Origin of the sequence: Salmonella sp. SAL04213, assembly GCF_046550535.1 — a bacterium.
In the GTDB taxonomy this organism is placed as follows: Bacteria; Pseudomonadota; Gammaproteobacteria; order Enterobacterales; family Enterobacteriaceae; genus Salmonella; species Salmonella enterica.
This window is the reverse complement of record NZ_JBGDXS010000006.1, coordinates 285,551-328,834: the sequence shown is the minus strand read 5'-3', so window position 1 is coordinate 328,834 and position 43,284 is coordinate 285,551. Positions and strand designations below refer to the sequence as shown.

At 53.8% G+C, this 43,284-nt stretch carries 33 protein-coding genes, 2 tRNA genes and 1 pseudogene (1 of these 36 running past the window's edge); 25 read left to right on the top strand and 11 right to left on the bottom strand.

Going from position 1 to position 43,284, the window contains the following annotated elements:
* Nucleotides 1-2: 2 nt before the first annotated feature.
* The gene (locus ACLJPQ_RS16785) at nt 3-59 is read left to right on the top strand and encodes an IS1 family transposase (protein WP_003032489.1); all 57 of its coding nucleotides are present in this window, start codon (nt 3-5) and stop codon (nt 57-59) included.
* On the opposite strand, the pseudogene ACLJPQ_RS16780 reads toward ACLJPQ_RS16785, so the two are convergent.
* A pseudogene (locus tag ACLJPQ_RS16780) lies at nt 54-206 on the bottom strand (chlorhexidine efflux transporter); the annotation flags it as partial. The gene ACLJPQ_RS16785 and the pseudogene ACLJPQ_RS16780 sit on opposite strands and share 6 nt — an antisense overlap.
* Nucleotides 207-309: 103 nt before the next feature.
* On the opposite strand from ACLJPQ_RS16780, the gene ACLJPQ_RS16775 reads away from it, so the two are divergent.
* The 6 genes from ACLJPQ_RS16775 to ACLJPQ_RS16750 all read left to right on the top strand — a co-directional run bounded on the left by ACLJPQ_RS16775 (nt 310) and on the right by ACLJPQ_RS16750 (nt 7,150).
* Nucleotides 310-1,173 (top strand): LysR family transcriptional regulator, encoded by an 864-nt coding sequence (locus ACLJPQ_RS16775; RefSeq protein ID WP_001270769.1) that lies wholly within the window; start codon nt 310-312, stop codon nt 1,171-1,173.
* A gap of 122 nt (nt 1,174-1,295) precedes the next feature.
* Nucleotides 1,296-2,474, top strand: a complete 1,179-nt coding sequence (locus ACLJPQ_RS16770) for an acetyl-CoA C-acetyltransferase (protein WP_000665977.1) — start codon at nt 1,296-1,298, stop codon at nt 2,472-2,474.
* Nucleotides 2,475-2,903: 429 nt separating this feature from the next.
* The gene (gene kduI / locus ACLJPQ_RS16765) at nt 2,904-3,740 is read left to right on the top strand and encodes a 5-dehydro-4-deoxy-D-glucuronate isomerase (protein WP_080184775.1); all 837 of its coding nucleotides are present in this window, start codon (nt 2,904-2,906) and stop codon (nt 3,738-3,740) included.
* 56 nt (nt 3,741-3,796) lie between these two features.
* Entirely contained in the window at nt 3,797-4,558 is a 762-nt protein-coding gene (kduD, locus tag ACLJPQ_RS16760) for a 2-dehydro-3-deoxy-D-gluconate 5-dehydrogenase KduD (RefSeq protein ID WP_000602490.1), read from the top strand.
* A gap of 353 nt (nt 4,559-4,911) precedes the next feature.
* Nucleotides 4,912-6,330, top strand: a complete 1,419-nt coding sequence (gene araE, locus ACLJPQ_RS16755; protein ID WP_000253650.1) for an arabinose-proton symporter AraE — start codon at nt 4,912-4,914, stop codon at nt 6,328-6,330.
* A 112-nt stretch (nt 6,331-6,442) separates the two neighbouring features.
* Nucleotides 6,443-7,150 carry an aspartate/glutamate racemase gene (locus ACLJPQ_RS16750; RefSeq protein WP_000848633.1) on the top strand — a complete coding sequence of 236 codons (708 nt, stop codon included), beginning with the start codon at nt 6,443-6,445 and terminating at the stop codon, nt 7,148-7,150.
* On the opposite strand, the gene ACLJPQ_RS16745 is transcribed toward ACLJPQ_RS16750, so the two are convergent.
* Complete coding sequence (locus tag ACLJPQ_RS16745; protein ID WP_000741798.1) at nt 7,122-8,057, bottom strand: LysR family transcriptional regulator; 936 nt, start codon at nt 8,055-8,057, stop codon at nt 7,122-7,124. The two genes, ACLJPQ_RS16750 and ACLJPQ_RS16745, sit on opposite strands and share 29 nt — an antisense overlap.
* Nucleotides 8,058-8,174: 117 nt before the next feature.
* Here ACLJPQ_RS16745 and lysA point away from each other — a divergent pair, with 117 nt between their 5' ends.
* Complete coding sequence (gene lysA, locus ACLJPQ_RS16740) at nt 8,175-9,437, top strand: diaminopimelate decarboxylase (RefSeq protein WP_000056581.1); 1,263 nt, start codon at nt 8,175-8,177, stop codon at nt 9,435-9,437.
* A 9-nt stretch (nt 9,438-9,446) separates the two neighbouring features.
* On the opposite strand, the gene ACLJPQ_RS16735 is transcribed toward lysA, so the two are convergent.
* Nucleotides 9,447-10,469 carry a LacI family DNA-binding transcriptional regulator gene (locus tag ACLJPQ_RS16735; protein ID WP_000968338.1) on the bottom strand — a complete coding sequence of 341 codons (1,023 nt, stop codon included), beginning with the start codon at nt 10,467-10,469 and terminating at the stop codon, nt 9,447-9,449.
* A 10-nt stretch (nt 10,470-10,479) separates the two neighbouring features.
* Nucleotides 10,480-11,508, bottom strand: a complete 1,029-nt coding sequence (gene galR, locus ACLJPQ_RS16730; RefSeq protein WP_000201028.1) for an HTH-type transcriptional regulator GalR — start codon at nt 11,506-11,508, stop codon at nt 10,480-10,482.
* Between the two features lie 592 nt (nt 11,509-12,100).
* On the opposite strand from galR, the gene aas reads away from it, so the two are divergent.
* Nucleotides 12,101-14,260: a bifunctional acyl-ACP--phospholipid O-acyltransferase/long-chain-fatty-acid--ACP ligase gene (aas, locus tag ACLJPQ_RS16725; protein ID WP_024156659.1), complete on the top strand. Its 2,160-nt coding sequence runs from the start codon at nt 12,101-12,103 to the stop codon at nt 14,258-14,260.
* The gene (gene lplT / locus ACLJPQ_RS16720; RefSeq protein WP_000004679.1) at nt 14,253-15,455 is read left to right on the top strand and encodes a lysophospholipid transporter LplT; all 1,203 of its coding nucleotides are present in this window, start codon (nt 14,253-14,255) and stop codon (nt 15,453-15,455) included. Before aas ends, lplT begins: the two co-directional genes overlap by 8 nt.
* Before the next feature lie 86 nt (nt 15,456-15,541).
* On the opposite strand, the gene ACLJPQ_RS16715 is transcribed toward lplT, so the two are convergent.
* The 4 genes from ACLJPQ_RS16715 to mutH all read right to left on the bottom strand — a co-directional run bounded on the left by ACLJPQ_RS16715 (nt 15,542) and on the right by mutH (nt 18,751).
* Nucleotides 15,542-16,582, bottom strand: a complete 1,041-nt coding sequence (locus tag ACLJPQ_RS16715; RefSeq protein WP_079962272.1) for an NADP(H)-dependent aldo-keto reductase — start codon at nt 16,580-16,582, stop codon at nt 15,542-15,544.
* A 190-nt stretch (nt 16,583-16,772) separates the two neighbouring features.
* Complete coding sequence (locus ACLJPQ_RS16710; protein ID WP_000758662.1) at nt 16,773-16,991, bottom strand: YgdI/YgdR family lipoprotein; 219 nt, start codon at nt 16,989-16,991, stop codon at nt 16,773-16,775.
* Between the two features lie 169 nt (nt 16,992-17,160).
* Nucleotides 17,161-17,874 carry a TerC family protein gene (locus ACLJPQ_RS16705; protein WP_000895635.1) on the bottom strand — a complete coding sequence of 238 codons (714 nt, stop codon included), beginning with the start codon at nt 17,872-17,874 and terminating at the stop codon, nt 17,161-17,163.
* Between the two features lie 181 nt (nt 17,875-18,055).
* Nucleotides 18,056-18,751, bottom strand: a complete 696-nt coding sequence (gene mutH, locus ACLJPQ_RS16700) for a DNA mismatch repair endonuclease MutH (protein ID WP_001274930.1) — start codon at nt 18,749-18,751, stop codon at nt 18,056-18,058.
* Between the two features lie 682 nt (nt 18,752-19,433).
* Here mutH and rppH point away from each other — a divergent pair.
* From rppH to recD, 12 genes are all read left to right on the top strand, one after another.
* Complete coding sequence (gene rppH / locus ACLJPQ_RS16695) at nt 19,434-19,964, top strand: RNA pyrophosphohydrolase (RefSeq protein ID WP_000564481.1); 531 nt, start codon at nt 19,434-19,436, stop codon at nt 19,962-19,964.
* A gap of 12 nt (nt 19,965-19,976) precedes the next feature.
* Nucleotides 19,977-22,223 carry a phosphoenolpyruvate--protein phosphotransferase gene (gene ptsP / locus ACLJPQ_RS16690; RefSeq protein WP_000957888.1) on the top strand — a complete coding sequence of 749 codons (2,247 nt, stop codon included), beginning with the start codon at nt 19,977-19,979 and terminating at the stop codon, nt 22,221-22,223.
* Nucleotides 22,224-22,438: 215 nt separating this feature from the next.
* On the top strand, nt 22,439-23,314 hold the full coding sequence (lgt, locus tag ACLJPQ_RS16685; protein ID WP_000204645.1) for a prolipoprotein diacylglyceryl transferase: 876 nt from the start codon (nt 22,439-22,441) through the stop codon (nt 23,312-23,314).
* Nucleotides 23,315-23,320: 6 nt separating this feature from the next.
* Nucleotides 23,321-24,115 (top strand): thymidylate synthase, encoded by a 795-nt coding sequence (thyA, locus tag ACLJPQ_RS16680; protein WP_000816247.1) that lies wholly within the window; start codon nt 23,321-23,323, stop codon nt 24,113-24,115.
* 183 nt (nt 24,116-24,298) lie between these two features.
* The gene (locus tag ACLJPQ_RS16675; RefSeq protein ID WP_000744670.1) at nt 24,299-24,769 is read left to right on the top strand and encodes a prepilin peptidase-dependent protein; all 471 of its coding nucleotides are present in this window, start codon (nt 24,299-24,301) and stop codon (nt 24,767-24,769) included.
* Complete coding sequence (locus ACLJPQ_RS16670) at nt 24,760-25,323, top strand: prepilin peptidase-dependent protein (protein ID WP_000029150.1); 564 nt, start codon at nt 24,760-24,762, stop codon at nt 25,321-25,323. The genes ACLJPQ_RS16675 and ACLJPQ_RS16670 overlap by 10 nt, the downstream gene beginning before the upstream one ends.
* Nucleotides 25,320-25,727: a DUF2509 family protein gene (locus tag ACLJPQ_RS16665; protein ID WP_001078527.1), complete on the top strand. Its 408-nt coding sequence runs from the start codon at nt 25,320-25,322 to the stop codon at nt 25,725-25,727. Before ACLJPQ_RS16670 ends, ACLJPQ_RS16665 begins: the two co-directional genes overlap by 4 nt.
* Complete coding sequence (locus tag ACLJPQ_RS16660) at nt 25,712-26,032, top strand: prepilin-type N-terminal cleavage/methylation domain-containing protein (RefSeq protein ID WP_000019294.1); 321 nt, start codon at nt 25,712-25,714, stop codon at nt 26,030-26,032. The genes ACLJPQ_RS16665 and ACLJPQ_RS16660 overlap by 16 nt, the downstream gene beginning before the upstream one ends.
* 15 nt (nt 26,033-26,047) lie before the next feature.
* Nucleotides 26,048-29,419: an exodeoxyribonuclease V subunit gamma gene (gene recC, locus ACLJPQ_RS16655; protein ID WP_000946832.1), complete on the top strand. Its 3,372-nt coding sequence runs from the start codon at nt 26,048-26,050 to the stop codon at nt 29,417-29,419.
* 177 nt (nt 29,420-29,596) lie between these two features.
* Nucleotides 29,597-32,485: a pitrilysin gene (gene ptrA / locus ACLJPQ_RS16650; protein WP_001138240.1), complete on the top strand. Its 2,889-nt coding sequence runs from the start codon at nt 29,597-29,599 to the stop codon at nt 32,483-32,485.
* Nucleotides 32,478-36,023, top strand: coding sequence for an exodeoxyribonuclease V subunit beta (gene recB / locus ACLJPQ_RS16645; protein WP_080184774.1), 3,546 nt, complete (start codon nt 32,478-32,480; stop codon nt 36,021-36,023). The genes ptrA and recB overlap by 8 nt, the downstream gene beginning before the upstream one ends.
* Nucleotides 36,020-37,855: an exodeoxyribonuclease V subunit alpha gene (recD, locus tag ACLJPQ_RS16640; protein WP_080184773.1), complete on the top strand. Its 1,836-nt coding sequence runs from the start codon at nt 36,020-36,022 to the stop codon at nt 37,853-37,855. Before recB ends, recD begins: the two co-directional genes overlap by 4 nt.
* 102 nt (nt 37,856-37,957) lie before the next feature.
* Here the strand turns inward: recD and argA are convergent, their stop codons facing one another.
* Nucleotides 37,958-39,289 carry an amino-acid N-acetyltransferase gene (argA, locus tag ACLJPQ_RS16635; protein WP_000588964.1) on the bottom strand — a complete coding sequence of 444 codons (1,332 nt, stop codon included), beginning with the start codon at nt 39,287-39,289 and terminating at the stop codon, nt 37,958-37,960.
* A 232-nt stretch (nt 39,290-39,521) separates the two neighbouring features.
* Between argA and amiC the strand changes: the two genes are divergently transcribed.
* Nucleotides 39,522-40,775, top strand: coding sequence for an N-acetylmuramoyl-L-alanine amidase AmiC (gene amiC / locus ACLJPQ_RS16630; RefSeq protein WP_000011922.1), 1,254 nt, complete (start codon nt 39,522-39,524; stop codon nt 40,773-40,775).
* Between the two features lie 109 nt (nt 40,776-40,884).
* Here amiC and ACLJPQ_RS16625 read toward each other — a convergent pair.
* A tRNA-Met gene (locus ACLJPQ_RS16625) sits at nt 40,885-40,961 on the bottom strand.
* Between the two features lie 29 nt (nt 40,962-40,990).
* Nucleotides 40,991-41,067 (bottom strand) — tRNA-Met (locus ACLJPQ_RS16620).
* Nucleotides 41,068-41,274: 207 nt separating this feature from the next.
* Here ACLJPQ_RS16620 and mltA point away from each other — a divergent pair.
* Both mltA and tcdA read left to right on the top strand, forming a co-directional pair.
* A complete protein-coding gene (gene mltA, locus ACLJPQ_RS16615) occupies nt 41,275-42,372 on the top strand; it encodes a murein transglycosylase A (protein WP_000678626.1) in 1,098 nt (365 codons plus the stop codon).
* Nucleotides 42,373-42,481: 109 nt separating this feature from the next.
* Nucleotides 42,482-43,284, top strand: partial view of a tRNA cyclic N6-threonylcarbamoyladenosine(37) synthase TcdA gene (gene tcdA, locus ACLJPQ_RS16610; protein ID WP_080170062.1) — the 5' portion only. It continues 4 nt past the right edge of the window; the window shows 803 of its 807 coding nt (coding positions 1-803); it begins with the start codon at nt 42,482-42,484; its stop codon lies beyond the right edge, outside the window.

Below are 43,284 nucleotides of genomic sequence, written 5' to 3'. Positions count from 1 at the left end.
CGGTGGAGCTGCATGACAAAGTCATCGGGCATTATCTGAACATAAAACACTATCAATAAGTTGGAGTCATTACCCATCTCCAGCACCGAGCGCTGCATTAGCCAGGCGGTCGTTGGCGCCAGTATCGCAGTCGCAATACCTTCAAAACAGACAGCATGGAAAATACGCTCCGGCAGCGAGCGACGTTGTATGGCGTCATGTTGCATAAACGAAAAAACCTTACTCTTAATCAAACTAAAGAAATTTCCGCTATTTTATCGTTTAATGTGATACCTAAAAGATAATATCCATCGATAAAGTAGATAGGTTATGCGTTACTCACCTGAAGCGTTAATGGCATTTGTTGAGACCGTTTCTTGCGGTTCATTTTCTGCGGCGGCGCGCCGCCTGCGTAAAAGCCAGTCCACCATTAGTACCGCCATTGCGCATCTGGAGGCGGATCTGGGATTTTCATTATTTGATCGATCATCGCGCCAGCCCGTTCTGACCGAAGAAGGAAAACGGGTGCTTAGCTATGTTCAGGCTATTTTATCGGCGAGCGACCGTCTGGATGAGGTGGCGCTGACGTTATCCGGCGAGACGGAGGCAAGACTCACGTTCGTCCTCTCTGATACCCTGCACCCTGACAGTCTGGAAGAGTTAATGGCGCAGTTTGATCGTCAATTTCCGCATACCGAGTTTGAATGTTTGATCGGAGAAAATGATGATGTCATCGACCTGCTGCAAAAAGGGCGCGCCCAGATAGGCCTGATTGAAGCGCGTGATGACTATCCCACAGACATTGGCGCGACGCGTCTGCCTGTTCAAAGCTGGATGGGAGTTTATGTGGCGACCACGCATCCGTTGGCGTCGCAGACGAACCTGCAATGGGAACAACTGCATACCTGGCGCGAGCTGCGTCTGAATACCTACCTTGACTCTAACGCCAACATTACGCGCGGCCCGGCCTGGTCAGCGCCAAACTATTTATTGCTGTTGAGCATGGCGGTTCAGGGATTTGGCTGGTGCGTATTGCCCTGCGCGCTGGTGGAAGAGTTTGCGGCGGAAAAACCGCTGGCGCAGCTGGATGTTCCTGGCTGGCCGAGGGCGATTGCTATTGATTTGCTGTGGAACAAGAAGACGCCGCCCGGAACGGCAGGGAACTGGCTTCGCTACCATTTGCAGCAGAAATAAGCTGCGTCACCGTCAAATCAGCGTCATTTCCTTTGTGATAAAACTCACTTTTTTTAAACAATCAAGATAACTAATTTTAACAATGCTCTACTATGGCGGTGTCATTTTGCGCTGAGGTGGTAATGAAAGAGGTTGTGATAGTGGGGGCTTTACGGACACCCATCGGCTGTTTTCAGGGAACGCTGGCCCGTCATTCCGCCGTCGAGCTGGGGAGCATGGTCGTAAAAGCGTTAATTGAGCGCACCGGCGTGGACGCTAACGCTATCGATGAGGTCATCCTCGGTCAGGTGCTGACGGCTGGCGCCGGGCAGAATCCGGCGCGCCAGTCAGCCATCAAAGGAGGGCTGCCGACTACCGTTTCCGCCATTACCATTAATGACGTTTGTGGTTCCGGTTTAAAAGCGTTGCACCTGGCGACGCAGGCTATTCAGTGCGGCGAAGCGGACATTGTTATTGCGGGCGGGCAGGAGAATATGAGCCGTGCGCCGCATGTCCTCAATGACAGCCGTAGCGGCGCGTTGCCTGATGCCGACAATCTGGTGGATAGTCTGGTACATGATGGCTTATGGGATGCCTTCAACGATTATCACATTGGCGTGACGGCAGAAAACCTGGCGCGGGAATATGGCATCAGCCGCGAGTTACAGGATGCTTATGCGCTCAGTTCGCAGCAAAAAGCCAGGGCCGCGATTGATACCGGGCGTTTTAAAGATGAGATTGTCCCCATCGTCACGCAACGTAATGGGCAGACCGCAATTGTCGATACGGATGAACAACCGCGGGCCGACGCCAGTGCGGAGGGGTTAGCCCTGCTGCATCCGGCGTTTGATAGTTTAGGTTCGGTGACGGCGGGTAATGCCTCCTCAATCAACGATGGCGCCGCCGCGGTGATGATGATGAGCGAGGCGAAAGCCCAGGCGCTGGGGCTGCCGGTGCTGGCGCGCATCCGCGCGTTTGCCAGCGTCGGCGTCGATCCTGCGCTAATGGGGATTGCGCCGGTATATGCTACCCGGCGCTGTCTGGAGCGTGCCGGCTGGCAACTGACGGAGGTCGACCTTATCGAAGCCAACGAAGCGTTTGCCGCCCAGGCGTTGTCGGTAGGAAAAATGCTGGAATGGGATGAGCGACGGGTAAACGTTAATGGCGGCGCGATTGCGCTGGGGCATCCCATTGGCGCTTCCGGTTGTCGAATTCTGGTTTCACTGGTGCACGAAATGGTTAAACGCGACGCGCGAAAAGGTCTGGCGACGCTGTGTATCGGTGGCGGCCAGGGCGTTGCTTTAACCATTGAACGCGACTGATCCTGCGCCAGCCATCCTTTTCCTGCTTCAGTATTCCGTTGTAAAAAGCCCTCTATCACGAGGGCAAAGCCAGTGACAGAACCCCCTTTTTCGTTATAGCACAGAACGTTTTGCCGCGTCGGGCATTGCAGACGCATACCGCTTTTAATTCAATTCGCACATCAGACCTCGTTCCAAAACAAGCTCCAATTTTTATCTGAGTAACCGCATACAGCATCTGGCGCACATGTCTGAAAATCAGACAAGTGCGTAAGTTTTAGCGCCGATCGTGATCGCTACAGCAGTTTTAAAAATAACCAGACATAAAAATGAAACGTTATTTTATTTATTGTTGAAAACCTTTATCCAGGCGACTATGATGCCGTTAAATAAATCAAAACAGTGTTTTGATTTTATGCCATTGCGATCGATTTATCATTGGAGGGAAAGGTGGACGTAAGGCAAAGTATCCATAGCGAGCACGCTAAAACGCTGGACACCCAGGCGCTGCGACGCGAGTTTTTAATAGAAAATATTTTTGTCGCTGATGAATATACGATGGTCTACAGCCATATCGACCGTATTATTGTCGGCGGCATTATGCCCGTCAGCCATTCTGTTGAAATCGGCGGAGAGGTGGGTAAACAGCTTGGCGTTTCCCGGTTACTGGACCGCCGCGAGCTGGGCGTCATTAATATTGGCGGCGCGGGCGCCATTATCGTTGACGGGCAGCGCCATGATATTGGTCATCGTGATGCTCTGTATATTGGTAAAGGGGCGAAAGAGCTGGTCTTCGTCAGCAATGAGGCGAGCAGACCGGCGAAGTTTTATTACAACTGCGCGCCAGCGCATACCGCTTATCCGACGAAAAAAGTGTCGCCTGCCGACGTTGCGCCCGTCACCTTAGGCGATAACCTCACCAGTAACCGTCGCATTATCAATAAATACTTCGTACCGGATGTACTGGAAACCTGTCAGCTCAGTATGGGACTCACCGAACTGGCGCCCGGCAATCTATGGAACACCATGCCATGCCATACCCATGAGCGCCGTATGGAAGTGTACCTCTATTTCAATATGGAAGAGGACAGTTGCGTTTTCCATATGATGGGGCAGCCTCAGGAAACCCGTCATATTGTGATGCGTAATGAACAGGCGGTTATTTCCCCAAGCTGGTCAATACATTCCGGCGTTGGCACCAAAGCCTATACGTTTATTTGGGGCATGGTGGGAGAAAATCAGGTCTTCGATGACATGGATCACGTTGCGGTACAAGATCTGCGCTAGTCGCGACCGGTGATAACGCCTGTGCGTGACAGGCATGACAAAAATAAGGATTAACAATGATTTTGAATGCATTTTCTCTTGAAGGTAAAGTCGCGGTTGTGACGGGGTGCGATACCGGATTGGGGCAGGGGATGGCGTTAGGGCTGGCGGAAGCGGGCTGTGACATTGTCGGTATTAACATTGTTGAACCGACGGAAACTATTGCGCGCGTCACCGCTCTGGGACGTCGTTTTTTAAGCCTGACAGCCGATCTGCGTCAAATCGATGGTATTCCGGCATTACTGGAACGGGCGGTGGCGGAATACGGTCATATTGATATTCTGGTGAATAACGCGGGTTTAATCCGTCGTGAAGATGCGATTGATTTCACGGAAAAAGACTGGGATGACGTCATGAACCTGAACATCAAGAGCGTGTTCTTTATGTCTCAGGCGGCGGCAAAACATTTTATTGCCCAGGGCAACGGCGGCAAAATTATTAATATCGCGTCTATGCTTTCCTTCCAGGGCGGCATTCGCGTTCCGTCTTATACCGCGTCGAAAAGCGGCGTAATGGGAATAACGCGTCTGATGGCGAACGAGTGGGCGAAACACAATATCAATGTAAACGCCATCGCGCCGGGCTATATGTCCACGAATAATACCCAGCAATTGCGCGCTGATGCACAACGTAGCGCCGAAATTCTCGACCGTATTCCGGCTGGACGTTGGGGGCTACCGGGCGATTTAATGGGGCCGGTAGTCTTCCTGGCATCCAGCGCCGCTGATTATATTAACGGCTATACCATAGCGGTAGATGGCGGTTGGCTGGCGCGTTAATCCGCTACTGACAAATGCGTTTCTGGGAAAATCGACGCTTTGGCCGAAAAAACTGATAAAGCCCTGTCCTCGTACAGGGTTTTTTTATGATCTCATTAGCATAGTCCATATTGTGGGTTTAACTTAATCCATATATTGTTAAATAATAGCTATGATCAATGCTTTAACTTATTGAAATATTGGTGGTTTGAAAAAATACCCGGCAACGGCGTTAAATTTAAAAAGTGTAATATCCATCACATATCGCTATAGCGTAGCCATTTAATCCATATTTATGCCGTTTCCAGCCTGACACTTGAGGAAGAGTATCCCGTACTTTCAGGCTATGTCTTACTCTGTTGTGGCAGGAAAATATGGTCTCTATTAATCATGACTCTGCTTTAACGCCGCGTTCGCTTCGCGACACACGACGTATGAATATGTTTGTTTCGGTTTCTGCAGCGGTAGCGGGACTGTTATTTGGTCTGGATATCGGCGTTATCGCCGGGGCGCTGCCTTTTATTACCGACCATTTCGTACTGACCAGCCGGCTGCAGGAGTGGGTCGTCAGCAGTATGATGCTTGGCGCGGCAATTGGCGCATTATTTAACGGCTGGCTTTCATTCCGGCTGGGGCGTAAGTATAGCCTGATGGCTGGCGCGATTTTGTTCGTGCTCGGCTCGCTGGGGTCGGCGTTTGCTTCCAGCGTGGAAGTATTGATTGGCGCCCGCGTGATACTGGGCGTAGCAGTAGGGATTGCGTCCTATACCGCGCCGCTTTATCTCTCTGAAATGGCAAGTGAAAATGTTCGCGGCAAAATGATCAGTATGTATCAACTGATGGTGACGTTAGGCATTGTGCTGGCTTTTTTATCCGATACGGCATTCAGCTACAGCGGCAACTGGCGCGCGATGTTGGGCGTGCTGGCGCTGCCTGCGGTGTTGCTCATTATTCTGGTGGTATTCCTGCCGAATAGTCCGCGTTGGCTGGCGCAAAAAGGTCGCCATATTGAAGCGGAAGAGGTGCTGCGTATGCTGCGCGATACCTCGGAAAAAGCCCGTGATGAACTGAATGAAATTCGGGAAAGCCTCAAACTCAAGCAGGGCGGGTGGGCATTATTTAAAGCTAACCGTAATGTTCGCCGCGCCGTGTTCCTCGGTATGTTGCTACAGGCAATGCAGCAGTTCACCGGCATGAACATCATTATGTACTATGCGCCGCGCATTTTTAAAATGGCCGGTTTTACCACCACGGAACAGCAAATGATCGCTACGCTGGTGGTCGGACTGACCTTTATGTTCGCGACGTTTATCGCCGTCTTTACGGTCGATAAGGCCGGGCGTAAACCGGCGTTAAAAATCGGTTTCAGCGTAATGGCGTTAGGGACATTGGTGTTGGGCTACTGCCTGATGCAGTTTGATAACGGTACGGCATCAAGCGGTCTCTCCTGGCTTTCCGTTGGGATGACGATGATGTGTATCGCCGGTTACGCGATGAGCGCCGCTCCGGTGGTGTGGATACTGTGTTCGGAAATCCAGCCGCTGAAATGTCGTGATTTTGGCATTACCTGTTCAACCACGACAAACTGGGTATCGAACATGATCATCGGCGCGACATTCCTGACACTGTTGGACAGCATTGGCGCGGCAGGTACATTCTGGCTCTACACCGCGCTGAATATCGCTTTTATCGGTATCACTTTCTGGCTGATTCCGGAAACCAAAAATGTCACCCTGGAGCATATCGAACGCAAGCTAATGGCGGGCGAGAAGCTAAGAAATATTGGCGTGTAATCCCCCCTCCCATGCCGGATAACGCCTGTTATCCGGCATGATGAAAAATAGACTGGAAACGGATGTGTAAGTTTGCTTCACTGCCATAATGCTTTACAAAAAGGAGAGCGCAGTGAAAACGATCGGACTGTTGGGTGGTATGAGCTGGGAATCGACTATCCCTTATTACCGTTTAATCAATGAAGGCATTAAACAGCAGCTGGGAGGCCTGCACTCGGCGAGCTTACTGCTGCATAGCGTAGATTTCCACGATATTGAAGTATGTCAACGCCGCGGCGAGTGGGATAAAGCGGGCGATATCCTGGCGCAGGCCGCCCAGGGGTTACAGCAGGCGGGCGCAGAAGGCATTGTGCTGTGTACCAACACCATGCATAAAATCGCGCACGTTATTGAATCTCGTTGTTCTCTGCCTTTCCTACACATCGCGGATGCTACCGGGCGAGCTATCGCCCGTCAGGGGTTGCATCGCGTGGCGCTATTAGGGACCCGCTATACGATGGAGCAGGATTTTTATCGCGGGCGGCTGGAACAGCAATTTGCGATTGAGACCATCGTGCCGGAGGCGGACGATCGGGCGCGTATCAATCAGGTCATTTTTGACGAGCTCTGCCAGGGGACATTCACTGACGCGTCGCGCCACTATTATTTACAGGTTATCGAACAACTGGCTGCGCAAGGCGCGCAGGGCGTTATTTTTGGCTGCACTGAAATAGGTTTGCTTGTTCCCCAGACGCAAAGCGCGCTACCGGTTTTCGATACCACGGCAATTCATGCCGCAGATGCCGTGAGCTTTATGCTTTCGTCATCGGCCCCAGAATAACCTCCAGCGGTTCGACCAGGCGCGAAAGATGCGTTTGTAAATGCTTACTGAAGGCGTCAACCAGCGCGGAGGCGGGGCGGTGTAGCGGGCGAATCAGGCTGACGGTAAAGGGCACGTCAATGCTGAAGCGGCGAACGGTGACGCCGCTGGCGGCATAGTCCAGCGCGGTCAGCGGGTTAACGATCGAAACGCCCGCCCCGGCGCGCACCATCGCGCAGACGGAGGCCGCGCTATGCGTTTCCACCACCATTCTGCGCTTCACCTGATGTTCGGCAAATAACGTATCCAACAACTGTCGATAGCTGTCCAGGCGGGAGAGGCTGATAAAGTTTTCCCCCTGAAAATCGTCTGGCGTCAGTACCGTTTTGGCGGCAAGCGGATGGTCGCAGGGCAGTACGCACACTTCATTTAGCGTTAGTAACTCGGTACGGGTTGTTCCTGCCGGGGCATGAAGCGTCTCCGTCAGCCCTAAATCGTGGCGCTGAGCGGAGAGCCACTCTTCCAGCAACGGCGACTCCTGCGGCACAATATTCAGGCTGACATCCGGATAACGCGCCAGAAAAGGCGGTAGTAGCGGCGGCAAAAAGGATTGTGAAAAGACCGGCAGGCAGGCGATAGAGAGTTCGCCCTGACGGAACTCGCGCAGACTTTCCGCCGCGCTGACGATACGATCCAACCCATACCAGGAGCGTTGAACCTCTTCGAACAGGCGTAGCCCTTGCACCGTCGGATGTAAGCGCCCGCGTGTGCGCTCAAACAGCGTTAATCCCAGCACTTTCTCAAAACGCGCCAGCTCGCGACTGACGGTAGGCTGCGAGGTATGCAGCAGCCGCGCCGCTTCGGTGAGATTTCCGGCAGTCATTACGGCGTGAAAAATTTCAATGTGACGTAAATTAACGGCAGCCATACGTTTCCCTGAATCATTTATCCCATATCATTTTTGCATAGACTGACAATAAAACGATATTTTTTATTCTTTCTAAGGTATGGCGTAATCGTTAAAAAGCCTGTTCCGGAGTTTGTTATGTCATTGCCGCATTATCACGCTGAAACTGACCTTAACGCTGAAAATTTGCTCAGATTGCCTGCTGAATTCGGCTGTCCGGTCTGGGTTTATGACGCGCACATTATTCGCCGTCAGATAGCCGCCCTGCAGCAGTTTGACGTCGTGCGTTTTGCGCAAAAAGCCTGTTCGAACATTCATATCCTGCGCTTAATGCGCGCGCAGGGTGTCAAGGTGGATTCTGTTTCATTGGGGGAGATCGAACGTGCGCTGGCGGCGGGCTACGATCCGCAAACGTGCCCTGATGATATCGTTTTTACCGCCGATGTGATTGACGCCGCCACGCTGGCGCGCGTCAGTGAACTGCATATTCCGGTCAATGCCGGCTCGGTAGATATGCTGACGCAGCTTGGTCAGGTTTCGCCTGGGCATCGCGTCTGGTTGCGCGTGAATCCTGGCTTTGGTCACGGCCACAGCCAGAAAACCAACACCGGGGGCGAAAACAGCAAACACGGCATCTGGCATAGCGATCTTCCGGCGGCGCTGGCGGTAATGCAGAAATACCGACTGAAACTTGTCGGTATCCATATGCACATTGGTTCCGGCGTCGATTATGGTCATCTGGAGCAGGTTTGCGGCGCGATGGTTCGCCAGGTGCTGGAATGTGGTCAGGATTTGGACGCGATTTCGGCAGGCGGCGGACTCTCGATACCTTATCGTGAGGGAGAAGAGCCCGTTGATACGCGCCATTACTATGGCCTGTGGAACGCGGCGCGCGAGCAAATCGCCCGCCATCTGGGACATGCGGTCAAACTTGAGATCGAACCCGGACGTTTTCTGGTGGCGCAATCGGGCGTGCTGGTAACGCAGGTGCGTAGCGTAAAACAGATGGGAAGCCGCCATTTCGTGCTGGTAGATGCGGGTTTTAACGATCTGATGCGCCCGGCGATGTACGGTAGCTATCACCGTATTTCGGCGCTGGCGGCGGATGGTCGCGCGCTTGAAAATGGCCCGTGGGTCGAGACGGTGGTCGCCGGGCCGCTATGCGAATCAGGCGATGTTTTTACGCAGCAGGAAGGGGGAATGGTTGAAACACGCGCCTTACCTGCGGTCATCCCCGGCGATTACCTCGTATTGCACGATACCGGCGCGTACGGCGCGTCTATGTCATCGAATTACAACAGCCGCCCGCTCCTGCCGGAAGTGCTGTTTGACAATGGACAGGCGCGGCTGATCCGCCGTCGTCAGACCATTGAAGAGCTGTTAGCGCTGGAGATGCTCTGAAGCGCATCATTAGGCCGGACGTTGAAAAAACGGGCCTGCGGCGACGGACTCGCGCAGAATCAGCGTGCCGGTAAAGGGTGGGATCGGGGCGACCGGCTCGCTGTTCGCCAGACGAACGGCCTGATCGATCGCGGTGGCTATCATATCCTCGATGGGTAAATAGACTGTTGAAAGCCCCGGTTCAAGCCAGGTTGCGCCCGGCGCATCGTCAAAACCAAACAGCGACACATCCTGCGGGATGCGTAATCCGGCCTGGCGCAGCGCTTTTGCCGCGCCCAGCGCCGTGTCATCATTACAGGCGAATAGCGCGCTAAACGTGACGCCTTCCTCCAGTAATTCCCGGCAGGCGTCATAGCCGCGCGTCAGCGTGTAATCGCCGTATTTCACTTTTGCCGGTTGCCAGGGAATACCATACTTTTCCAGCGCCTTGCGATAACCCGCTACGCGTGATGTGCCGGTGGGAGTATGAACAGGCAGCGTAATACAGGCGATATCGCGATGGCCCTGCGTAATCAGGTATTCCACCGCCTGGAATGCCGCCGTCTCCTGCTCGAAGAAAATAGCGCGATCGCGGGCCTGAGTGACGTTGCGATTAATAATCACCAGCGGCATTTCCGTGGCGTCAATCAACGACAAAATCGCCGGCTCATCCATATAGCGAGTGTAAAGAATAATAGCGTCGCACTGTCTGTCGGCCAACATTTGTACGGCTTTCTGCTCTCGTTCCGGCGTATCGTGACCATCGGTGACGATCAACTGCTTGTTATGAAACTCCGCCTGGCGCGACGCCCGGCGCAACAAACTGCCAAAATAGAAGCCGTCAAACGTAGAGACGACCAGACCGATGCTGTTGCTGGTGCGATTTGCCAGCGAGCGTGCCAGCAGGTTGGGGCGATAGTCCAGAGCCTGCATCGCCGTAAACACTTTCTGGCGCGTGCTTTCTTTTACCTGCCCCGTCCCATTCAGCACTCGTGAGACGGTGGCCTTTGATACGCCCGCATGGCGGGAAACATCCAGCATTGTCGCCATCATGCTACCCTGATTAATCGGTTGTCGACAGGTGCCCGGTATCCGTCGGCGTGGACACCGAATGTCGGCGTACCAGTGTCGGACTAAATACATGAGTTACTTCTGGCGTAGGGCATTTCCCTGCCAGCGCTAAGGCCAGCTCCGCCGCCTGTGTCGCCATGGTGACGATCGGATACCGAATGGTGGTCAGTCGGGGACGCACATAGCGTGAGACCAGTACATCATCAAAACCGATGAGCGATACTTCGCCCGGCACCCCCACGCCATTATCATTTAATACTCCCATCGCGCCGGCCGCCATCGAGTCGTTATAGCAGGCCACCGCGGTAAAATGTCTGCCGCGGCCTAATAACTCAGTCATCGCCTGCTCGCCGCCGCTTTCATCCGGTTCGCCGAACGTCACCAGCCGATCGTTAGCCGGGATATGGCTTTCCGCCAGCGCATCGTAATAGCCCCTCAGGCGATCTTCGGCATCAGAGATGGTGTGGTTGGAACAGATATACCCAATACGCGTATGACCTTGCTGGATCAGATGTCGGGTCGCCAGCCATGCCCCGTAACGGTCATCCAGCGCGACACAGCGGTGTTCTAACCCCGGTAAAATGCGGTTAATCAGCACCATGCCGGGGATTTGCTTCATTAATGAGGCCAGGTCCGCATCCGGAATCATTTTGGCGTGCACCACTAACGCTGCGCAACGATGACGAATCAACTGTTCAATAGCCTGACGCTCTTTTTGTTCGTTATGATACCCGTTGCCAATCAGTAAAAAATTGCCGGTGTGATACGCCACCTGTTCAACGGCTTTCACCATCGCGCCGAAAAAAGGATCGGAAACGTCGCCGACCACCAGACCGAGGGTTTCCGTTGCCTGCTGTGCCAGCGCGCGCGCGTTGGCGTTAGGGTGATAGCTCAGGGACTCCATTGCGCTGGTCACCGCCAGCCGGGACGCTTCGCTGGCTTTTGGCGAATCGTTAATAACGCGAGAAACGGTGGCGACTGAAACACCGGCCAGTCGGGCTACATCTTTTATGGTCGCCATGATAATACCTATAGTGGGTAAACGCTTACATTACGCCAGTTTTACGGAAAATGAACGTCTGTTCAAGCCTCTTGCCCCGCCGTGTCGGGCAAATGTGACCTGTACGGGAGAAATGCGTCTGTAAAGTGACAATACAAATCTTTCGTTACAGTTTGCGAAGCGCTGTTGCGATTGTCTGCTGGCAGGCCAGCGAGTCAGGTTGATAGAGTGGTGATCCCAGAGGTATTGATAGGTGGAATCAACGTCATTGTTGATCACACGAATTACACCAACCTGCGTAGAGATGCGCAGGTTTTTTTTTGTTTCGCCTGAACCTGTAACAGTAACGGATAATTTACACAACTCGTTGCATTTCCGTTTATTCCTTTGCGTTTTCGGACTGGCGATGCAGACGCGCGAAGCCCACAATCAAGATCCCAGAGGTATTGATTGGTGAGATTATTCGGTACGCTCTTCGTACCTGTCTCTTGCACCAACCTGCGCGGATGCGCAGGTTTTTTTTCGAACCTATTTTGCTATCGCTCCTGTTACGCAACTCGTGTAATCTGCCACAATTCATGTTTTAGCGAATTGTCGGCCAAAGGGAGTTGAAATGCTGTTTGGATTTTTCCGTAACCTGTTTCGCGTGCTTTATCGTGTGCGCGTCACTGGCGATGTCCGGGCGCTACAGGGGAACCGGGTCTTAATTACCCCCAATCACGTTTCATTTATCGATGGTATGCTACTGGCGCTGTTTTTGCCGGTACGGCCTGTCTTTGCGGTATATACCTCCATCAGCCAGCAATGGTATATGCGCTGGTTAACGCCGCTGATCGATTTTGTACCGCTCGATCCCACTAAACCCATGTCCATTAAACACCTGGTACGTCTGGTGGAACAGGGGCGTCCAGTGGTGATTTTCCCGGAAGGGCGGATTTCCGTGACCGGCTCGCTGATGAAAATTTATGACGGCGCAGGCTTTGTGGCGGCAAAATCGGGCGCAACCGTCATTCCGCTCCGCATTGACGGCGCGGAGCTTACCCCTTTCAGCCGCCTGAAAGGTCTGGTTAAACGGCGCTTATTCCCCCGCATTCAGCTTCATATTTTACCGCCGACGCAAATACCGATGCCGGAAGCGCCGCGCGCGCGCGACAGACGTAAGATAGCGGGTGAGATGCTGCACCAGATCATGATGGAAGCGCGTATGGCGGTGCGCCCGCGCGAGACGTTATACGAATCGTTGCTGGCGGCGCAATATCGTTACGGCGCGGGTAAAAACTGTATTGAGGACATTAACTTTACGCCGGATACGTATCGTAAGTTACTGACCAAGACGCTTTTTGTTGGCCGGATTCTGGAAAAGTACAGCGTTGAGGGCGAGAAAATCGGTTTAATGCTGCCGAATGCCGCCATCAGCGCGGCGGTGATTTTCGGCGCGGTTTCTCGTCGCCGCATTCCGGCCATGATGAACTACACGGCGGGGGTAAAAGGGCTGACCAGCGCGATTACCGCGGCGGAAATTAAAACGATTTTTACCTCCCGCCAGTTCCTCGATAAAGGTAAATTATGGCACCTGCCGGAACAGCTAACGCAGGTTCGCTGGGTTTACCTGGAAGATTTAAAAGCGGACGTCACGCCCACCGACAAGCTGTGGATTTTTGCCCACCTCCTGGCGCCGCGACTGGCGCAGGTAAAACAGCAGCCGGAAGACGCGGCGATTATTCTTTTTACCTCCGGCTCGGAAGGGCACCCGAAAGGGGTGGTGCACAGCCATAAAAGCATTCTGGCGAACGTCGAGCAGATAAAAACGATTGCGGATTTCACCGCCAATGACCGTTTTATGTCGGCGCTGCCGCTCTTTCACTCGTTCGGTTTGACGGTGGGCCTGTTTACGCCGTTGTTGACCGGCGCGGAAGTGTTTCTTTATCCAAGTCCGCTGCACTACCGCATTGTGCCAGAACTGGTCTATGACCGTAACTGTACCGTGCTGTTTGGTACGTCAACCTTCCTCGGCAACTATGCGCGCTTTGCCAATCCGTATGATTTTTATCGCCTGCGCTATGTGGTGGCCGGTGCGGAAAAACTTCAGGAGAGCACCAAACAACTGTGGCAGGATAAATTCGGTCTGCGCATTCTTGAGGGCTACGGGGTAACGGAATGCGCGCCAGTAGTCTCGATTAACGTGCCGATGGCGGCTAAGCCTGGCACTGTTGGCCGCATTCTGCCTGGCATGGACGCGCGTCTGCTGGCGGTGCCCGGTATTGAAAACGGCGGTCGGCTACAGCTGAAAGGGCCGAATATCATGAATGGCTATCTGCGCGTGGAAAAACCGGGCGTGCTGGAGGTGCCGTCAGCGGAAAACGCCAGAGGCGAAACCGAGCGCGGCTGGTACGACACGGGCGATATTGTACGCTTCGATGAAAATGGTTTTGTGCAGATTCAGGGGCGCGCGAAACGCTTTGCGAAAATTGCTGGCGAAATGGTCTCGCTGGAGATGGTCGAGCAACTGGCGCTTGGCGTTTCGGCGGACAAAATGCACGCTACCGCCATTAAAAGCGATGCCAGCAAAGGTGAAGCGCTGGTACTGTTTACGACTGACAGCGAACTCACCCGAGAAAAATTACAGCACTATGCCCGTGAACACGGTATTCCGGAACTTGCCGTCCCGCGTGATATCCGTTATCTGAAACAGCTTCCCTTGCTTGGCAGCGGGAAACCCGATTTTGTGACGCTGAAAAGTTGGGTGGATGCGCCGGAACAACATCATGAGTGAGTCAGTACGTACTAACACCTCCATCTGGTCGAAAGGGATGCTGTCGGTGATTGTCGCGCAGTTTCTCTCGGCTTTTGGCGATAATGCGCTGCTGTTTGCGACGCTGGCACTGCTGAAAGCTCAGTTTTATCCGGACTGGAGCCAACCTGTTTTGCAAATGGTGTTTGTGGGCGCTTACATTCTTTTTGCGCCGTTTGTCGGCCAGATAGCGGACAGCTTTGCCAAAGGCCGGGTGATGATGGTCGCCAATGGTCTTAAACTGGCGGGAGCGGCAGGTATCTGCCTCGGCATAAATCCTTTTGTCGGTTATACGTTGGTCGGGATTGGCGCGGCGGCTTATTCTCCGGCGAAATACGGTATTCTGGGCGAACTGACGACGGGCGATAAGCTGGTGAAAGCCAATGGCCTGATGGAAGCCTCTACGATTGCGGCGATTTTGCTCGGTTCCGTCGCGGGCGGCGTATTGGCCGACTGGCATGTCATCGCCGCGCTGGTTGCCTGCGCGTTGGCCTACGCTGGCGCAGTGGCGGCGAACCTGTTTATCCCGAAGCTTGTGGCGGCGCGTCCAGGACAATCCTGGCGGTTGTCGGCGATGACGCGTAGTTTCTTCAGCGCTTGCGTTGTCCTTTGGCGTAACGGTGAAACGCGGTTTTCGCTGGTGGGGACCGGGCTATTCTGGGGCGCAGGCGTGACGCTGCGTTTTCTGCTGGTGCTGTGGGTGCCGGTGGCGCTGGGTATTACGGATAACGCCACGCCGACTTACCTGAACGCCATGGTGGCGGTAGGCATTGTGGTCGGCGCGGGCGCGGCGGCAAAACTGGTGACGCTGGAGACCGTATCGCGCTGTATGCCCGCCGGGATTTTGATTGGCGTTGTGGTTGCGATCTTCTCATTACAGCACGCATTGCTGCCTGCTTATGCCTTGTTGCTGTTGATAGGTATGCTGGGCGGCTTTTTTGTGGTGCCGCTCAACGCCTTGCTCCAGGAGCGCGGTAAGAAGAGCGTTGGCGCCGGGAATGCCATTGCCGTACAAAATCTGGGCGAGAATAGCGCCATGCTATTAATGCTGGGACTGTACTCGCTGGCGGTGCTGGTTGGCGTTCCGGCAGTGGCGATAGGTATCGGCTTTGGCGTGCTGTTCGCGCTGGCGATCGCGGCGCTGTGGATCTGGCAGCGCCGGCAGGCATCATACTGAGTGAATATGCCGGGCGGCGAGTGCGCGTTATCCGGCTTACATTGTCTCTGTAAGCCCGGAAGCGTAGCGCCACCGGGCACTGACTATCACGGCGCCGGGTAGGTATAAACCTGATGCGCCGCCTCAATCTCCGCCAGGACCTCTTCGCTTAACGTCAGATGCAGACTTTCCACATTCGTCTTGAGCTGCGCCATCGTGGTTGCGCCCAGTAACGTACTGGCGACAAACGGCTGGCGGCGAACAAAGGCCAGCGCCATCTGCGCCGGATCAAGATTGTGACGCTTCGCGATATCGACGTAGGCGGCAACGGCTTTTTGCGCCTGTTCGCCGCTGTAACGTGTGAAGCGGCTGAACAAGGTATTCCGCGCGCCTGCGGGTTTGGCCCCGTTCAGGTATTTACCGGTTAATGTGCCAAACGCCAGACAGGAGTAGGCGAGCAATTCAACACCTTCATACTGGCTGACTTCCGCCAGTCCGACCTCGTAGCTGCGGTTTAACAGGCTATAGGGGTTCTGGATCGTGACAATACGCGGCAGGTCATGTTTTTCCGCCAGATGCAGATAGCGCATAACGCCAAACGCTGTCTCATTTGAAACGCCAATATAACGAATCTTACCCGCTCGCTGAAACTCACTTAGCGCGTCTAACGTCTCCAGTAGACTTACTACTGGCGTGGAGTCTGTCCAGTTATAGCCGAGTTTACCGAAGCAGTTAGTGGAGCGCTGCGGCCAGTGCACCTGATACAAATCCAGATAGTCGGTCTGCAACCGGGTCAAACTGTCGTGTAGCGCTTCGCGAATATTTTTACGATCCAGCGCCTGATGAGGCCGGATGCCTTGATCATTATTACGTGCCGGTCCGCTGACTTTGCTGGCGATGATCAGTTTTTCACGGTTGCCGCGTTTGGCGAGCCAGTTACCGATATAGGATTCCGTCAGCCCTTGTGTTTCCGGGCGCGGCGGTACCGGATACATCTCGGCGGCGTCGATAAGGTTAATGCCATTTGCGATGGCATAGTCGAGCTGTGCGTGAGCGTCGGCTTCGCTGTTTTGTTCACCAAATGTCATTGTGCCCAGCCCTAGCGTACTTACTTCGAGCGAGCTGTGGGGTATACGGTGATAGTGCATAGCCGTTTCCTTTTTATTATGAAGTCAGAAATTCCCGACAAAGGACAATAAAAATGGCAGAGGGAAGGCAAAAGGGAAAGTAAAATTGCAGGCTGCGCGGCGTAATTGTTACCGGGCGTGGTCACCACGCACCGTTACGGGACGCAGCCTGAAGGCTTGCAGAACGCTGACCTCGATCACAGGCCACCGCTTAACGTTCGATGATTTGAGACACTTCGTCACGGTTGATTTGCATCTCGTTTCCCTGTGCATCGGTATAGCTGACCAGACCGGTATCATCGTCAACTTGCGGTTTTCCATCGGTCAGGATCATACGACCATCTTTCGTCGCCATTACATAATCGCTGCTGCATCCGGATACCGCAAAAGCCAACCCTACTGCGGAAATTACAACTGCCCACTTTTTCATCCGTTTGTCCTCACGTAGCCTGCATCTGATAATAGTCTGTTAATCATATGTCTGATAATAGTCTAGTAATAACGCGCAGCTCTGCATGTCGGAAGCAGCAAAATCTTAATCTGTGAGAAGAAAGGAAATAAAGTGAGTATTCGCTCCCCGGCGGGGGAGCGAGACAGGATTACAGCGGATTCTTTTTATTACGCAACAGGTTCAGGCTCTCTACTGCGATAGAGAAGAACATGGCGAAATAGATATACCCTTTCGGAACGTGAACGTCGAAACTTTCCAGAATCAGGGTAAAGCCAACCAGGATCAGAAAGGAGAGCGCCAGCATTTTTACCGACGGATGGCGATCGACAAACTCGCCGATGGGCCGTGCCGCAAACATCATGACGCCCACGGCAATAACGACTGCCGCCATCATAATAAACAGATGATCGGAGAGGCCAACCGCTGTGATAACTGAATCAAGGCTGAAAATAATATCCAGCAGCATAATCTGTACAATTGCGCCCAGGAAAGAAGAAACCCGGGTTTTTAACCCTTCTTCTTCGCCTTCGATGGACTCATGGATCTCCTTGCTGGCTTTCCAGATTAAAAATAACCCGCCCAGTAACAGAATGAGATCGCGGGCGGAAATCGCTTCGCCGAAAAGCTCAAACAGCGGATTAGTCAGACGAGTGACCCAGGCGATTGACGCCAGCAGCGCCAGGCGCATGACCATCGCCGCCGCCAACCCAAGCCGCCGTGCGTGGTTCCGTTGCGCCGTAGGAAGTTTTGCTACCACCAGAGAAAGAAAAATAATGTTGTCGATCCCAAGTACAATCTCCAGCAGCGTCAGCGTACCGAGCGCCAGCCAGGCATTAGGATCGGTTATCCATGCAAATAACATCGAACAAAGTCCTGCCAAAAAAAGAAGCGGTAATTATAGGCCCGTCGAGTGACGGGCGAAAGCCCAGGCTGAATTTGCGCAACCAGGAACGGTGTAAAATAGCGGCGACAATACGCTTACGTTTATCGAGCGTCGGTCCGACGCGTAGCCATAGCGGAGGCGCATTTGCGTGTAATGGACGTTACGGATTTTGCAATAAAAAATGGCGAGCCAGCAGCGCCTGCGTAAAATTTTTTTTCAGATAAAATCCACGCGGTAGCGTCAAAATAGGTTCCCCGCGCGCGCCGATAGCCTCGGTGAGCGCCCTGGCATTGGCGGCTTTGGGTCGCAGTTGCAAGACTTCGCCATGACGGGCGGTAATGCGTTCCACCTGGCCCAGCACTATCATGTCCATCAGCTCTTCCCAGTCGAGGCGTAGCTGCCTGTCCTCTTCTTCACTCGGACTCCAGAGTAGCGGCGAACCTACGCGGCGTTCGGCTAACGGTATGCTGCGATCGCCTTCGACAGGCACCCATAGCACGCGCTTCAATTTATGCCGTACGTGACTTGTCTCCCAGGTCACGCCGCTGTTACCGGTTAACGGCGCCACGCAAACAAAGGTTGTTTCCAGAGGACGACCCAGACTATCCACCGGGATGGTTTTCAGTTCTACGCCTAACGCGGCGAAATCCTGCTCCGGCTTGCTCCCGGCGCTGGCGCCGAGCCAGATCTCCAACAAGACGCCGATCCAGCCTTTGTCTCGCTTCAAATCTTTAGGCGTGGTAATGCCGGCCATCGCCGCCAGCTCGCCTAACGTATAGCCGGAAAGCTGCCGCGCCTGGGCTAACAGCAATGCTTCCGAAGCAGGCGGAGTCAGTAGCGGACAAAGAGCGGACATTACCATTACCTTAGATTAAAAAATGAGCAGTGATTTTATACCGTATGGGCAGAGTTTATCTTTTTCTGTGTCTTATATTCAATAGACTGATTTTTATTGCCTTTTTTGTGTTTTTTCTTCGTGTTGCGCAACGCTGAAGCGGGTTTTCCAATTCTGGTCACTGACAATAAACAGGATCTTACACTATGTTATCCACAGAAAGTTGGGATAACTGTGTAAAACCGCCACTACTGTTTCCATTTACAGCCTTGACGTGCGACGAAAATCGAAAATTCAGACAAATAGTGCGTAAGTTATTGGCACAATCTGTGGATAAAACCGACGCTGGTTGATCTTTCATCAGCATAAGGATCTTAGATGTGATGCTGGTCACGCTTTATGAAGGTAGCATGTAAGATTTGTCTATAACACAATGAATATAAGGCACTATTTTTACTGTTTTCCGCATGAGGAATTCAGACTGTTCTGGGTTTTCCCGTGGTAATTCCATACTTCTTCACAACTATATCCACAGAAAAGGTGAATAAAATGGCGCAAGGGCGCCATCATCTGTTTATAACTCGGCTATTTACTGTGAGTTATTCAATTGTTATTAGGCTGTGTCACTATTACAGAGTGGTTTACCGTCTCACTGGAGTATGAAACAATCGTTCATATATAAGGTTTATGTTGAGGTAGTCCGGTGATTGATGACGATGGCTACCGCCCAAATGTAGGTATCGTAATTTGTAATCGTCAGGGGCAGGTGATGTGGGCCCGGCGATTTGGTCAGCACTCCTGGCAGTTCCCGCAGGGCGGGATAAATCCAGGGGAGTCGGCAGAACAGGCGATGTACCGGGAACTGTTTGAAGAAGTTGGGTTAAGCCGTAAAGATGTGCGGATCCTTGCTTCTACTCGCAACTGGTTGCGTTACAAGTTACCAAAACGTTTGGTGCGTTGGGACACAAAGCCGGTATGTATCGGCCAGAAACAAAAGTGGTTTCTTTTGCAGTTAATGAGCGCCGACGCCGAAATCAATATGCAAACCAGCAGTACGCCGGAGTTTGACGGCTGGCGCTGGGTAAGTTACTGGTATCCGGTTCGACAAGTGGTGTCATTTAAACGCGATGTCTACCGCAGGGTAATGAAAGAGTTTGCAAGTGTTGTCATGGCGCTTCAGGATAATCCCCCTAAGCTACAAAGCGCGCCTGCTTATCGACGTAAAAGAGGTTAAGCCACGCAAATTATGCTCACTCGCCTGCGCGAAATAGTCGAAAAAGTGGCCAGTGCGCCGCGTCTGAACGAGGCGCTGAATATTCTGGTCACGGATATCTGTCTTGCGATGGATACTGAGGTTTGCTCGGTTTACCTGGCCGATCATGACCGACGCTGTTATTACCTGATGGCGACGCGGGGATTGAAAAAACCGCGTGGTCGAACCGTTGCGCTTGCGTTTGATGAGGGGATCGTCGGTCTGGTGGGCAGACTGGCGGAACCCATTAACCTTGCCGATGCGCAAAAACATCCCAGCTTTAAATACATTCCTTCGGTAAAAGAGGAGCGTTTTCGCGCGTTTCTCGGCGTGCCGATCATTCAGCGTCGCCAACTTCTCGGCGTGCTGGTCGTACAGCAGCGCGAATTGCGCCAGTACGATGAAAGCGAAGAGTCTTTCCTCGTCACGCTCGCTACGCAGATGGCGGCTATCCTGTCACAGTCGCAGGTCACAGCGCTGTTCGGGCAATACCGGCAGACGCGAATCCGCGCGCTTCCTGCGGCGCCGGGCGTGGCTATCGCAACGGGCTGGCAAGACGCGACCATGCCGCTGATGGAACAGGTTTACGAAGCGTCTACGCTGGATACCTCTCTTGAACGCGAACGACTGACCGGCGCGCTGGAAGAGGCGGCGAACGAATTCCGACGATACAGCAAACGCTTTGCCGCCGGCGCGCAAAAAGAGACGGCGGCCATTTTCGATCTGTACTCACACCTGCTTTCAGATGCCAGACTGCGTCGCGAACTCTTCGCCGAGGTCGACAAAGGCGCTGTTGCGGAGTGGGCCGTTAAAAAAATCATCGAAAAATTTGCCGAGCAATTTGCGGCGCTAACCGATAACTACCTCAAAGAACGTGCGGGAGACTTACGCACGCTGGGGCAGCGGCTGTTATTCCACCTTGATGATTCAGTTCAGGGGCCAAACGCCTGGCCGGAACGTTTTATTCTGGTCGCGGATGAGCTGTCGGCGACCACCCTGGCGGAGCTGCCGCAGGACAGGCTGGCGGGCGTTGTGGTGCGCGACGGCGCGGCAAACTCGCATGCGGCGATTATGGTGCGCGCGCTCGGTATCCCGACCGTCATGGGCGCTGATATCCAACCTTCGGTGCTACATCGCCGTACGTTGGTGGTGGATGGCTATCGCGGTGAATTACTGGTCGATCCTGAACCCGTGCTTATTCAGGAATATCAGCGGCTCATTAGTGAAGAGATAGAACTCAGTCGTCTGGCGGAGGACGACGTCAATCTTCCCGCCCAACTGAAAAGCGGCGAGCGAGTCAAAGTGATGCTGAATGCCGGGCTCAGTCCCGAGCATGAGGAAAAGTTAGGCAGTCGGATCGACGGTATCGGCCTGTACCGTACTGAAATTCCCTTTATGCTGCAAAGCGGGTTTCCCTCGGAAGAAGAGCAGGTGGCGCAGTATCAAGGGATGCTGCAAATGTTTAACGATAAACCGGTGACGCTGCGGACCCTGGATGTGGGAGCGGATAAGCAACTGCCCTATATGCCGATCAGCGAGGAGAACCCGTGTCTGGGCTGGCGCGGGATCCGCATTACGCTGGATCAGCCGGAGATCTTTTTGATCCAGGTCCGCGCGATGCTGCGCGCCAATGCGGCGACTGGCAACCTCAGCATTTTGCTGCCGATGGTCACCAGTATTGATGAAGTCGATGAAGCGCGGCGTCTGATCGAACGCGCCGGGCGCGAGGTCGAGGAGATGATCGGCTATGCGATCCCGAAACCGCGTATCGGCATTATGCTGGAAGTACCGTCCATGGTATTTATGCTGCCGCATTTGGCTAACCGGATCGACTTTATCTCGGTCGGCACCAACGATTTAACGCAATATATCCTGGCGGTAGATCGCAACAATACCCGCGTGGCCAGTATTTACGACAGTCTGCATCCGGCTATGCTGCGCGCACTGAGCATGATTGCGCAGGAAGCCGAAAAAAATGGCCTCGATCTTCGCTTGTGCGGCGAGATGGCGGGCGATCCGATGTGCGTGGCGATTCTTATCGGTCTGGGATATCGCCATCTTTCGATGAATGGCCGTTCGGTAGCGCGTGTGAAATATCTGCTGCGGCATATCGATTTTGAAGACGCGCAAACCCTTGCCAGACGCAGCCTTGAGGCGCAGATGGCGACCGAAGTGCGTCATCAGGTGGCGGCGTTTATGGAGCGCCGCGGGATGGGGGGATTGATTCGCGGAGGGTTGTAACGACTGGAGCGGGAAAAGAGAGTGACTGTGGATTCACGGCGCAGACAACACGCCTGCAAGATGAAAGACAATGCGTATACATATCTTTTAACGGTAATCGGCATCTCGCTTTTAACCCTTGTGCTATTATTCGCACCTTTGGAGCGTCTGCAACGCGCAGGCGCACTTATCAATCGCTATCTCTTCAGCGAAATAACAAGAAATTGTGGTGACAGATGACCAGTAGCTATCTGCATTTTCCGGACTTTGATCCGGTCATTTTCTCAATTGGGCCCGTCGCGCTTCACTGGTATGGCTTGATGTATCTGGTGGGGTTCGTTTTCGCGATGTGGTTGGCGGTGCGTCGCGCTAACCGTCCGGGAAGCGGTTGGACCAAAAACGAAGTTGAAAATTTACTCTATGCAGGTTTCCTGGGGGTCTTCCTGGGAGGACGTATTGGCTATGTCCTGTTTTATAACTTCCCTCTGTTTCTGGATAACCCGCTCTATTTATTCCGCGTCTGGGACGGCGGCATGTCCTTCCACGGCGGGCTTATCGGCGTGATACTGGTGATGATTATCTTCGCCAGGCGCACGAAGCGCTCGTTCTTTCAGGTGTCTGATTTTATTGCGCCGTTAATTCCGTTCGGCCTGGGCGCCGGGCGTCTGGGCAACTTTATCAACGGTGAATTGTGGGGGCGCGTCGATCCTGATTTCCGGTTTGCCATGCTCTTTCCTGGCTCACGCGCGGAAGATATTGCGCTGCTGCCGTCACATCCGCAATGGCAGCCTATTTTTGATACCTACGGCGTATTGCCGCGCCACCCTTCCCAGTTGTATGAACTGGCATTAGAAGGCGTGGTGCTGTTTATCATCCTTAATCTCTTTATTCGCAAACCGCGTCCGATGGGCGCAGTCTCCGGATTATTCCTGATTGGCTATGGCGCGTTTCGTATCATTGTTGAATTCTTCCGCCAGCCGGACGCGCAATTTACCGGCGCGTGGGTACAGTACATCAGCATGGGGCAGATTCTCTCTATCCCGATGATTATCGCAGGCGCGATCATGATGGTTTGGGCATATCGCCGCCGCCCGCAGCAACACGTTTCCTGAGGAACCATGAAACAGTATTTAGAACTGATGCAAAAAGTGCTGGATGAAGGCACACAGAAAAACGACCGTACCGGCACCGGCACGCTTTCCATTTTTGGCCATCAGATGCGTTTTAACCTGCAGGAAGGCTTTCCTCTGGTGACGACAAAACGCTGCCATTTACGTTCAATTATTCACGAACTGCTATGGTTTTTGCAGGGCGATACCAACATCGCTTACCTGCACGAAAATAATGTCACCATCTGGGACGAATGGGCCGATGAGAACGGCGATTTAGGCCCGGTTTATGGTAAGCAGTGGCGTGCATGGCCAACACCGGATGGCCGCCATATCGATCAGATCGCCACGGTCTTAAGCCAGCTTAAAAACGACCCGGACTCTCGTCGTATTATCGTTTCTGCGTGGAACGTCGGCGAGCTGGATAAGATGGCGCTGGCGCCGTGTCACGCCTTTTTCCAGTTTTATGTCGCAGATGGAAAACTCTCCTGTCAGCTTTATCAACGCTCCTGCGATGTGTTCCTCGGTCTGCCGTTCAACATTGCCAGCTACGCGTTACTGGTGCATATGATGGCGCAACAGTGCGACCTGGACGTCGGCGATTTTGTCTGGACCGGCGGCGACACGCACCTGTACAGCAACCATATGGAGCAGACGCACCTGCAATTAAGCCGTGAACCGCGCGCGCTGCCGAAGTTGGTCATTAAGCGTAAACCCGATTCGCTTTTTGACTACCGGTTCGATGATTTCGAAATTGAAGGCTATGATCCGCACCCCGGTATTAAAGCGCCGGTCGCTATCTAAGCGCTGACGATCCTGCCATAACCGACGTCATTGCGCGTCGGTTTTTTTACCCTTCGTCTCAATCTTCGGCGCGGATTCCTGAAATTTTGCAACGCGCTGCAAGACATGAACTTTTTTCCGTAACGCGCCGAACAATCTGTATTTGGCGCTCGTTATTTTTCTTCCGCCCGCCATACTGCCGACATGAAAAAACAACAGGGCTATACGCTCATTGAAACGGTGGTCGCGATGTCGCTCATTATCATTCTCAGCGCCACAGGACTTTATGGCTGGCAACGCTGGCAGCAGCAACAGCGCCTGTGGCAAACCGCATGTCAGGTGCGGGATTACCTGCTGCAACTTCGTGAGGACGCTCACTGGCATAACCGCGATCACATTCTTCGCGTGGTTAGCGAAGGCGGTTCATGGTGCTTTGTCAGCTCTGTTGCTACGCAAACATCGTGTACGTCATCTTCCCCCTTTGTGTTTACGCCCGACTGGCGTGATGTCTTCCTCGCCGATATCACGCCGTCGTTAGCCTTCTTTGGCCTGCGCAATACGGCATGGGCAGGGCACATCGTACTGAAAAACGCTGCCGGAGAGTGGCGTCTGGTCGTCTCTTCCTGGGGGCGAATCAGGCTATGCGAGCGTAACGAGGCCGCCACGTGTCAATAACCACGCGGGGGTTCTCGCTACTGGAGGTTGTGCTGGCGATGGCGATAGGTTCCATTTTACTGCTTGGGTCCGCACGATTTTTACCGGCGCTACAGCGTGAGATCTGGCACAACACGCGACAGTTATCGCTGGAAGATGAAATCTGGCAGCGAACCTATACCGTAGCGAAGCATCTTCAACGTGCGGGTTACTGCCATGGCCACTGTATTGGCGAAGGGTTACATCTTGCCGAACAGGGGCAATGCGTCATCGTTCAGTGGGACGGGAATAATAACGGTGTCTGGGATACCATACCGGCGAAAGAGGCCGACCAGACCGGGTTCCGTATGAAGGATAACGTTCTGGAAACATTACGCGGAGCAACATCTTGCCAGGGTAAGGGATGGGAAAAAATGACCGATCCCAATACGGTACTCATCACGGCGTTTACCGTTGAGCGCCGGGATATAACGGGATTCTCGCCAGTGCTCATGCTGCATCTGCGTGGCGCCAGCAAAGCCGAGCCTCAGACGGTTATTGACGCGCAATACAGCGTAACGGGATTTAATCTGTGAATCGGGAACGTGGCGCTTCTTCGCTAATACTGGCGCTTTTAATACTGATTCTGGGTAGTCTGCTACTGCAAGGCGTAAATCAGCAGCAGGCCAGCTATGCCGCCCGCGTGACGACGCAGAGCCTGGCGATACAACGCCAGGCGCTCGTACAGTCGGCGCTGGAATGGGGGCGGGGGCAGCTATGGTCAGGCGTAACCGAAATGGAATGTCGGCGCTATTCCCCTTCAGGAGCGAGGGTCTGTTTGCGGAGATTATCGGAGGATGAGGTGGTGATGGCGGCGCAAGATGACGGCATGACGTTATGGCGTTTGGGCAACGTCATTCAGGGAAGCATTGTCTTTTCTCCCCACGGCTGGAGCGATTTTTGTCCGTTAAAAGAGGTGGCGTTATGTCGCATCCCCTGAATTTACAACGCGGGTTTAGCCTCCCGGAAGTTTTAGTGGCGATGGTTCTAATGGTAATGATCGTCACCGCGCTGTCAGGCTATCAGCGGGTATTAATGCACAGTTTTGCATTACGACACCAGTATCTCCAGATCTGGCGGCAGGCGTGGCAGCAAACGGCGCTGTATCCATTTTCGCCTGCTGAAGGCTGGAAGGCCAACCGGATGCAGACAACGCAATCGGGATGTGTCAGCATCAGCGTCACGATGGTTTCACCCTCTGGCAGGCAGGGGCAGATGACGCGCTTGCATTGTCCAAATCGTTAATCGTCAGGAGTAATTATGTTAAGGGTCTACCACTCCAATCGTCTGGATGTGCTGGAAGCGTTGATGGAGTTCATCGTCGAACGCGAGCGGCTGGATGATCCCTTTGAACCAGAAATGATTCTGGTACAAAGCACGGGTATGGCGCAGTGGCTGCAGATGACCCTTTCACAAAAGTTTGGTATTGCGGCGAATATCGCTTTTCCGTTACCGGCGAGTTTTATCTGGGAGATGTTTGTTCGCGTGTTGCCGGATATCCCCAAAGAAAGCGCTTTCAGCAAACAAAGCATGAGCTGGAAACTGATGACCTTGCTGCCGCAGTTGCTGGATAAGGATGAGTTTGTACTGCTGCGCCATTATCTGACCGACGACACCGATAAACGCAAACTCTTTCAGCTTTCCGCGCGCGCCGCCGACCTGTTCGATCAGTATCTGGTTTATCGGCCTGACTGGCTTACGCAGTGGGAAGCGGGAAAAACCGTGGAAGGTCTGGGAGAGGCGCAAAACTGGCAGGCGCCGCTGTGGAAAGCATTGGTGGAATATACCGCCGCGCTGGGGCAGCCGCGCTGGCATCGCGCCAATCTCTACCAACGCTTTATTCAGACGCTGGAGAGCGCGACCGCCTGCCCGCCAGGGTTGCCGTCCCGCGTTTTTATTTGCGGCATTTCCGCGTTACCGCCAGTGTATCTCAGAGCATTGCAGGCGCTGGGTAAACATATTGAAATCCATCTCCTTTTTACTAATCCGTGTCGGTATTACTGGGGGGACATTAAAGACCCAGCCTGGCTGGCAAAACTCATGGCTCGCCAGCGTCGTCACAGTTTTGAAGACCGTCATTTACCGTTGTTCCGTGAAAACCAGAATCCGGAAGCCTTATTTAACAGCGACGGCGAACAGGATATCGGTAATCCGCTACTGGCCTCATGGGGAAAACTGGGGCGGGATTATATCTACCTGCTATCTGAACTGGAAAACAGCCAGGAGCTGGATGCGTTTGTTGATATTACGCCAGATAATCTTTTGCATCGGATTCAGGCGGATATTCTTGAACTGGAAAGCCATGCGGTGGCGGGCGTAAATCTTGAGGAGTATTCGCGCAGCGACAATAAGCGTCTGCTCGATCCTGAGGATAACAGTCTCTCTTTTCACGTTTGTCACAGCCCGCAGCGCGAGGTGGAAATACTGCACGATCGCCTGCTGGCGATGCTGGAAGCCGATCCGACGCTAACGCCGCGCGACATTATCGTTATGGTGGCTGATATTGACAGCTATAGCCCGTTTATCCAGGCGGTATTTGGTAGCGCGCCAACGGAGCGCTATCTGCCTTATGCCATTTCCGATCGGCGGGCGCGTCAGTCACATCCGGTGTTACAGGCATTTATCAGCCTACTTTCGTTACCGGACAGCCGCTTCGTCTCCGAGGATGTTCTGGCGTTGTTAGACGTACCGGTATTGGCTGCCCGCTTTACGATCAACGAAGAAGGGCTGCGTTATCTGCGCTTGTGGGTCAATGAGTCAGGCATTCGTTGGGGAATTGACGATGACAACGTACGCGAGCTGGAACTTCCTGCCACGGGGCAGCATACGTGGCAATTTGGCCTGACGCGTATGCTGCTGGGGTATGCGATGGAAAGCGCCCAGGGCGAGTGGCAGTCGGTTCTGCCTTATGACGAATCCAGCGGTCTGATTGCTGAGCTGGTCGGGCATCTGGCTTCGCTGCTGATGCAGCTTAATATCTGGCGGCGCGGTCTGGCGCAGGAGCGACCGCTGGAAGAGTGGCTGCCCGTTTGTCGCGATATGCTCAATGATTTCTTCCTGCCCGATGCGGACACGGAAGCGGCAATGACATTGATTGAACAGCAGTGGCAGGCCATTATCGCCGAAGGCGTCGCGGCGGAATATGGCGACGCGGTACCGATTTCGCTACTGCGGGATGAACTGGCGCAGCGTCTGGATCAGGAACGTATTAGCCAGCGCTTCCTGGCGGGCCCCATCAATATTTGTACGCTGATGCCGATGCGTTCCATTCCGTTCAGAGTCGTTTGCCTGCTGGGAATGAACGACGGCGTATACCCGCGCCAGCTTGCGCCGTTGGGCTTTGACCTGATGAGCCAAAAACCCATGCGCGGGGATCGAAGCCGTCGCGACGATGACCGCTACCTGTTTCTGGAAGCGTTAATCTCGGCGCAGCAGACGTTGTATATCAGCTACATCGGTCGCTCCATCCAGGATAATAGCGAACGCTTTCCCTCTGTACTGGTGCAAGAATTGGTGGATTACATCGGACAAAGCCACTATTTGCCGGGCGACGAAACGCTGACCTGTGATGAGAGCGAAGCACGAGTCAAAGCGCATATTACGCGTCTGCATACCCGTATGCCTTTTGATGCGCAAAATTACCAACCCGGCGAACAGCAAAGTTATGCCAGAGAGTGGTTGCCTGCGGCGAGTCAGTCGGGGAAAGCGCATTCTGACTTTGTGCAGCCGCTTCCTTTTACGATGCCGGAAACATTGACTCTGGAAAGTCTGCAGCGTTTTTGGGCCCATCCGGTACGCGCATTTTTTCAGATGCGGCTTCAGGTTAATTTCCGCTCGGAAGAGAGTGAGATTCCTGATGCGGAACCGTTTGAATTAGAGGGATTGACGCGATATCAACTTAACCAACAGTTGCTCAATACGCTGGTTGAAGAGGACGACGCCGAACGCTTGTTCCGCCGTTTCCGGGCTGCGGGAGAGTTGCCTTACGGCGCGTTTGGCGAAATATTCTGGGATGCGCAATGTCAGGAGATGCAGCAACTGGCAAGCCGGGTCATCGCCTGCCGTAAGCCGAGCCAAAGCCTGGAAGTGGATCTGCTTTGCAATGGCGTTCAGCTAACCGGCTGGCTACCGCAGGTACAGGAGGATGGATTATTGCGCTGGCGTCCCGCTTTAATCAGCGTGGCGCAAGGTGTGCAACTTTGGCTGGAACACCTTGTCTATTGTGCCAGCGGCGGGAGTGGCGAAAGTCGCCTGTTTTTGCGCAAAGAGGGAGAGTGGCGATTTCCGCCTCTTGATAAAACGCAGGCAATGGCTTACCTGGCGCAACTGATTGAAGGCTACCGGGAAGGCATGTCTTCTCCGCTATTGGTACTGCCGGAAAGCGGCGGCGCATGGATAAAAGCCTGTTATGACGCTGAAAATGATGTCATGTTAGACGACGATGATACCTTACAGAAGGCCAGGACAAAGTTTTTACAGGCTTATGAAGGCAACATGATGGTGAGCGGCGAAGGCGAAGATATCTGGTATCAACGTCTTTGGCGTCAGCTGGAATCTGAAACGTTGCAGGCTATCATTGCGCAGTCCCGACATTACCTGTTACCGCTGTTTCGTTTTAATCAGTCTCGTTGATTGTATGAAAATCGCGCAATTAAAAGGCTTCGACTATGATGCGCTCTTCGTCACGGACTGATTACTGATAAAAAGATGCTGCCTGGTTCAGCACAATAATATCCCGTTCCGCTCAGGTCGATGGTTTACGTGACCATACAGATGAGTGGGAATGAAAGTTAATGATGAGGTCCGTGAATGCCCCGCAGCACCTGGTTCAAAGCGTTATTGTTATTGGTCGCCCTCTGGGGGCCTGCAGTTCAGGCGGATATCGGTTGGCAACCGCTGCAAGAAACTATCCGTAAAAGCGATAAAGATACCCGGCAGTATCAGGCGATACGTCTTGATAATGACATGGTGGTGTTGCTGGTATCCGATCCGCAGGCTGTAAAGTCGCTTTCTGCGTTAGTGGTGCCCGTTGGATCGCTTGAAGATCCTGAGGCTCATCAGGGGCTTGCTCATTATCTTGAGCATATGTGCCTGATGGGGTCAAAAAAATATCCGCAGGCGGATAGCCTTGCCGAATACCTTAAAAGACATGGCGGTAGCCACAACGCCAGCACCGCGCCTTATCGAACAGCCTTCTACCTGGAGGTTGAAAACGACGCGCTTCCAGGCGCCGTAGATCGCCTGGCCGACGCCATCGCCGCGCCATTGCTCGATAAAAAGTATGCCGAACGCGAACGAAACGCGGTGAATGCCGAGCTGACGATGGCGCGCACCCGCGACGGTATGCGTATGGCGCAGGTAAGCGCCGAAACCATTAACCCGGCGCATCCAGGCTCGCACTTTTCTGGCGGCAATCTGGAAACGCTAAGCGATAAGCCGGGCAATCCGGTGCAACAGGCGTTGATCGCTTTTCATGAAAAATACTATTCATCTAATCTGATGAAGGCGGTGATTTACAGTAATAAACCCTTGCCGGAACTGGCGAGTATTGCCGCCGCAACCTATGGTCGCGTGCCGAATAAACAGATTAAAAAACCGGAAATTACCGTACCTGTCATCACCGAGGCGCAGAAGGGCATCATTATTCATTACGTGCCGGCGCTACCGCGTAAAGTGCTGCGCGTGGAGTTTCGTATTGATAACAATAGCGCGCAGTTCCGTAGCAAGACCGATGAACTGGTCTCTTATCTGATTGGCAATCGTAGCCCGGGGACGCTCTCTGACTGGCTGCAAAAACAAGGACTGGTCGAAGGTATTAGCGCGGATTCCGATCCGATTGTTAATGGTAACAGCGGCGTATTTGCCATTTCGGCAACGCTGACCGATAAAGGTTTGGCCAATCGTGATGAAGTCGTCGCAGCTATCTTTAGCTATCTCAACACGTTACGTGAAAAAGGGATAGATAAACGTTACTTTGACGAGCTGGCGCATGTGCTGGATCTCGACTTCCGCTATCCGTCGATTACCCGCGATATGGACTATGTCGAATGGCTGGCGGACACTATGATCCGCGTCCCGGTAGCGCATACGCTGGATGCGGCGAATATCGCCGATCGTTACGATCCTGCCGCTATCAAAAATCGCCTGGCGATGATGACGCCGCAGAATGCGCGCATCTGGTACATCAGTCCCCAGGAACCCCATAATAAGATTGCGTATTTTGTGGATGCGCCTTATCAGGTCGATAAGATTAGCGAACAGACGTTTAAAAACTGGCAGCAAAAAGCACAGGGCATTGCGTTGTCGCTACCGGAGTTAAACCCCTATATTCCTGATGATTTTACGCTTGTTAAGAATGACAAAAACTACGTGCGGCCAGAACTGATTGTCGATAAAGCGGATTTGCGCGTGGTTTATGCGCCGAGTCGTTATTTCGCCAGCGAGCCAAAAGCTGACGTGAGCGTGGTATTGCGTAACCCGCAGGCGATGGACAGCGCCCGCAATCAGGTACTGTTCGCCCTTAATGATTATCTGGCGGGAATGGCGCTCGATCAGCTCAGCAACCAGGCGGCAGTGGGCGGCATTAGCTTTTCTACTAACGCCAACAATGGTCTGATGGTCACTGCGAACGGTTATACCCAGCGTTTGCCGCAGCTTTTCCTGGCGTTGCTGGAAGGATATTTTAGCTACGACGCCACGGAGGAACAGCTGGCGCAGGCGAAATCCTGGTATACGCAGATGATGGATTCTGCGGAGAAGGGAAAAGCCTACGAACAGGCGATTATGCCGGTGCAGATGATTTCGCAGGTGCCTTATTTTTCCCGTGATGAACGTCGCGCTTTGCTGCCGTCCATTACGTTGAAAGAGGTGATGGCCTATCGTAATGCGTTAAAAACGGGCGCTCGTCCGGAATTTCTGGTTATAGGGAATATGAGCGAAGCCCAGGCGACCTCTCTGGCGCAAGATGTCCAAAAACAGCTCGCGGCGAACGGATCGGCGTGGTGTCGTAACAAAGACGTGGTGGTTGAGAAAAAGCAGTCCGTAATATTTGAAAAAGCGGGCAGTAGCACCGACTCCGCGTTAGCCGCGGTCTTTGTTCCGGTCGGCTACGACGAGTACGTCAGCGCCGCCTACAGCGCGATGTTAGGTCAGATTGTTCAACCGTGGTTTTACAATCAGCTACGAACCGAAGAGCAACTGGGATACGCCGTTTTCGCCTTTCCGATGAGCGTTGGCCGTCAGTGGGGAATGGGATTCCTGCTACAGAGCAACGATAAACAGCCCTCTTACCTGTGGCAACGCTATCAGGCATTTTTCCCTGACGCCGAGGCGAAGCTGAGGGCGATGAAGCCAGAAGAGTTCGCCCAAATTCAGCAGGCGATCATTACGCAAATGCGCCAGGCACCGCAAACGTTGGGCGAAGAAGCATCCCGTTTAAGCAAGGATTTCGATCGGGGTAATATGCGCTTTGACTCGCGTGATAAAATCATCGCTCAGATAAAATTGCTGACGCCACAAAAGCTTGCCGACTTCTTCCACCAGGCGGTGGTGGAACCACAAGGTATGGCAATATTGTCACAGATTGCTGGTAGCCAGAATGGAAAAGCAGAATACGTGCATCCGACAGGCTGGAAAGTGTGGGATAACGTCAGCGCATTGCAGCAAACGTTACCTCTAATGAGCGAAAAGAATGAATGATGTCGCCGAGACTCTTGATCCTCTACGCTTGCCCCTGACAGGCGAGCGTCTGATTGAAGCATCAGCGGGCACAGGCAAAACGTTTACTATCGCGGCGCTGTATCTGCGGTTATTGCTCGGTTTAGGCGGCAGTGCCGCATTTCCCCGTCCGTTGACCGTTGAAGAACTGCTGGTGGTAACCTTTACGGAGGCCGCCACTGAAGAGCTGCGTGGGCGAATCCGCAGTAATATCCATGAGTTGCGCATCGCCTGTCTGCGGGAAAGCACGGATAATCCGCTGTATGCCCGCTTGCTGGAAGAAATTAGCGACAAAAAGCAGGCCGCACAGTGGTTATTACTGGCGGAACGACAAATGGACGAGGCCGCGGTTTTTACCATCCACGGTTTTTGCCAGCGTATGCTCAGCCTGAACGCTTTCGAATCCGGTATGTTGTTTGAGCAACAGCTTATTGAAGACGAATCTTTGTTGCGTTATCAGGCCTGCGCCGATTTCTGGCGGCGTCATTGCTATCCGCTGCCGCGCGACATCGCGCAGGTGGTGTTTGACGTGTGGAAGGGACCGAAGGCGCTCTTAAAGGATATCGATCGTTATCTGCAGGGCGAAGCGCCGGTCATTAAAGCGCCGCCATCGCAGGAGGAGACGCTGGCATCGCGTCATGAACAGATCCTGGCGCGTATCAACCAGGTGAAGCAGCAGTGGTGTGAGGCGGTTAGCGAGCTGGACGCGCTGATCGAATCATCCGGCATCGATCGCAGAAAGTTCAACCGCGGCAATCAGGCGAAATGGATCGAAAAGATCACCGCGTGGGCGCAAGAAGAGACTAAAAATTATCAATTACCTGAGGCGTTGGGAAAATTTTCACAGCGTTTTTTAGCTGAGCGCACCAAAGCTGGCGGCGTGACGCCCCAGCACCCATTGTTTGTCGCCATTGATAACCTGTTGGGCGAACCGCTATCGATTAAAGATCTGGTTCTTACCCGAGCGCTCTCAGAGATCCGTGAAACGGTGGCTCAGGAAAAACGCCGGCGCGGCGAGCTGGGGTTTGACGATATGCTCAGCCGTTTAGATACCGCGCTGCGTAGTGAAAGCGGCGAGGCGCTGGCTGCGGCGATTCGTACCCGTTTTCCGGTGGCGATGATCGATGAATTTCAGGATACCGACCCACAACAGTACCGTATTTTTCGCCGTATCTGGCGACATCAACCCGATACGGCGCTATTGCTGATTGGCGATCCTAAACAGGCGATTTATGCGTTTCGTGGCGCGGATATCTTTACCTACATGAAGGCTCGCAGCGAAGTGAGCGCGCACTATACCCTTGACACTAACTGGCGCTCCGCGCCGGGGATGGTGAATAGCGTTAACAAGCTGTTCAGTCAGATGAACGACGCCTTTATGTTCCGCGATATTCCCTTCAGTCCGGTAAAGTTTGCGCCCAGAAACCAGTCGCTGCAATTTAAAGTGAATGACGCGCCTCAACCGGCGATGACCCTGTGGCTAATGGAGGGAGAAAGCTGCGGTTCGGGCGATTATCAAAGTTATATGGCGCAGGTGTGCGCCACACAAATTCGCGACTGGCTGCGTGCCGGGCAAACGGGCGACGCGCTGCTGACGAACGGCGATTCGTCGCGGCACGTTCGCGCCTCGGATATTAGCGTGCTGGTGCGCAGCAGGCGGGAAGCCGCGCTGATACGGGATGCGCTGACCTTACTGGCGATCCCCTCCGTCTATCTTTCTAACCGCGACAGCGTATTCGAAACGCTCGAAGCGCAGGAGATGCTGTGGGTGTTGCAGGCGGTGATGGCGCCCGAACGTGAGAATACGCTGCGTAGCGCTCTGGCGACATCAATGATGGGCCTTACCGCGCTGGATATCGAAACGCTTAACAATGATGAAAATGCGTGGGATGCGGTTGTCGAAGAGTTTGATGGCTACCGACAGATTTGGCATAAACGCGGCGTGATGCCTATGCTGCGCGCGCTAATGTCGGCGCGCAATATTGCTGAAAACCTGCTGGCGACGGCGGGAGGCGAACGTCGGCTGACGGATATTCTGCATATTAGCGAACTGTTACAGGAAGCCGGTTCGCAGCTGGAAAGCGAACATGCGCTGGTGCGTTGGCTGGCGCAACATATCCTTGAACCCGATAGCAATGCTTCCAGCCAGCAACTACGTCTGGAAAGCGATAAGCATCTGGTGCAAATCGTCACCATTCATAAATCGAAAGGTCTGGAATACCCGCTGGTCTGGCTACCTTTTATCACCCATTTCCGCGTGCAGGACCAGGCTTTTTATCACGACAGGCACTCCTACGAGGCGGTGCTGGACCTTAGTCACGCCGAAGAGAGCATAGCACTGGCGGAAGCCGAACGCCTGGCGGAAGACCTGCGCCTACTTTATGTCGCGCTGACCCGTGCAGTGTGGCATTGCAGCCTCGGCGTCGCGCCGCTGGTGCGGCGTCGCAGTGATAAGAAAGGCGAGACGGATGTGCACCAAAGCGCGCTTGGGCGACTCCTGCAAAAAGGCGAACCGATGGATGCCGCAGGCCTTCGCGCCTGTATTGAGGCGCTATGCGACGAGGATATCGTGTGTCGAACGCCAGGCAATACGGATAACGACCGCTGGCAAATTGCCGCTGCATCGCACGCGGAACTCAGCGCCAGAACGTTGCAACGCCTGCTTTATGATAGCTGGCGCGTCACCAGTTATTCCGGTTTGCAGCAGCGGGGACATAGCGTGGCGCAAGATCTTATTCCTCGTCTCGACATTGACGCCGCAGGCGTTGGCGAAGCGGCGGAAGCGCCAGCAATGACGCCGCATCACTTTCCTCGCGGGGCATCGCCGGGAACATTTTTGCACAGCCTGTTTGAAGAGCTTGATTTTACTCAACCGATAGACCCCCAATGGGTACAGGAAAAACTGGAGCTGAGTGGTTTTGAAACGCGATGGGAGCCCGTACTTACCCGCTGGCTGGACACCGTGTTGCACGTTCCCCTTAACGAGACGGGCGTTAGTCTGAGCGTGCTGACCGAGCGTGAAAAACAGGTCGAAATGGAGTTTTATCTGCCGATTGCCCAGCCGCTTACCGCCGGAGAGCTGGATGCGTTGATTCGTCGATACGACCCGCTTTCAGCAGGTTGCCCTGCGCTGGATTTCATGCAGGTTCGCGGCATGTTAAAGGGCTTTATCGACCTGGTTTTCCGTTATGAGGGGCGCTATTACCTGCTCGACTATAAATCTAACTGGCTAGGCGAGGATAGCGCCGCTTATACCCAGACGGCGATGGCTGCGGCGATGCAGGCGCATCGCTATGATTTGCAGTACCAGCTTTATACGCTGGCATTGCACCGTTACCTTCGTCATCGCATGGCGAATTACGACTATGAACGCCATTTCGGCGGCGTCATCTATCTCTTTTTACGCGGGGTGGATAGCGAACGTCCGCAGCAGGGTATTTTTACCACTCGTCCTGCGGCGGCGTTAATTAACCAACTGGATGATATGTTTGCAGGTGAAATGAGTGAGGAGGCGCAATGACAATCCAGGAGCGGTTGCTGGAGGCCGTTGAACAAAAACTCTTACGGCCCATTGATGCCCAGTTTGCTTTAACCGTCGCCGGTAACGACGATCCCGCCGTGACGCTGGCGGCAGCGCTGCTTAGTCATGACGCAGGTGAAGGTCACGTGTGTCTGCCGTTGTCGCGTTTAACGTTAACGGAGGAGGCGCATCCCTTACTGGTCGCCTGGATAAGCGAAACGCCTACGCCAATCGACTGGAAAAAGCGGTTACTGGCGTCTGCGGCGGTTAGCTGCGGCGATAGCCCCGCGCCGTTAATTCTGTGCGGCGATCGTCTCTACCTGAATCGCATGTGGTGCAACGAACGTACGGTTGCGCGCTTTTTTAACGAGGTTAACCAGGCCATCGCCGTAGATGAAGATCAGTTATCCCGTATTCTGGACGCGCTATTCCCTCCGACAGAGGAGGTGAACTGGCAAAAGGTGGCCGCCGCCGTAGCGCTAACTCGCCGTATCTCCGTGATTTCAGGCGGTCCCGGCACCGGTAAAACCACCACCGTCGCGAAGCTGCTGGCGGCATTAATTCAAATGGCGGATGGCGAACGTTGCCGTATCCGGCTGGCGGCGCCGACCGGGAAAGCGGCCGCACGCCTGACGGAGTCGCTCGGCGCGGCGTTGCGTCAGCTTCCTCTTACCGATGCGCAGAAAAAGCGTATACCGGAGGACGCCAGTACGCTGCACCGACTGCTGGGCGCACAGCCCGGCAGCCAGCGATTACGCCATCATGCGGGCAACCCGCTGCATCTGGACGTGCTGGTGGTCGATGAAGCATCAATGATTGATTTGCCGATGATGTCACGTTTGATTGACGCTCTGCCGCCGCACGGGCGGGTCATTTTTCTTGGCGATCGCGATCAGTTGGCATCCGTTGAGGCGGGCGCTGTGTTGGGCGATATTTGCGCCTATGTCAACGCAGGGTTTACGGCGGAACGCGCCCGACAGCTAAGTCGACTAACAGGGAGCGCCATTCCGGCGGGGGCCGGAACGCAAGCCGCATCTTTACGCGATAGCCTCTGTTTGTTGCAAAAGAGCTACCGTTTCGGCAGCGATTCTGGCATCGGCAAGCTGGCGGCGGCGATTAACTGCGGCGACAGGTCGGCAATCCAGGCTGTTTTTCAGCAGGGGTTTAGCGATATAGAGAAGCGTACATTGCAAAGTAGCGACGATTATGCCGGGATGCTGGATGAAGCGCTGGCGGGCTATGGTCGCTACCTGCGGTTGCTGCATGAAAAAGCAACGCCGGAGGCAATCCTTCAGGCTTTCAATGAGTATCAACTGCTTTGCGCGCTGCGCGAAGGCCCATTTGGCGTGAGGGGACTGAATGACCGCATTGAGCAGGCGATGGTGCAGCAACGAAAAATTCAGCGGCATCCGCACTCTCGCTGGTATGAAGGGCGTCCGGTAATGATTGCGCGCAACGATAGCGCGTTGGGGCTATTTAACGGCGATATTGGTATTGCGCTCGATCGCGGACAGGGGTTACGCGTCTGGTTTGTGATGCCGGACGGCACCATCAAGTCCGTTCAGCCCAGCCGTCTGCCGGAACATGATACAACCTGGGCGATGACGGTACATAAATCACAGGGGTCTGAATTTGATCACGCCGCGCTGATTTTACCCAGCCAGCGTTCGCCGGTCGTGACGCGGGAGCTGGTGTATACCGCTGTTACGCGGGCGCGGCGGCGGTTATCGCTGTATGCCGATGAACGGATCCTGGCAGGCGCGATTGTGACGCGTACGGAGCGGCGCAGCGGATTAGCCACCTTATTTGATGAAGTCAGTCGTACCGGATAAGACGAGTTCTCGCCGGATGGCGACGCGTAGCGTCTTATCCGGCCTCCAAATGATGCTTTCGAGCATAGGCCTGATAAGCGCAGCGCCATCAGGCCCACCTTGTTATCCTAAATCCGCCATCAGCACCTTTGAACGTCGCTGATAGTTATACATTTTTTTCTTGCTCTCAGGCAGTAACTCAATATCGACAGGCGTGAAACCGCGCTCCTGGAACCAGTGAATACTGCGCGTCGTCAGCACAAACAATTTACGCAGCCCCATTTGCCGCGCCTGGGCGGCAACCCGCTCCAGAAGCACTTCTCCACGCGATGAGCTGCGGTAATCCGGATGTACCGCTACGCAGGCCATTTCGCCTATTTTCTCTTCCACAAAAGGATACAGCGCCGCGCAAGCGATAGTCATATTATCGCGCTGAATAATGGTAAATTTATCGATCTCCATCTCCAGTTGTTCACGGGAACGGCGTACCAGAATGCCCTGCTGTTCCAGTGGGCGGATAAGCTCCAGAATACCGCCAATATCGTTGATGGTAGCGCGGCGGATCTGCTCGGCGCTCTCCATGACGATCTGCGTACCGATACCGTCACGCGAGAACAATTCCTGTAATAGCGAGCCATCTTCCTGATAGCTGATCAGATGGCAACGACGAACGCCGCTACGACAGGCTTTTACCGCGCCGCGCAAAAAACGTACGGTTCCGGAGTTGTAATCGCCCTGCGCTTCCAACTCTTCCACCCGCGCCTGTGCTTCATTCGGGAAGAGTTCAGAAATGATGCCGCCCTCGCTATTGGTAACGCCCTGAGAAGAACAGAAACCGATCATTTTTTCCGCTTTCAGTTTAACGGCGAGTTGAGTGGCAATCTCTTCTGAGGTCAGATTAAAACTTTCGCCGGTCACTGAGACGGCGACCGGCCCCATCAGAACGATCGCGCCGTTATCCAGCTGGCGGTTGATCGCATCTTCATCAATGCGCCGGATACGGCCGCTATGACAGTAGTCCACGCCATCATCAACGCCCAGCGGCTGCGCAATGGTGAAATTGCCGCTGACGACATTAATGTGCGCGCCCTGCAACGGCGTATTGTTCAGACTCATCGACAGACGGGCGGTAATATCAAGCTGGAGTAAACCGGCGGCCTGTTTCACCAGCTCCAGTGCTTTGGCGTCCGTCACCCGCGTGTTTTTGTGGTAAATCGGTTCATGATGATGCGCGGCCAGATTGGCGTCGATTTGCGGTCGCGCGCCATACACCACGACAAGGCGAATACCGAGGCTATGCAGTAGTCCGATATCGCTAACGATGCTGGAAAAATTGTCATGCTCAATGGCTTCGCCGCCGAGCATAATGACAAAGGTTTTTCCGCGATGGGTGTTGATATAGGGAACTGAATGGCGAAACCCTTCTACCAGTTCGGTTTTACGTTCCTTTATCATTGTGCGCCCCACTAATGAATTATTATTCGAAATTAGTGTATTTTTATTCTGTTTTTGCCCTCTGTGCAAGCGTAAATTTTATGCGGTCCGATCGCTTTTCTTAGTAATGCCGTGAATATAAAAAGAATGTTTACCCTTTTATAGATGACAGATTATGCGTCATTCGCTAAAGTTTCCGGTCAATTTGGATGAACTTTGTATGATCTCTATTTAGTTTTTGCTCGGGAGAAGCATGTCGGGAGCCAATTCAGCAATCAGCCGTCGCCGTTTACTACAAGGCGCGGGCGCCATGTGGCTATTAAGCGTGAGCCAGGTCGGGCTGGCTGCCGTAAGCCAGGTCGTTGCGGTGCGTATCTGGCCTGCGTCCAGCTATACCCGCGTCACGGTAGAGTCGAATCGTCTGCTGAAATATAAACAATTTGCCTTAAGTAACCCGGACCGCGTGGTGGTAGATATTGAGGATGTGAATCTGAACTCGGTGCTTAAAGGCATTGGCGCGCAGATTCGCAGCGACGATCCGTATATCAAATCCGCAAGGGTAGGGCAGTTTGATCCTAAGACTGTGCGTATGGTCTTTGAGCTAAAACAAAACGTGAAGCCGCAGCTATTTGCGCTGGCGCCTGTAGCAGGCTTTAAAGAACGACTGGTGATGGATCTTTATCCTGCCAATGCGCAGGATATGCAGGATCCGCTGCTGGCGCTGCTGGAAGACTACAATAAAGGCGATCTGGATAAACAAGTGCCGCCTTCGCAAAGCGGGCCGCAGCCCGGTAAAGCGGGGCGCGACCGCCCCATTGTCATTATGCTTGATCCGGGACACGGCGGCGAAGACCCCGGCGCGATAGGCAAATACAAAACGCGTGAAAAAGACGTGGTGCTCCAGATAGCCCGCCGCCTGCGCGCGTTGATCGAAAAAGAAGGCAACATGAGGGTCTATATGACGCGCAATGAAGACATCTTCATTCCGTTAAAAGTCCGGGTGGCGAAAGCGCAGAAACAGCGCGCCGACCTGTTTGTCTCTATTCATGCGGATGCCTTCACCAGCCGGCAGCCTAGCGGTTCATCCGTATTCGCGCTATCGACCAAAGGCGCCACCAGTACCGCGGCGAAATATCTGGCGCAAACGCAGAACGCCTCGGACTTAATTGGCGGCGTGAGCAAAAGCGGTGACCGTTATGTCGACCATACGATGTTCGATATGGTGCAATCGCTGACCATTGCCGATAGTTTGAAATTCGGTAAAGCGGTGTTGAAGCAGCTTGGTAAAATTAATGATCTGCATAAAAACAAGGTCGAGCAGGCGGGGTTTGCGGTGTTAAAGGCGCCCGATATTCCGTCTATTCTGGTCGAGACGGCGTTTATCAGTAACATTGAAGAAGAACGCAAGCTCAAGACCGCGACGTTCCAGCAACAGGTCGCAGAGTCGATTCTGGCGGGCATTAAAGCGTATTTTGCCGATGGGGCGACGCTGGCGAGAAGAAGTTAACCTGAGATGACGGCGAGTTTATTGCGCGGGTAAGTAGGATGCTGCCCGCACTGTCGTTGCGGACCAGACGACAGATACAAAAAAACACCCGTAAGGGTGTTCATTAAGTTGGTTGCGGGGGCCGGATTTGAACCGACGACCTTCGGGTTATGAGCCCGACGAGCTACCAGGCTGCTCCACCCCGCGTCCGTCTAAACTTGCATTCTCATTGTAATTGGTTGCGGGGGCCGGATTTGAACCGACGACCTTCGGGTTATGAGCCCGACGAGCTACCAGGCTGCTCCACCCCGCGTCCGTGGATGCGCACTATACTCCGCTGAGCTTTTGTTGCAACCCTTTTTTCATATAAATCGCTAATTTCTCATGAATTGCGCAAATACACCGCAGATAGCGCGATTTTTAAACGAATTTACATAATGAGATCGCGATCGCATTTCATTACTCCGGACGGTTTGTTATCTTCACCGGGCACTTTCGATTACGCAGAAGACGAGACACCATGAAAGGACGTTGGGCAAAATATGTGGCGACAGGCGTAATGCTGGCAATGCTGGCTGCCTGTTCATCAAAACCGACCGATCGCGGTCAGCAATATAAGGACGGGAAATTTACCCAGCCCTTCTCCCTGGTAAACCAGCCGGACGCGGTGGGCGCGCCGATTAATGCTGGTGACTTTGCCGAGCAGGTCAACCAGATCCGTTCCGCGTCGCCGCGTTTATACACCAATCAAAGCAACGTCTATAACGCTGTCCAGAACTGGTTACGTTCCGGAGGCGATACGCGCACTATGCGCCAGTTTGGTATTGATGCCTGGCAGATGGAAGGCACCGACAACTACGGTAACGTCCAGTTCACGGGCTACTATACGCCCGTCGTTCAGGCTCGCCATACGCGCCAGGGCGCGTTCCAGTATCCTATCTATAGTATGCCGCCAAAACGCGGACGCTTACCGTCCCGCGCTCAGATCTACGCAGGCGCGCTGAGCGATAAGTACATCCTGGCCTGGAGTAATTCGCTGATGGATAACTTTATTATGGATGTCCAGGGCAGCGGTTATATTGATTTCGGTGATGGTAGTCCGCTGAACTTCTTTAGTTATGCCGGTAAAAACGGCTGGCCTTATCGCAGTATTGGTAAAGTGCTTATCGATCGCGGTGAAGTGAAAAAAGAAGATATGTCGATGCAGGCCATACGCGAATGGGGAGAGAAGCACAGCGAAGCGGAAGTGCGTGAATTACTGGAGCAGAACCCGTCGTTCGTCTTCTTTAAGCCGCAATCTTTTGCGCCGGTCAAAGGTGCCAGCGCTGTACCGCTGATTGGGCGAGCATCCGTCGCCTCCGACCGCAGCATCATTCCGCCGGGTACGACCTTGTTGGCGGAAGTACCGTTGCTGGATAACAACGGTAAATTTAGCGGTCAGTATGAGCTACGTTTGATGGTCGCGCTGGATGTCGGCGGAGCGATTAAAGGCCAGCACTTTGATATTTACCAGGGGATCGGCCCGGATGCCGGGCATCGTGCCGGATGGTATAATCACTATGGTCGCGTCTGGGTGTTAAAAAGCGCGCCGGGCGCCGGTAACGTGTTTAGCGGCTGATTGTGGTATTCTGCGACAACCGGATTGCCCGATAACGCGATCGCTATCGGGCCTGAAAATAGTGAGCAGGGGTGAGGAATAACCTCACCTTTTTTTATTCTGAGGTCATATGTCAGTGGTGATAAGTGATGCCTGGCGCCAACGCTTTGGCGGCACCGCGCGTCTGTACGGTGAAAAAGCGCTGCAGCAGTTTGCTGAGGCGCATATCTGCGTCGTGGGAATCGGCGGGGTGGGATCATGGGCGGCAGAGGCGCTGGCGCGTACGGGCATCGGCGCGATTACGCTGATTGATATGGACGATGTCTGCGTGACCAATACGAACCGTCAGATCCATGCGTTGCGTGATAACGTCGGGTTGGCGAAAGCGGAAGTGATGGCCGAACGGATTCGGCAAATTAACCCGGAGTGCCGGGTAACGGTTATCGATGATTTCATCACGCCGGATAATGTGGCGGGTTATATGAGCGCGGGTTTTACCTATGTCATTGACGCCATTGACAGCGTTCGTCCAAAAGCCGCGCTGATTGCGTACTGTCGCCGATATAAGGTTCCTTTAGTGACCACTGGCGGCGCGGGCGGGCAGATCGATCCGACGCAAATCCAGGTCGCTGATTTGGCGAAAACCATCCAGGATCCGCTGGCGGCAAAACTGCGCGAGAGATTGAAACATAATTTTGGCGTAGTGAAGAACAGTAAAGGTAAGCTGGGCGTGGACTGTGTTTTTTCCACTGAAGCGCTGGTTTACCCACAGGCGGACGGTTCCGTATGCGCGATGAAAGCTACCGCAGAAGGGCCAAAACGGATGGATTGCGCCTCTGGCTTCGGCGCGGCGACGATGGTGACGGCAACGTTCGGTTTTGTCGCCGTTTCCCATGCGCTGAAGAAGATCATGGCTAAAGCGGCGCGACAAGA

What these genes read in the sequence shown, in the direction of transcription:
- galR (WP_000201028.1), bottom strand. Translation starts at nt 11,508, where the DNA reads ATGGCGACCATAAAAGATGTAGCCCGACTGGCCGGTGTTTCAGTCGCC.
- aas (WP_024156659.1), top strand. Translation starts at nt 12,101, where the DNA reads ATGCTGTTTGGATTTTTCCGTAACCTGTTTCGCGTGCTTTATCGTGTG.
- ACLJPQ_RS16675 (WP_000744670.1), top strand. Translation starts at nt 24,299, where the DNA reads ATGAAAAAACAACAGGGCTATACGCTCATTGAAACGGTGGTCGCGATG.
- thyA (WP_000816247.1), top strand. Translation starts at nt 23,321, where the DNA reads ATGAAACAGTATTTAGAACTGATGCAAAAAGTGCTGGATGAAGGCACA.
- ACLJPQ_RS16770 (WP_000665977.1), top strand. Translation starts at nt 1,296, where the DNA reads ATGAAAGAGGTTGTGATAGTGGGGGCTTTACGGACACCCATCGGCTGT.
- recC (WP_000946832.1), top strand. Translation starts at nt 26,048, where the DNA reads ATGTTAAGGGTCTACCACTCCAATCGTCTGGATGTGCTGGAAGCGTTG.
- lysA (WP_000056581.1), top strand. Translation starts at nt 8,175, where the DNA reads ATGTCATTGCCGCATTATCACGCTGAAACTGACCTTAACGCTGAAAAT.
- ACLJPQ_RS16735 (WP_000968338.1), bottom strand. Translation starts at nt 10,469, where the DNA reads ATGATGGCGACAATGCTGGATGTTTCCCGCCATGCGGGCGTATCAAAG.
- araE (WP_000253650.1), top strand. Translation starts at nt 4,912, where the DNA reads ATGGTCTCTATTAATCATGACTCTGCTTTAACGCCGCGTTCGCTTCGC.
- mutH (WP_001274930.1), bottom strand. Translation starts at nt 18,751, where the DNA reads ATGTCCGCTCTTTGTCCGCTACTGACTCCGCCTGCTTCGGAAGCATTG.
- argA (WP_000588964.1), bottom strand. Translation starts at nt 39,289, where the DNA reads ATGATAAAGGAACGTAAAACCGAACTGGTAGAAGGGTTTCGCCATTCA.
- ACLJPQ_RS16715 (WP_079962272.1), bottom strand. Translation starts at nt 16,582, where the DNA reads ATGCACTATCACCGTATACCCCACAGCTCGCTCGAAGTAAGTACGCTA.
- recB (WP_080184774.1), top strand. Translation starts at nt 32,478, where the DNA reads ATGAATGATGTCGCCGAGACTCTTGATCCTCTACGCTTGCCCCTGACA.
- amiC (WP_000011922.1), top strand. Translation starts at nt 39,522, where the DNA reads ATGTCGGGAGCCAATTCAGCAATCAGCCGTCGCCGTTTACTACAAGGC.
- kduD (WP_000602490.1), top strand. Translation starts at nt 3,797, where the DNA reads ATGATTTTGAATGCATTTTCTCTTGAAGGTAAAGTCGCGGTTGTGACG.
- ACLJPQ_RS16705 (WP_000895635.1), bottom strand. Translation starts at nt 17,874, where the DNA reads ATGTTATTTGCATGGATAACCGATCCTAATGCCTGGCTGGCGCTCGGT.
- lplT (WP_000004679.1), top strand. Translation starts at nt 14,253, where the DNA reads ATGAGTGAGTCAGTACGTACTAACACCTCCATCTGGTCGAAAGGGATG.
- recD (WP_080184773.1), top strand. Translation starts at nt 36,020, where the DNA reads ATGACAATCCAGGAGCGGTTGCTGGAGGCCGTTGAACAAAAACTCTTA.
- ACLJPQ_RS16745 (WP_000741798.1), bottom strand. Translation starts at nt 8,057, where the DNA reads ATGGCTGCCGTTAATTTACGTCACATTGAAATTTTTCACGCCGTAATG.
- ACLJPQ_RS16775 (WP_001270769.1), top strand. Translation starts at nt 310, where the DNA reads ATGCGTTACTCACCTGAAGCGTTAATGGCATTTGTTGAGACCGTTTCT.
- mltA (WP_000678626.1), top strand. Translation starts at nt 41,275, where the DNA reads ATGAAAGGACGTTGGGCAAAATATGTGGCGACAGGCGTAATGCTGGCA.
- ACLJPQ_RS16660 (WP_000019294.1), top strand. Translation starts at nt 25,712, where the DNA reads ATGTCGCATCCCCTGAATTTACAACGCGGGTTTAGCCTCCCGGAAGTT.
- lgt (WP_000204645.1), top strand. Translation starts at nt 22,439, where the DNA reads ATGACCAGTAGCTATCTGCATTTTCCGGACTTTGATCCGGTCATTTTC.
- ACLJPQ_RS16710 (WP_000758662.1), bottom strand. Translation starts at nt 16,991, where the DNA reads ATGAAAAAGTGGGCAGTTGTAATTTCCGCAGTAGGGTTGGCTTTTGCG.
- ptrA (WP_001138240.1), top strand. Translation starts at nt 29,597, where the DNA reads ATGCCCCGCAGCACCTGGTTCAAAGCGTTATTGTTATTGGTCGCCCTC.
- ptsP (WP_000957888.1), top strand. Translation starts at nt 19,977, where the DNA reads ATGCTCACTCGCCTGCGCGAAATAGTCGAAAAAGTGGCCAGTGCGCCG.